Source organism: Rhizobacter sp. Root1238 (assembly GCF_001425825.1).
GTDB lineage: Bacteria > Pseudomonadota > Gammaproteobacteria > Burkholderiales > Burkholderiaceae_C > Rhizobacter.
In genome coordinates, this window is the sequence record NZ_LMDM01000016.1 from 1 (window position 1) to 56258 (window position 56258).

Annotated in this window: 52 protein-coding genes and 1 pseudogene (1 of these 53 running past the window's edge); 23 read left to right on the forward strand and 30 right to left on the reverse strand. The window is 70.7% G+C overall.

Annotation, left to right across the window (positions count from 1 at the left end; translation table 11 throughout):
• Positions 1 to 127 precede the first annotated feature (127 nt).
• On the reverse strand, positions 128 to 1216 hold the full coding sequence (locus ASC98_RS14140; RefSeq protein WP_056809391.1) for a substrate-binding domain-containing protein: 1089 nt from the start codon (positions 1214 to 1216) through the stop codon (positions 128 to 130).
• Positions 1217 to 1405: 189 nt separating this feature from the next.
• On the opposite strand from ASC98_RS14140, the gene ASC98_RS14145 reads away from it, so the two are divergent.
• The 5 genes from ASC98_RS14145 to ASC98_RS14165 all read left to right on the forward strand — a co-directional run bounded on the left by ASC98_RS14145 (position 1406) and on the right by ASC98_RS14165 (position 8213).
• On the forward strand, positions 1406 to 3079 hold the full coding sequence (locus ASC98_RS14145) for an OFA family MFS transporter (protein WP_056809394.1): 1674 nt from the start codon (positions 1406 to 1408) through the stop codon (positions 3077 to 3079).
• Between the two features lie 146 nt (positions 3080 to 3225).
• Entirely contained in the window at positions 3226 to 5586 is a 2361-nt protein-coding gene (locus ASC98_RS14150; protein WP_056809396.1) for an FdhF/YdeP family oxidoreductase, read from the forward strand.
• Positions 5579 to 5839, forward strand: coding sequence for a hypothetical protein (locus tag ASC98_RS14155; RefSeq protein ID WP_056820046.1), 261 nt, complete (start codon positions 5579 to 5581; stop codon positions 5837 to 5839). Before ASC98_RS14150 ends, ASC98_RS14155 begins: the two co-directional genes overlap by 8 nt.
• A complete protein-coding gene (fdhD, locus tag ASC98_RS14160) occupies positions 5836 to 6690 on the forward strand; it encodes a formate dehydrogenase accessory sulfurtransferase FdhD (protein WP_082541544.1) in 855 nt (284 codons plus the stop codon). The genes ASC98_RS14155 and fdhD overlap by 4 nt, the downstream gene beginning before the upstream one ends.
• Positions 6691 to 6794: 104 nt before the next feature.
• Complete coding sequence (locus ASC98_RS14165) at positions 6795 to 8213, forward strand: hypothetical protein (RefSeq protein ID WP_056809400.1); 1419 nt, start codon at positions 6795 to 6797, stop codon at positions 8211 to 8213.
• 557 nt (positions 8214 to 8770) lie between these two features.
• On the opposite strand, the gene senA is transcribed toward ASC98_RS14165, so the two are convergent.
• Positions 8771 to 10009: a selenoneine synthase SenA gene (gene senA, locus ASC98_RS14170; RefSeq protein ID WP_056809402.1), complete on the reverse strand. Its 1239-nt coding sequence runs from the start codon at positions 10007 to 10009 to the stop codon at positions 8771 to 8773.
• 95 nt (positions 10010 to 10104) lie between these two features.
• Between senA and dinB the strand changes: the two genes are divergently transcribed.
• The 6 genes from dinB (at position 10105) to ASC98_RS14200 (ending at position 15835) form a co-directional block, all read left to right on the forward strand.
• Positions 10105 to 11322, forward strand: a complete 1218-nt coding sequence (dinB, locus tag ASC98_RS14175) for a DNA polymerase IV (protein ID WP_082541543.1) — start codon at positions 10105 to 10107, stop codon at positions 11320 to 11322.
• 123 nt (positions 11323 to 11445) lie between these two features.
• Positions 11446 to 12384: a DUF3034 family protein gene (locus ASC98_RS14180; protein ID WP_056809403.1), complete on the forward strand. Its 939-nt coding sequence runs from the start codon at positions 11446 to 11448 to the stop codon at positions 12382 to 12384.
• Positions 12385 to 12406: 22 nt separating this feature from the next.
• On the forward strand, positions 12407 to 12868 hold the full coding sequence (locus tag ASC98_RS14185) for a group 1 truncated hemoglobin (protein WP_056809406.1): 462 nt from the start codon (positions 12407 to 12409) through the stop codon (positions 12866 to 12868).
• Positions 12869 to 12888: 20 nt separating this feature from the next.
• Positions 12889 to 13614: a hypothetical protein gene (locus ASC98_RS14190; protein ID WP_056809408.1), complete on the forward strand. Its 726-nt coding sequence runs from the start codon at positions 12889 to 12891 to the stop codon at positions 13612 to 13614.
• An 85-nt stretch (positions 13615 to 13699) separates the two neighbouring features.
• Complete coding sequence (locus tag ASC98_RS14195; protein ID WP_056809512.1) at positions 13700 to 14629, forward strand: LysR substrate-binding domain-containing protein; 930 nt, start codon at positions 13700 to 13702, stop codon at positions 14627 to 14629.
• Positions 14630 to 14701: 72 nt separating this feature from the next.
• Positions 14702 to 15835, forward strand: coding sequence for an alpha-hydroxy acid oxidase (locus tag ASC98_RS14200; RefSeq protein ID WP_056809410.1), 1134 nt, complete (start codon positions 14702 to 14704; stop codon positions 15833 to 15835).
• Positions 15836 to 15885: 50 nt separating this feature from the next.
• Here the strand turns inward: ASC98_RS14200 and ASC98_RS14205 are convergent, their stop codons facing one another.
• On the reverse strand, positions 15886 to 16788 hold the full coding sequence (locus tag ASC98_RS14205) for a LysR family transcriptional regulator (protein ID WP_056809411.1): 903 nt from the start codon (positions 16786 to 16788) through the stop codon (positions 15886 to 15888).
• Between the two features lie 108 nt (positions 16789 to 16896).
• Between ASC98_RS14205 and ASC98_RS14210 the strand changes: the two genes are divergently transcribed.
• The 3 genes from ASC98_RS14210 to ASC98_RS14220 all read left to right on the forward strand — a co-directional run bounded on the left by ASC98_RS14210 (position 16897) and on the right by ASC98_RS14220 (position 19226).
• Positions 16897 to 17538: an NAD(P)-dependent oxidoreductase gene (locus ASC98_RS14210; RefSeq protein ID WP_056809412.1), complete on the forward strand. Its 642-nt coding sequence runs from the start codon at positions 16897 to 16899 to the stop codon at positions 17536 to 17538.
• A 75-nt stretch (positions 17539 to 17613) separates the two neighbouring features.
• Entirely contained in the window at positions 17614 to 18861 is a 1248-nt protein-coding gene (locus tag ASC98_RS14215) for a glycoside hydrolase family 5 protein (protein WP_157597633.1), read from the forward strand.
• Between the two features lie 98 nt (positions 18862 to 18959).
• On the forward strand, positions 18960 to 19226 hold the full coding sequence (locus ASC98_RS14220) for a hypothetical protein (RefSeq protein WP_056809416.1): 267 nt from the start codon (positions 18960 to 18962) through the stop codon (positions 19224 to 19226).
• A gap of 21 nt (positions 19227 to 19247) precedes the next feature.
• On the opposite strand, the gene ASC98_RS14225 is transcribed toward ASC98_RS14220, so the two are convergent.
• From ASC98_RS14225 to ASC98_RS14270, 10 genes are all read right to left on the reverse strand, one after another.
• Positions 19248 to 20072: a class I SAM-dependent methyltransferase gene (locus ASC98_RS14225; RefSeq protein WP_056809514.1), complete on the reverse strand. Its 825-nt coding sequence runs from the start codon at positions 20070 to 20072 to the stop codon at positions 19248 to 19250.
• A gap of 23 nt (positions 20073 to 20095) precedes the next feature.
• On the reverse strand, positions 20096 to 21172 hold the full coding sequence (locus tag ASC98_RS14230; protein ID WP_056809516.1) for a rhodanese-like domain-containing protein: 1077 nt from the start codon (positions 21170 to 21172) through the stop codon (positions 20096 to 20098).
• A 14-nt stretch (positions 21173 to 21186) separates the two neighbouring features.
• Positions 21187 to 21600, reverse strand: a complete 414-nt coding sequence (locus tag ASC98_RS14235; protein ID WP_056809418.1) for a DUF6691 family protein — start codon at positions 21598 to 21600, stop codon at positions 21187 to 21189.
• A gap of 11 nt (positions 21601 to 21611) precedes the next feature.
• A complete protein-coding gene (locus ASC98_RS14240) occupies positions 21612 to 22055 on the reverse strand; it encodes a YeeE/YedE family protein (protein WP_056809420.1) in 444 nt (147 codons plus the stop codon).
• A 64-nt stretch (positions 22056 to 22119) separates the two neighbouring features.
• Positions 22120 to 22785 (reverse strand): Crp/Fnr family transcriptional regulator, encoded by a 666-nt coding sequence (locus tag ASC98_RS14245; protein WP_056809423.1) that lies wholly within the window; start codon positions 22783 to 22785, stop codon positions 22120 to 22122.
• Positions 22786 to 22810: 25 nt separating this feature from the next.
• Complete coding sequence (locus ASC98_RS14250) at positions 22811 to 24127, reverse strand: ABC transporter permease (RefSeq protein WP_056809425.1); 1317 nt, start codon at positions 24125 to 24127, stop codon at positions 22811 to 22813.
• 122 nt (positions 24128 to 24249) lie between these two features.
• Positions 24250 to 25416, reverse strand: a complete 1167-nt coding sequence (locus ASC98_RS14255) for an ABC transporter permease (protein WP_056820048.1) — start codon at positions 25414 to 25416, stop codon at positions 24250 to 24252.
• A gap of 19 nt (positions 25417 to 25435) precedes the next feature.
• Complete coding sequence (locus ASC98_RS14260) at positions 25436 to 26137, reverse strand: ABC transporter ATP-binding protein (RefSeq protein ID WP_056809429.1); 702 nt, start codon at positions 26135 to 26137, stop codon at positions 25436 to 25438.
• Between the two features lie 37 nt (positions 26138 to 26174).
• Positions 26175 to 27359, reverse strand: a complete 1185-nt coding sequence (locus tag ASC98_RS14265) for an efflux RND transporter periplasmic adaptor subunit (RefSeq protein ID WP_200952938.1) — start codon at positions 27357 to 27359, stop codon at positions 26175 to 26177.
• A gap of 224 nt (positions 27360 to 27583) precedes the next feature.
• Positions 27584 to 29218 carry an FAD-dependent oxidoreductase gene (locus ASC98_RS14270; protein WP_082541542.1) on the reverse strand — a complete coding sequence of 545 codons (1635 nt, stop codon included), beginning with the start codon at positions 29216 to 29218 and terminating at the stop codon, positions 27584 to 27586.
• Between the two features lie 241 nt (positions 29219 to 29459).
• Between ASC98_RS14270 and ASC98_RS14275 the strand changes: the two genes are divergently transcribed.
• Positions 29460 to 31085, forward strand: a complete 1626-nt coding sequence (locus ASC98_RS14275; RefSeq protein WP_082541541.1) for a GGDEF domain-containing protein — start codon at positions 29460 to 29462, stop codon at positions 31083 to 31085.
• 63 nt (positions 31086 to 31148) lie between these two features.
• Positions 31149 to 32081 carry a hypothetical protein gene (locus ASC98_RS14280; protein WP_056809435.1) on the forward strand — a complete coding sequence of 311 codons (933 nt, stop codon included), beginning with the start codon at positions 31149 to 31151 and terminating at the stop codon, positions 32079 to 32081.
• Here the strand turns inward: ASC98_RS14280 and ASC98_RS14285 are convergent, their stop codons facing one another.
• The gene (locus ASC98_RS14285; RefSeq protein WP_056809437.1) at positions 32082 to 32954 is read right to left on the reverse strand and encodes a CPBP family intramembrane glutamic endopeptidase; all 873 of its coding nucleotides are present in this window, start codon (positions 32952 to 32954) and stop codon (positions 32082 to 32084) included. It abuts the gene before it with no gap.
• Positions 32955 to 33065: 111 nt separating this feature from the next.
• Between ASC98_RS14285 and ASC98_RS14290 the strand changes: the two genes are divergently transcribed.
• The 4 genes from ASC98_RS14290 to ASC98_RS14305 all read left to right on the forward strand — a co-directional run bounded on the left by ASC98_RS14290 (position 33066) and on the right by ASC98_RS14305 (position 37194).
• Positions 33066 to 33701 carry a hypothetical protein gene (locus ASC98_RS14290; RefSeq protein ID WP_056809439.1) on the forward strand — a complete coding sequence of 212 codons (636 nt, stop codon included), beginning with the start codon at positions 33066 to 33068 and terminating at the stop codon, positions 33699 to 33701.
• Between the two features lie 25 nt (positions 33702 to 33726).
• Entirely contained in the window at positions 33727 to 34299 is a 573-nt protein-coding gene (locus ASC98_RS14295; RefSeq protein WP_056809441.1) for a TetR/AcrR family transcriptional regulator, read from the forward strand.
• Positions 34300 to 34465: 166 nt separating this feature from the next.
• Entirely contained in the window at positions 34466 to 34939 is a 474-nt protein-coding gene (locus ASC98_RS14300; RefSeq protein ID WP_056809443.1) for a (2Fe-2S)-binding protein, read from the forward strand.
• Between the two features lie 11 nt (positions 34940 to 34950).
• Positions 34951 to 37194: a xanthine dehydrogenase family protein molybdopterin-binding subunit gene (locus ASC98_RS14305; protein ID WP_056820052.1), complete on the forward strand. Its 2244-nt coding sequence runs from the start codon at positions 34951 to 34953 to the stop codon at positions 37192 to 37194.
• 61 nt (positions 37195 to 37255) lie between these two features.
• On the opposite strand, the gene ASC98_RS14310 is transcribed toward ASC98_RS14305, so the two are convergent.
• From ASC98_RS14310 to ASC98_RS14320, 3 genes are all read right to left on the reverse strand, one after another.
• The gene (locus ASC98_RS14310) at positions 37256 to 38617 is read right to left on the reverse strand and encodes a glycoside hydrolase family 19 protein (RefSeq protein ID WP_235581271.1); all 1362 of its coding nucleotides are present in this window, start codon (positions 38615 to 38617) and stop codon (positions 37256 to 37258) included.
• A 188-nt stretch (positions 38618 to 38805) separates the two neighbouring features.
• Complete coding sequence (locus ASC98_RS14315; RefSeq protein ID WP_056809446.1) at positions 38806 to 39432, reverse strand: LysE family translocator; 627 nt, start codon at positions 39430 to 39432, stop codon at positions 38806 to 38808.
• A 43-nt stretch (positions 39433 to 39475) separates the two neighbouring features.
• The gene (locus tag ASC98_RS14320; protein WP_235581272.1) at positions 39476 to 39964 is read right to left on the reverse strand and encodes an NUDIX hydrolase; all 489 of its coding nucleotides are present in this window, start codon (positions 39962 to 39964) and stop codon (positions 39476 to 39478) included.
• 79 nt (positions 39965 to 40043) lie between these two features.
• Here ASC98_RS14320 and ASC98_RS14325 point away from each other — a divergent pair, with 79 nt between their 5' ends.
• Complete coding sequence (locus ASC98_RS14325; RefSeq protein ID WP_056809449.1) at positions 40044 to 40889, forward strand: DUF2272 domain-containing protein; 846 nt, start codon at positions 40044 to 40046, stop codon at positions 40887 to 40889.
• Here ASC98_RS14325 and ASC98_RS14330 read toward each other — a convergent pair.
• The 3 genes from ASC98_RS14330 to ASC98_RS14340 are packed head-to-tail and all read right to left on the reverse strand — an operon-like array spanning position 40827 to position 43326.
• Positions 40827 to 41519 carry a hypothetical protein gene (locus tag ASC98_RS14330; protein ID WP_056809451.1) on the reverse strand — a complete coding sequence of 231 codons (693 nt, stop codon included), beginning with the start codon at positions 41517 to 41519 and terminating at the stop codon, positions 40827 to 40829. The genes ASC98_RS14325 and ASC98_RS14330 overlap by 63 nt on opposite strands.
• Positions 41516 to 42430, reverse strand: a complete 915-nt coding sequence (locus tag ASC98_RS14335; protein WP_056809453.1) for an aldo/keto reductase — start codon at positions 42428 to 42430, stop codon at positions 41516 to 41518. Before ASC98_RS14335 ends, ASC98_RS14330 begins: the two co-directional genes overlap by 4 nt.
• A 23-nt stretch (positions 42431 to 42453) precedes the next feature.
• Positions 42454 to 43326 (reverse strand): NAD(P)H-binding protein, encoded by an 873-nt coding sequence (locus tag ASC98_RS14340; RefSeq protein WP_056809455.1) that lies wholly within the window; start codon positions 43324 to 43326, stop codon positions 42454 to 42456.
• A 112-nt stretch (positions 43327 to 43438) separates the two neighbouring features.
• Here ASC98_RS14340 and ASC98_RS14345 point away from each other — a divergent pair, with 112 nt between their 5' ends.
• Positions 43439 to 44353, forward strand: coding sequence for a LysR family transcriptional regulator (locus tag ASC98_RS14345; RefSeq protein ID WP_056809457.1), 915 nt, complete (start codon positions 43439 to 43441; stop codon positions 44351 to 44353).
• A 9-nt stretch (positions 44354 to 44362) separates the two neighbouring features.
• On the opposite strand, the gene ASC98_RS14350 is transcribed toward ASC98_RS14345, so the two are convergent.
• Entirely contained in the window at positions 44363 to 44983 is a 621-nt protein-coding gene (locus ASC98_RS14350; protein ID WP_056820055.1) for a flavin reductase family protein, read from the reverse strand.
• Between the two features lie 48 nt (positions 44984 to 45031).
• Complete coding sequence (locus tag ASC98_RS14355; protein ID WP_056809525.1) at positions 45032 to 45304, reverse strand: DUF4242 domain-containing protein; 273 nt, start codon at positions 45302 to 45304, stop codon at positions 45032 to 45034.
• A 125-nt stretch (positions 45305 to 45429) separates the two neighbouring features.
• Here ASC98_RS14355 and ASC98_RS14360 point away from each other — a divergent pair, with 125 nt between their 5' ends.
• A complete protein-coding gene (locus ASC98_RS14360) occupies positions 45430 to 47961 on the forward strand; it encodes a winged helix-turn-helix domain-containing protein (RefSeq protein WP_162249202.1) in 2532 nt (843 codons plus the stop codon).
• Between the two features lie 111 nt (positions 47962 to 48072).
• Here ASC98_RS14360 and ASC98_RS14365 read toward each other — a convergent pair.
• The 8 genes and pseudogenes from ASC98_RS14365 to ASC98_RS14400 all read right to left on the reverse strand — a co-directional run.
• Positions 48073 to 48934: pseudogene (locus ASC98_RS14365) on the reverse strand (neutral zinc metallopeptidase).
• A 58-nt stretch (positions 48935 to 48992) separates the two neighbouring features.
• Complete coding sequence (locus tag ASC98_RS14370; RefSeq protein WP_056809462.1) at positions 48993 to 49286, reverse strand: hypothetical protein; 294 nt, start codon at positions 49284 to 49286, stop codon at positions 48993 to 48995.
• A 98-nt stretch (positions 49287 to 49384) separates the two neighbouring features.
• On the reverse strand, positions 49385 to 49978 hold the full coding sequence (locus tag ASC98_RS14375) for a dCMP deaminase family protein (RefSeq protein WP_082541540.1): 594 nt from the start codon (positions 49976 to 49978) through the stop codon (positions 49385 to 49387).
• 41 nt (positions 49979 to 50019) lie between these two features.
• Positions 50020 to 50778, reverse strand: a complete 759-nt coding sequence (gene eutC, locus ASC98_RS14380; protein WP_056809464.1) for an ethanolamine ammonia-lyase subunit EutC — start codon at positions 50776 to 50778, stop codon at positions 50020 to 50022.
• The gene (locus tag ASC98_RS14385) at positions 50775 to 52181 is read right to left on the reverse strand and encodes an ethanolamine ammonia-lyase subunit EutB (RefSeq protein WP_056809467.1); all 1407 of its coding nucleotides are present in this window, start codon (positions 52179 to 52181) and stop codon (positions 50775 to 50777) included. The genes eutC and ASC98_RS14385 overlap by 4 nt, the downstream gene beginning before the upstream one ends.
• Positions 52182 to 52187: 6 nt before the next feature.
• Positions 52188 to 53555 carry an ethanolamine permease gene (eat, locus tag ASC98_RS14390; protein ID WP_056809468.1) on the reverse strand — a complete coding sequence of 456 codons (1368 nt, stop codon included), beginning with the start codon at positions 53553 to 53555 and terminating at the stop codon, positions 52188 to 52190.
• A 696-nt stretch (positions 53556 to 54251) separates the two neighbouring features.
• Positions 54252 to 55019, reverse strand: a complete 768-nt coding sequence (locus ASC98_RS14395; RefSeq protein WP_056809470.1) for a DeoR/GlpR family DNA-binding transcription regulator — start codon at positions 55017 to 55019, stop codon at positions 54252 to 54254.
• Between the two features lie 4 nt (positions 55020 to 55023).
• On the reverse strand, positions 55024 to 56258 hold the 3' portion of the coding sequence (locus ASC98_RS14400) for an ABC transporter permease subunit (RefSeq protein WP_235581273.1). 394 nt of this gene lie beyond the right edge of the window; 1235 of the gene's 1629 nt are visible here — the last part of the coding sequence; its start codon lies beyond the right edge, outside the window; the stop codon is at positions 55024 to 55026.

A 56258-nucleotide genomic window follows, 5' to 3' on the forward strand; every position in this document is an offset into this window, starting at 1 on the left:
TGACCACAGCGAGCGAAGCGAGCGGAGGGAGTTTGCCGATGCATCCCCAAAGCCGATCTTCGCAGTGGAGTCGACGGGCCCCGGGGGGCCCGTCGACCGCCCCAGCATGAGCCCTCAGCCCATCCCCTCACCCGCCGCGACGCGCCCCCAGCCAGGCAAACGCATCTTCCAGCCGATGCACCTCCCCCGCATGCCGCGCGTCATACCCCGGCAACTGGTTCGCCGCCGCGCGAAACTCCTCGCTCCCCAAAACGGCCACCAGTTGCTGCATCGCCGGCGTATCGAAGAAAGCCTCGTCGCACAGCAAGAAATACTGCTCCGTCTGCAGCGGAATGAAATCCAGCTCGAAGCGCCGCGCCGCCGTCTCCACCCCGAAGCCCGCATCGGCCATGCCACTGGCCACGTAGGCCGCCACCGCCGCATGCGTGCGCTCGCACGGCGCATGGCCCACCGGCCCGGCCGGGTCCACCCCCGCCTGCTGCAGCAACAGGTCGAGCAGCAGCCGCGTGCCCGACCCCGGATCGCGGCTGACGAAGCGCACGTCCATGCGCGCCAGGTCCGCCATCCCGCGCACGCGCAGCGGATTGCCCGCCTGCAGCATCAGCCCCTGCCGCCGCGTGCTCACGTCGATCAGCATCTGCTCGCCCGGCCGCAGCCACGGCCGGTAGTGCTCGACCCCCGCCGCCTCGAACTCGCCGTGCGGCACATGCAGCCCGGCCACGTCGCACTGCCAGCTCGTCATCGCCGACACCGCCTCGACGCCGGTGCAGTACTTCCATTCCAGCTGCATCCCGTCGGCGGCCAGCTGCTGCTGCAGGATCTCGATCGAAAAACCATGGCTCGCGTGCAGGCGCAGCACCGCCGGCGGCTCCTCCATCGCCTGCGCGATCTCGGCCTCGAGTTCCGATGCGATCGATTCGAACAGCGGCGTCAGCCGCGCCGTGATGCGGCGATCGGCCCACACCAGCTTTTCGCCCAGTGGCGCCAGCGTCGAGTTGCGCCCCGGCGACATGCGCAGCAGCGGCGCACCGAACAGCGCATGCCCCTCGCGCACCATCTGCCAGGCATGGCGATACGACAAGCCGCTGGCTTCGCACGCGCGCGCCAGGCTGCCGTGCTGCTGCACGAGGCGCAGCAGTTCGATCAGCCGCGGCATCAGCGTGCCGCCGCCTTCGCGCGTCAACGACCACTGCGGCCTGATGGTGACTTTGTTCACGGAATACAGCCTTATCGTTTTCCTGCCCATGTAAGCGATTGCTTGTTCACGGGCCTATGTCCGCGGCATCATATTGCCGCCACGCCGGCCCCTGCCTACAGTCCGGGGCTTGCGTGTCACTGCAGCATCAAGACCCGTGCGAGCCCGGCGGGATCTTGAATACCGATACTCACAAACCCGGGAGCAAGAATGTCTTCAACCACAGCGGAATCGACACCCTCCGCGCCAGCCGGCGCCGCCGGACTGCTCGACAAGGAGCGGACGATCGCAGGCCCTGGCTTCAATCGCTGGCTCGTCCCGCCGGCAGCCCTGGCCATCCACCTGTGCATCGGCATGGCCTACGGCTTCTCGGTGTTCTGGTTGCCATTGTCGAAGGCGCTGGGCATCAAGGAAGCGATCAAGTGCGGCCCGGACGTCGGCTTCTTCGCCGAACTGTTCACCACCACCTGCGACTGGAAGGTCTCGACGCTCGGGTGGATGTACACCTTGTTCTTCGTGTTCCTCGGCTGCTCCGCGGCGCTGTGGGGCGGCTGGCTTGAACGGGCCGGCCCGCGCAAGGCCGGCGTGGTCAGCGCGCTGTGCTGGTGCGGCGGCATGCTGATCTCGGCGCTCGGCATCCACCTGCACCAGTTCTGGATGATGATCCTCGGCTCCGGCATCATCGGCGGCATCGGCCTCGGCCTCGGCTACATCTCGCCGGTGTCGACGCTGATCAAGTGGTTCCCCGACCGCCGCGGCATGGCCACCGGCATGGCCATCATGGGCTTCGGCGGCGGCGCGATGATCGGATCGCCACTCGCGGCCGAACTGATGAAGACCTTCGCATCGCCGACCGACGTCGGCGTGATGCAGACCTTCATCGTGATGGCGCTGGTGTACTTCGTCTTCATGCTGGGCGGCGCCTTCGGCTACCGCGTCCCGCCGAGCGGCTGGAAGCCCGCCGGCTGGACCCCGCCGGTCGCGCAGACCACCAACGCGATGATCACGCAGCGCCACGTGCACGTGAAGAAGGTGTGGGGCATTCCGCAGTTCTGGCTGGTCTGGCTGGTGCTGTGCATGAACGTCAGCGCCGGCATCGGCGTGATCGGCATGGCCAGCCCGATGCTGCAGGAAGTCTTCGGTGGCAGCCTGATCGGCGTGGCCAAGAAGATCGGAGAGCTCGACACCGCACAGAAGGCGGCGATCGCCGGCATCGCGGCGGGCTTCACCGCGCTGCTGAGCCTGTTCAACATCGGCGGCCGCTTCTTCTGGGCCAGCATCTCCGACAAGCTCGGCCGCAAGCTCACCTACACGATCTTCTTCGTGCTCGGCGGCGTGCTGTACGCGAGCCTGCCGAGCAGTGCCGGCGCGGGCAGCACCCTGCTGTTCGTCGGTGCGGTGTGCGTCATCCTGAGCATGTACGGCGGCGGCTTCGCGACGGTGCCGGCCTACCTGGCCGACCTGTTCGGCACGCAGATGGTGGGCGCGATCCACGGCCGCCTGCTGACGGCCTGGGCCACGGCCGGCATCCTCGGCCCGGTGATCGTGAACTACATGCGCGACTACCAGCTCAACCTCGGCATCCCGCGCGAGCAGGTCTACAACCAGACGATGTACATCCTGGTCGGCATGCTGGTGATCGGCCTGATCGCCAACCTGTCGATCCGTCCGGTGGCCGACAAGCACTTCATGAGCGACGAGGAACTGGCCGAAGAGAAGCGCCTGGCGCATGACCGCGCGGCCGCGGCCGACGTCGGCACGGGCTCCGGCGCCGGTGGCACCACGCCGACCTTCGTGGTCGCGCTGGCCTGGGCGGCGGTCGGCATTCCGCTCGCCTGGGGCGTCTACAAGACCTTGCTGACCGTGGGCAAGTTCTTCGCGTGAGATGACACCCACCCCCGAAGCGCCTGCGGCGCCTCCCCCTCGAAGGGGGCGCCGCCAGCGGCCCGGCAAAGCCGGTTCCGCGGCGTCCGCTGGATCGAGAGCGCTTGGGTAGTGGGTTCTGACAGTGAGTTGGGAGCGTTTAAAAAATGGCACACCAGAAGATCGAGTTCTACAAGGGTCCGGCCGGCGGCTGGGGCGCGCTGAAGAGCGTCGCGCACCAGTTGCTGCAGCACGGCATCGCGGCCAAGGGCGCGAAGACGATGCTGTCGGCCAACCAGCCGGACGGCTTCGACTGCCCCGGCTGCGCCTGGCCGGACCGCGACCACACCTCGACCTTCGAGTTCTGCGAGAACGGCGTGAAAGCCGTGGCCGCCGAGGCCACGTCCAAGCGCGCGACGCCCGAGGTGCTGGGCGCGCACACCGTCTCGTGGCTGGCCGAACAATCCGACTTCTTCCTCGAGGACATGGGCCGCATCACGCACCCGATGGTGTATGACGCGGCCTCCGACCGCTACCAACCCATCGACTGGGACCAGGCGTTCGCGATGATCGCGCGCGAGCTGCGCGCGCTGCCGGACCCGAACCAGGCGATCTTCTACACCTCCGGCCGCACCTCCAACGAGGCGGCCTTCCTCTACCAGCTGTTCGTGCGCGAGTACGGCACGAACAACTTCCCCGACTGCTCGAACATGTGCCACGAGCCGAGCGGCTCGGGCCTGCGGCCGACCATCGGCGTCGGCAAGGGCACGGTCACGCTCGACGACTTCGAGCTGGCCGACGCGATCTTCATCTTCGGCCAGAACCCCGGCACCAACCATCCGCGCATGCTCGGCGAGCTGCGCGACGCGTCGAAGCGCGGCGCGAAGATCGTCAGCTTCAACCCGCTGCGCGAGCGCGGCCTGGAGCGCTTCGCGAACCCGCAGAACGCGATCGAGATGGCCACGCTCGGCTCGACGCCGATCAGCTCGCACTACTTCCAGCTGCGCATCGGCGGCGACCTCGCGCTGGTCAAGGGCATGTGCAAGCACCTGTTCGAACTCGACGACCGCGCGCAGCGCGACGGCACCGCCCGCGTGCTCGATGTCGCGTTCATCGCCGAGCACACGCACGGCTTCGAGGCCTTCGAGGCCGACACGCGCGCCGAGGACTGGCGCACGATCGAGGCCGAATCGGGCCTGACCGAAGCGCAGATCCGCCAGGCCGGCGACCTGTACGCCGGCGCCAGCCGCGTGATCGCCTGCTGGGGCATGGGCATCACCCAGCACCAGCATTCGGTCGCGACGATCCAGATGATCACCAACCTGCTGCTGATGCGCGGCAACCTGGGCCGCCCCGGTGCCGGCGCCTGCCCGGTGCGCGGCCACAGCAACGTGCAGGGCGACCGCACGATGGGCATCTACGAGAAGCCGGCGCCGGCCTTCCTGGACCGCCTGGCCGACGTGTTCGGCTTCAAGCCGCCGCGCGCCGAGGGCTTCGACACGGTCGGTGCGATCGAGGCGATGGTCGACGGCCGCGGCAAGGTGTTCTTCGCGATGGGCGGCAACTTCGCCGCCGCCACGCCCGACACGCACGCCACCTGGAAGGGGCTGCGCCGCTGCGAGCTGACGGTGCACGTGGCCACCAAGTTCAACCGCAGCCACGTGATCCACGGCCGCCAGGCGCTGCTGCTGCCCTGCCTGGGCCGCACCGAGGTCGACCTGCAGGCCGGCGGCGCGCAGGGCGTGACGGTCGAAGACTCGATGAGCATGGTGCACCTGTCGTCCGGGCTGAACGCGCCGGCGTCGCCGATGCTGCTGTCCGAGCCGATGATCGTCGCGCGGCTGGCCGCGGCCACGCTGCCCGCCAGCAAGACGCCGTGGCTGTGGCTGGTCGAGGACTACAGCCGCATCCGCGACAAGATCGAAGCGGTGTTCGACGACTTCAGCGGCTTCAACGAGAAGATCCGCAAGCCGGGCGGCTTCCGGCTGCGCAACACCGCATCGGAACGCGTGTGGGTCACCGCATCGCGCAAGGCGCAGTTCAGCGCCCACCCGGTGCCGCGCGACACCGCGGTGCACCGCGCCCGCAAGCAGACCGATGCCGTCGTGCTGACGTTGGCCACCGTGCGCTCGCACGACCAGTACAACACCACGATCTACGGCATGGACGACCGCTACCGCGGCGTCTACGGCCACCGCCGCGTCGTCTTCATCCACCGTGACGACCTGAAGGACATCGGCATGAAGGCCGGCGACTGGGTCGACATCACCAGCGTCTACTTCGGCGACGACGGCAACGACGAACGCCGCACCGCCGAGAAGTTCCTGCTGGTCGAGTACGACATCCCGCGCGGCTGCATCGCGAGCTACTACCCCGAGACCAACGCGCTGGTGCCGCTGCAGAGCTTCGCGATCGGTGCCCGCACGCCGACCTCGAAGTCGATCCCGGTGGTGCTCACGTTGCGCCCGCAGGACAAGCCGGTGGCGAACGCACGCGACGTCGCGGACACCGCACCGGCCCATGCCTGAAGCCGGACCCGCGGCGCTCGAAGACCGGGCGCTGCAGGAACTGCTGGCGCTCGACGACGAAGGCCGCGGCGTCTCGCTGACGCGGCTGGCCAAGCGGCTGGGCGTGCGGGTCAGCGTGCTGATCCGCCTGTACACGCAGATGAGCGATGCCCGCATCGGCGACGCGGCCGGCCCCGGCTGGGTCCGCCTGCAGGTCGACGACGGCGGACAATGGCGTGCCTTCGCCACCGACGCTGCACGCCGCCTGACATGACCCTGCCCGCGCCCGACCCGCGCGTCGCCCTCGACGACTGCGACCTGCCCGACCACCTGCCGCCGACCGAGGCGGTGTCGGTGCGCCGCCACCTGGGCGCGGTCGCCAGCGAGCGGCGCGACATGGTGGCGGTCGAATCGCCGGTCGCGCTGGTCTTCAACGGCCTGTCGCATGCGGTGATGATGGCCACGCCGACCGACCTCGAGGCCTTCGGGCTCGGCTTCGCGCTGTCCGAAGGGCTGATCGACGGCCGCGACGAATGCCGCGACATCGAGGTCCGGGCGCATGCGCGCGGCTGCGAGGTGCACCTGACGGTGTCGTCGCGCGCGTTTGCCGCGCTGAAGGACCGCAAGCGCTCGCTCGAAGGCCGCACCGGCTGCGGGCTGTGCGGCATCGACAGCCTCGCGCAGCTCGACCTGCTGCCCACCGAACGCCTGGCCGACCACGCGCCGGTCCCGGCCGACGTGGTGCTGCGCGCGTTCGCCGCGCTGCCGGCCCGGCAGGCGCTGAACGCCGACACCGGCGCCTGCCATGCCGCCGGCTGGGCCACGCCGGCCGGCGAGCTGCTCGACGTGACCGAGGACGTCGGCCGCCACAACGCGCTCGACAAGCTGCTCGGCCGGCGCGCGCTGGCCGGCCGCCTCGGCGAGCCCGGCTTCGTCGTGATGTCGAGCCGCGCGAGCTACGAGCTGGTGCGCAAGTGCGCGCGGCTGCAGGTCGGCACGCTGGCCGCGATCTCGGCGCCGACCTCGCTCGCGGTCGACATCGCGCGGCAGTCGGGCCTGCAGCTGTACGGCTTCTGCCGCGGCGAGCAGGCGGTCGACTACACCGCGCTCGCGCCGCCCGCCTGACGGGCCCGCACCGACAAGCTGGGGGGCTGGTCGTCCGCGAACTTGGGGATGCCGCCGGCGCGGGGTGAAGGCACGCTCTCGGGGCCGCCTCACCAGGACCCCGCATGGCTCCCCCGGTCGTCGACCTGAGCAAGACCCTCTCGCTGGCGGCGACCACCGCCGCCGAGCGCGCGCTGCTGGCGCAGCTGCAGGGCAACCTGCTGAAGGGCCACGGCCGGCCGCATGCCGCGCACCTGCTGCTGCGCTTCGGGCAGGCGCAGGCTGGGCGCACCTTGCTGCGCGGGCTGCTGCCGCTGATCGGCCGCGCCGATGTGCAGCTGGCCGACGCACGGCGCGTGCGTGCCGCGCGCGCGGCCGGCATGCCGCTGCAGACGCCGCCGTTCGTCGCCTGCCTGCTGTCGGCGAGCGGCTACCGCGCGCTGCAGGTGCCGCGCGAGCGCTGGCCGTCGGACCCGGCGTTCGCCGAAGGCCTGAAGGATCGGCAGCCGATGCTGCGCGACCCCGATCCCGCCGGCTGGGAGCCGCCGTGGCGCGGCGAGGTGCATGCGCTGCTGCAACTGGCCGGCGATGCGCGGCAGGTGGAGGCGCAGCTCGCGGCGTGGGCCGGCGCGCTGCCGCCGGGCATCGCGCTGCTTGGCGTCGAACGCACCCGCGCCTGGCGCAACGCCGGCGGCGAAGGCATCGAGCACTTCGGCTTCGTCACCGGCCGCAGCCAGCCGCTGATGATCGACGAGGACCTGGCCCGCGACGCGCTGCGCCGCGGGCCCAGCCAGCGATGGTCGCCGCGCGCTCCGCTGGGCCAGGTGCTGGTGCGCGACCCGACGGTCGACGATGCCACCGCGCACGGCTCGTACGTGGTGTGCCGCAAGCTCGAGCAGAACGTGCACGCCTTCCGGCAGGCCGAGGCCGCGCTGGCGCGCGGGCTACGCAAGCTCGGCGCGGCCGCCGATGCGGCGCTGGCCGGCGCGATGCTGGTGGGCCGCTTCGCCGACGGCACGCCGCTCGCGCTGCAGGGCCGCGGCGGGCTGGCGCCGCCGCAGGCGGACGATTTCGACTATGCCGACGATCCGCAGGGGTTGCGCTGCCCGTTGCATGCACACATCCGCAAGACCAATCCGCGCGGCGACACGGTGCGCGAATTCGGCATCGCACCGGAAGCCGAGCGCGCGCGACTGATGGCACGGCGCAGCATGCCGTACGGCGAGCGGCGGCAGGATGCGCAGATGCGCTTCAGCGACGCGCCGTCGCATGGCGTCGGGCTGCTGTTCATGGCCTGCCAGGCGAGCATCGTCGAGCAGTTCGAGTTCTCGCAGGCGAACCGGGCCAACGACGAGGGCTTCGTGCTCGGCCACACCGGTGTCGACCCGCTGGCAGGCCAGGGCGGCGCGGTGAAGCACCGTCATCACGCCGGCTGGGGCGATGCGCAGGCACCGACGCTGGCGCAGCGCATGGCGGGCTTCGTCACGCTGAAGGGCGGGGAGTATTTCTTCGCGCCGTCGCTGGGCTTCTTTGCGGGGCTGTAGCCGGTCCGTCCGGATCATCATCCCGTTCGGGCTGAGCTTGTCGATGCCCTGGTGGCATGCGGGCAGACCCTTCGACAGGCTCAGGGCGAACGGGATGAGGTCCCGTTCAGGCTGAGCTTGTCGAAGTGCTGGTGGCATGGGGGCAGACCCCTCGACAGGCTCAGGGCGAACGGGGTGGGGTCCCGTTCGGGCTGAGCTTGTCGAAGCCCTGGTGGCATGCGGGCAGACCCTTCGACAGGCTCAGGGCGAACGGGTGGGGTCCCGTTCGGGCTGAGCTTGTCGAAGCCCTGGTGGCATGCGGGCAGACCCTTCGACAGGCTCAGGGCGAACGGGTGAGGTCCCGTTCGGGCTGAGCTTGTCGAAGCCCTGGTGGCATGCGGGCGGACCCTTCGACAGGCTCAGGGCGAACGGGGTGGGGTCCCGTTCGGGCTGAGCTTGTCGAAGCCCTGGTGGCGTGCGAGCTGACCCTTCGACAGGCTCAGGGCGAACGGGTGGAGTCCCGTTCGGGCTGAGCTTGTCGAAGCCCTGGTGGCGTGCGAGCCGACCCTTCGACAGGCTCAGGGCGAACGGGTCGGCAGCGCGCAGCTCCTGAACCCGGTGAACTCCGTATCGCAGCTCGGCAATTCGAAGTTGCGGTAGCACGGATGCCGCAGCCGTTCGCGCGTCGCGAACGACGCGCCGCGCAGCACGCGATGCCGGTCGTCGAAACCCGGCATCGTGTGCCCACGATCCGGCCCCGGCTCGAAATGCGCGTACGGCCGGAAGCGACCCGCCGTCCATTCCCACACCTGGCCCCAGCGGAAGCCGCGCGATTCGCCGGTGCGCGCCGCATGCTCCCACTCGACCTCGGTCGGCAAGCGCCGGCCGGCCCAGCGGCACCATGCATCGGCCTCGTACCAGCTCAGGTGCAGCGCGGGCTGCGCCAGCGGCACGCGCGTCAGCCGGCCGAAACGCTGCTGCAGCACGCCCTGGCGCATCTGGTCGACGTAGCGCGGGCAGCGCCGCCCGCCGGCCTGCACCCAGGCCCAGCCTTGCGGCGTCCACCAGCGCGCTTCGTCGTACCCGCCGTCCTCGACGAACTCGCCGTACTGCGCCCAGCTGACCGCCTGCGCATCGATCTCGAACTCCGGCAGCGGCTCGTCGTGCGCCGGCTGCTCGTTGTCGTACGCGAAGCCCTCGCCCGCTTCGCTTCCGATGCGCGCCCGCGCGGCCGGGAACAGCAGCGGCGGCCGCGACGGAAGGCTGCCCGGCGCCGGCCACAGCCCGGCATCGAAGCCGAGCTGCTGGGACAGCACCGCGAGGCCCTCGGCATGCGCGTCTTCATGGAACAGCGCGAGCCGGAAGAAATACAACGCGTCGTCGCCGTCGTTCGCATGCTCCAGCAGCTCGAGCGTGGTCTCCAGCGTCTCGGCCAGGTAGTGGCGCACCGCCTGCGCATCGGGCAGCGTCAGCACGCGGCGCGTGGCCACCGGCGCGAGCGAGGCATCGAACCAGCCATCGGCGCCGGGCTCGATGGACGCCAGCCGCGGCGCGCGTTCGTCGCATTGCGTGCCGCGGTGGCGCTGCACGTTGCGGCCGATCCAGTACTCCTGGTACCAGCCCAGGTGGCCGAGCGTCCACAGCGGCGGATCGACCTCGGGCCGCAGCGCCTCCGGCACCTCGACGCGCGCGGTCTCCAAGGCCTGCAGCCAGCGCAGCGAATGGTTGCGCGCGTCCATCAGCGCGAGCGACAGCAGGTCGCGCCCGGCGCGGCGCATGCGGGCTGCATCGATCGGCGGGGCTTGGAAATCCAGCATGGGTGGGGACGAGCATGAGGGCGAAGCGAATCTGCCCGGCGAATTTGCCGAGGATAGCGCGGCGCGCGATACTGTGGATCCGTACAGCCCGCACCATGACCCGACGCCTGATCGCCCACCTCGACATGGACGCCTTCTATGCGTCCGTCGAACTGCTGCGCTACCCCGAGTTGCGCGGCCAGGCCGTCGTGATCGGCGGCGGGCGCGACAGCAAGCCCCGGCAGCTGGCCGACGGCTCGTGGCGCTACGCGAAGCTGCGCAACTACACCGGCCGCGGCGTCATCACCACCTCCACCTATGCGGCGCGCGCGCTCGGCGTGTTCTCGGCAATGGGCATGATGAAGGCCGCGGCGCTCGCGCCCGACGCGATCCTGCTGCCGGTCGACTTCGACGAATACCGCCGGTACTCGCGCCTGTTCAAGGCGGCGGTGCGGCAGATTGCGCCGGTGGTCGAAGACCGCGGCATCGACGAGATCTACATCGACCTGACCGACGTGCCGGGCTCGCAGCACGACGCCGGCGCGAGCCTCGGCCGCGCGCTGAAAGACGCGGTGTTCGACGCCACCGGCCTGACCTGCTCGGTCGGCATCACGCCGAACAAGCTGCTGTCCAAGCTGTGCTCCGAACTCGACAAGCCGAACGGCCTGACGCTGCTGTCGTTCGACGAGATCCCGTCGCGCATCTGGCCGCTGGCCGCGAAGAAGGTCAACGGCATCGGCCCGAAGGCGAGCGAGAAGCTCGCCGGCTTCGGCCTGCACACGATCGGCGACATCGCCGCGGCCGACCCGGCGTGGCTGGTCGAGCACTTCGGCAGGAGCTACGGTGCGTGGCTGCACGAGGCCTCGCATGGCCGCGACGAGCGGCCGGTGGTCACCTACAGCGAGCCGAAGTCGATCAGCCGCGAGACCACCTTCGACCGCGACCTGCATGCGGTGCGCGACCGGCCCACGCTGTCGGCCATCTTCACCGAACTGTGCGTCGAGCTGGCCGGCGACCTGGCGCGCAAGGGCTACGCCGGCAAGACCATCGGCATCAAGCTGCGCTTCGACGATTTCAAGATCGTCACCCGCGACCTGACCTTGCCGGCCCACACGATGGACGCCCGCACGATCCGCCGCGCAGCCGGCGAATGCCTGAAGCGCGTCGACCTGTCGCGCCGGCTGCGGCTGCTCGGCGTGCGGGCCGGCAACCTGGCAACGCTGAGCGAGCTGGTGGCACCGGCGGCGGCCGCACCCGAGGTGCACGAACCCGAACCCGTCTACGGCCCGATGCCGCTGTTCGACCAACTCGACATCGCGCCCCCGCACGACTGATCGCGCCGGCAGCAGATTGCCAAATATGCACGTTCGATGGACGATGCTCTCCTGCGTGATCGGCAGACTGCATCCGTGGCCGACCTCAATGCGTAGATCCGCGAACGAACTTGAGGAGACTCCATGCCCTTGCATCGCCTGGCGCTTGCGTGCGCCGTCCTTCCGCTTGCGCTGGCCACCGCGCCGGCGCTGGCCCAGAGCAGCACGCACAGCGGCAAGCTGCTGCTGACCGGCGGCGTCAGCAGCATCGACGGTGCGGCCGGCGGCGGCCTGACCCCGTGGGCGGTGACCGGCGGCTACGGCACCGCCGGCGAGTTCGGCGGATCGGCCTTCGCGACCCGCGTGAAGACGCAGGACTACGGCCTGACCGGCTACGGCGTCGCCATCGCCTGGGACGACCGCTTCGAGCTCTCGCTCGCCCACCAGGATTTCGACACCGGCCCGGTCGGCGGCGCGCTCGCCGGCGTGCTCGGCGATCCGTCGTTCAACGACCTGCGGCTGAAGCAGGACATCGTCGGCCTGAAGGTCCGCGTGGCCGGCGACGCGGTGCTCGACAGCGACCGCTGGATGCCGCAGGTCGCCGTCGGCCTGCAGGCCAGGAAGGCCCACGCCGGACCGCTGGCCGACGTGCTGACCGCGTTCGGCGCGAAGGACAGCGGCACCGACCTCTACGTCAGCGCGACCAAGCTGTTCCTCGGCCAGGGCCTCCTCGCCAACCTGACGCTGCGCGCCACCAAGGCGAACCAGAACGGCCTGCTCGGCTTCGGCGCCACCGACCACGACCGCTACCGGGTGCTGCCGGAGGTGTCGCTGGCCTACCTGTTCAACAAGCGCATCGCGGCCGGCATCGAATACCGCGCCAAGCCGGACAACTTGCGCGACAACAGCGCGCTCGGTGCCGGCGCATTGAAGGAAGATGACTGGGCCGACCTCTTCGTCGCGTGGGCGCCCTGCAAGAACTTCTCGCTGACCGCCGCCTATGTCGACCTCGGCAAGATCGTGCCGGGGGTCGTGACACGCCGGCAGAGCGGCGCCTACGTGTCGGCGCAGATCGCGTTCTGACCCCCTGCCACGGAGATCCACGATGACCCGCACCCTCTCCCTCTTCGTGCACGCGCTGCTGCTCGGCGCCGCGCTTGCGGCTGGCAGCGCCCGGGCGCAATCCAGCACCGCCAGCACCCCGACCGACGATGCGCTGTACCAGCAGCTCGGCGCGCAGCCCGGCCTGGTGAAGCTGGTCGACGACTTCATGGTCCGGCTGCTGGCCGACCCGCGGATGAACCCGTTCTTCAAGGACGTCGACCAGGCGCACGTGAAGGCCGAGCTGGTCACGCAGTTCTGCCAGGTGTCGGGCGGCCCGTGCAGGCGCCGAGGCCCCGACATGAAGCAGGCGCATGCCGGCATGGACATCAACAAGAACAATTTCAACGCGCTGGTCGAGGTGCTGCAGCAGGCGATGGACGCGCAAGGCATTGCGTTCACCGCGCAGAACAAGCTGCTCGCGCAACTCGCGCCGATGCACCGCGACATCATCAACACCCCCTGACCCCACGGATTGCACAGCCCATGAGCCACCTCGAACGGATCCCGCGCGCCCTCGCGCTTGCCCTCACCACCCTCGTTGCGCTCGGCGCACAGGCCGCCAGCGTGCAGGTCCTGGTGACCGATGCCGACGGCAAGCCGGCCATCGACACCGTCGTGCTGATCGAGCCGGCGATCAAGCCGCTGCTGAAGCCGGGCGCGGCCCCGGTGCTGATCGCGCAGGAGAACCTGCGCTTCGTGCCCTTCCTGACCGTGGTGCCGGCCGGCACGACGCTGCGCTTCCTGAACCGCGACAGCTACGACCATCATGTGCGCTCGGTGCCGAGCGGGCCGCTGGGCAGCATGCCGGCGGTGAAGAGCTTCGAGATGCGGCTGGATGCCGCCGAGGTGGCACCGGCCGGCGGTGGTCGCGTGTCCGAGTACGACGACCCCAGACCCACCGCACCGCGCAAGAAGAGCGGCAGCTCGCAGGCCGACATCAAGGTCGACGCCGCCGGCCCGATCGGGCTCGGCTGCCACCTGCATGCGTCGATGCGCGGGCAGGTGTACGTGACCGACACGCCGTGGTTCGCGAAGACCGACGAGAACGGCATCGCCCGCATCGACAACGTGCCCGAAGGCGCGGCGCAGCTGGTGCTGTGGCACCCCGACCAGTTGCAGGACCAGCCGCCGCAGCAGGTGCAGGTGAGTGCCGAGGCGCTGAAGGCGGCCGGCAAGCTGAACTTCGTGCCGCGCAAGCGCCGCGGATGATGGCAGCCCCTCGCTCGATGGGCACATCGATCGATCCCCCAGGGGGATACGGGCCGGCTTGGGGCGGCCCGGCGCTCGGCCCGTGGTGAGCGTGGCTTCCGACCTCCGCTACCCGTCGATCGACGGGCTGCGCGCGTTCGAATGCGCGGCCCGCCTCGGCAGCTTCGAGCGCGCGGCCGACGAGCTGCATGTGAGTGCCAGCGCGATCGGCAAGCGCATCGCGACGCTCGAGGAACTGCTCGGCACCGTGCTGCTGGCGCGCTCTGCACGCGCGCTCGCGCTGACGCCGGCCGGCAAGGAGTACCTGCCGCAGGTGGCGGCCGCGCTCGCGCTGCTGGCCGCGGTGCCGCTGCACCAGCGCTCGGCACAGCGCACGCAGCGGCTGCGCATCACCGCGCCGCCGACCTTCGCGCGGCAGATCCTGGTGCCGGCGCTGCAGCGCTTCACGCGCGCGCATCCGCAGGTCGAGCTGGAGATCGCGCTGTCGATCCCGTTCCTCGACATGGCGGCTGGCGAGTCCGACATCGAGGTGCGCCACCTCGACGGCGAAGCGGCCGAAGGCCAGCTGCTGATGCGCGACGTGGCGATGGCGATGGCCGCGCCGTCGCTGATCGAGCGCCTGCCGCCGCTGCACACGCCGGCCGACCTGGCCGATGCGCCGTTGCTGCGCACGCCGATCGAGCCGTGGACGCCATGGTTCCGTGCCGCGGGGCTCGATTGGGGCGAGCCGGCGCAGGGCACCAAGCTGGTCGACCTGGGGCTGACGCTGGAGGCTGCGGCCGGCGGCCAGGGCGTGGCGCTGGCGCGGCCCAGCCTGGCGCGGCCGTGGCTGTCGAGCGGCGCGTTGCGGCCGCTGTTTGCGCTGGCGATCACGCCGTCGCGGCAGTACCGGCTGCTGCCGCACCGCGACGAGGGGGCCGCCCCGGCGTTCGCGCAATGGCTGCGCGAGACCTGCGCCGAGACCGCGAGCGCGGCGCTCGCCGAAGCAAGCGCGTTGATTTCGGGTCAACCCTGAAATTCTTTCCGGTCGGCCGGCGCGCGGCGCCACTAGCATGGGACACCCGCTTCTTCCGGAGTTCAGGACCCCATGCCCGTGATCACCTGCATCGAAGACCTTCGCGTGCTCGCCGAACGGCGCGTGCCGCGCATGTTCTACGACTACGCCGACTCCGGCTCGTACACCGAGGGCACCTACCGCGCGAACGAGAGCGAGTTCCAGAAGATCAAGCTGCGCCAGCGCGTGGCGGTGAACCTGGCGAACCGCTCGCTGCGCACGCAGATGATCGGCGTCGACGTCGCGATGCCGGTGGCGCTGGCGCCGATCGGCATGTGCGGCATGCAGCATCCCGATGGCGAGATCCATGCGGCGCGCGCGGCCGAGAAATTCGGCGTGCCGTTCACGTTGTCGACGATGAGCATCGCGTCGATCGAGGACGTGGCGGCCCACACGAAGGCGCCGTTCTGGTTCCAGCTCTACGTGATGAAGGACCGCGATTTCGTCGAGCGGCTGATCGACCGTGCGAAGGCCGCGAAGTGCGGTGCGCTGGTGCTGACGCTGGACCTGCAGATCCTCGGCCAGCGGCACAAGGATCTGAAGAACGGCCTGTCGGCCCCGCCGAAGCCCACCATCGCGAACCTGATCAACCTGGCGACCAAGCCGCGCTGGTGCATGGCGATGCTGGGCACGCCGCGGCGCACGTTCGGCAACATCGTCGGGCATGTGAAGGGCGTGGCCGACATGTCGTCGCTGGGCTCCTGGACGGCCGACCAGTTCGACCCGGCGCTGAGCTGGGCCGACGTGGAGTGGATCAAGAAGCGCTGGGGCGGCAAGCTGATCCTGAAGGGCATCCTCGATGCAGAAGACGCCCGGCTCGCGGCCGACACCGGCGCCGATGCGCTGATCGTGTCGAACCACGGCGGGCGCCAGCTGGACGGTGCGCTGTCGTCGATCGAGGCCCTGCCGGGCATCGTCGACGCGGTGGGGTCGCGCATCGAGGTCTGGCTGGACGGCGGGATCCGTTCCGGCCAGGACGTGCTGAAAGCCACCGCGCTCGGCGCCAGGGGCACGATGATCGGCCGCTCCTTCATCTACGGCCTCGGCGCGATGGGCGAGGCCGGGGTGACGAAGGCGCTGCAGATCATCGCGAAGGAGCTGGATACGACGATGGCGTTTTGCGGAAGGACGCGGATCGGGGATGTGGATCGCGACGTTCTGGTTTGACGGCGCGGCGGAATCGAGGCGTGAACCGTCAACGGCCTCGGCGCGATGCGTCAAGGTACCGCCCCCGGCACCCCCATCAAATACCCCTGCAACGCCGCCACCGCATGTCGCACCTTCGCCGGCTGGTTGTCCCGCTGCGGCGTCACCGCCCACACCGGGATCCCGGGCGCCTGCCAGTCGGGCATCAACTGAACCAGCCGCCCCGAGCGCAGGTCCTCATCCGCATCCGCCCGCGTCAGCAGCGCGATCCCCAGCCCCGCCAGGCACATCTGCTGCAGGCTCAGCTGGTTGTTGCTGGTGATGCGCGCCTCCAGCCGCAGCGACTCCTGCTCGCCCTCGCCGCGCCGCATCTCCAATGCCAGCGCGGTGCCGTCGCGCGACAGCACGATCCACTGGTGCGCCAGCAGCTCCTTCGGTGTCTGCGGCGTGCCGTGGCGGTGCAGGTACGTCGGCGCCGCGCACAGGATCCACGCGAAGCTGCACAGCCGCCGCGCGACGTGGGTCGAATCGGGCATGCGCCCGGCGCGCAACGCGAGGTCGATGCGCGCGTCGATCAGGTCGATCATCGCGTCGTCCACCAGCAGCCGCAGCGTCAGCCCCGGGTGATCGGCCAGCAGCGGCGCCAGCGCCGGTGCGATGTAGCGCGCAAAACCCACCGGAGCCGAAAGCCGCAGTTCGCCCACCGGCGCGTCATGCGCCAGCGTCAGCTGCCGCCTCGCCTGCTCGGCGGCCTCCACCATCGCGCGACAGTGCTCGGCAAAGCGGGCCCCCGCATCGGTCAACGTCAGCTTGCGCGTCGAACGGTGCAGCAGCGTCACGCCGCTGCCCTGCTCCAGCGCGCGCATCTGCTGGCTCACTGCCGACGTGCTGAGCCCCAGCGCCCGCGCGGCACCGCTCATCGAGCCGAGGCGCACCACCTCGGCAAACAAGGCCATGCGGCGCAAATCATCCATGATCGTGAAGCCCAGCTAAAGAATGTTGTTCGAAATGAGCGACTGGCGCACCCATTGTGAAGCCTGGATCATCTCGCCATCGACAACCACTTCCCCAAGGAACACCCCATGAAGATCGCCCTGATCGGTGCCACCGGCTTCGTCGGCTCCGAAGTGCTGAAAGAACTGCTGTCGCGCGGCCACCAGGTGACTGCGCTGGCCCGCCATCCGGACAAACTCGCCGGCCAGCTCGGCCTGAAGGTCGTCAAGGCCGATGCGCTCGATGCCGCCCAGGTGGCCGCCGCGGTCGAAGGCCATGACGCGGTGGTCGACTCGTACAACCCCGGCTGGAGCGAGCCGCGCATCCACGACCTGTTCCTGCAGGGCACGCGTGCCATCCTCGACGGCGTCAAGCGCTCGGGCGTCAAGCGGGTGCTGGTGGTCGGCGGGGCCGGCAGCCTGTTCGTCGCGCCCGGCGTGCAGCTGGTCGACACGCCGCACTTCCCGGCCGAGTACAAGCAAGGCGCCCTCGCCGCCCGCGAAGCGCTGAACCAGATCCGCGGCGAGACTGCACTGGACTGGACCTTCCTGTCGCCCGCCGCGCTGCTCGCGCCCGGGCCGCGCACCGGCAAGTTCCGCATCGGCGCCGAAGAACTGCTGATGGACGGCGACAAGCCGGCCGGCCTGTCGGTGGCCGACCTCGCGGTCGCGATCGTCGACGAGATCGAGACGCCGAAGCACATCCGCAAGCGCTTCACAGCCGCTTACTGAGTCCACCGGATCCGGGGGGCCGCCGCAGCGGCGCCTCCCGCGGACAATCCCGCCACAACCACTGGAGGGATTCTCGTGTCCGATGCCTTGCGCGCCGATCTGGCGAGCCGCCGCCTTGTCTTGAAGGGTCTGAGTTCCGCCGTGCTGCTGGCCCTGGCGGCCTGCGGCGGCGGTGGGGGCGGCGACAGCAGCCCGGCCCCAGCCCCGGTCGGCGGCACGCCGCCCGCGCCGGTCCCGCCGGCACCGGTTCCGCCGGCGCCTCCGGCACCCGGCCTGCCGCCGCTGTCGGCAGCGCTGCCCCGCCTGCGTGGCACCAGCATCTTTCCGGACCACGGCTGGACCGACACCACCGGCAGCCATTGGCAGAACGTCCCCGAGCTGCCGGCGGCCGGTGCCAACGTCGCGCGGCTGTTCATCCAGCCGTTCGACTTCCAGACCGGTGCCGCGCTGCTGCCCGGCCAGCCGCTCGCTGCGCGCCTGCAGGCATCGATCGCGCAATGGGGCACGCTGATCGACTGGTGCCTGTCGAAGCGCATGCATGTGGTGCTGGCGGCCACGCTCGATGTCAGCTGGCCGAGCAGCGGCGTCTGGCCCGACGACGGCCGCGCGCTGTGGTCCGACCCGTCGGCGCAGGCCGAGTTCGTCGAGGCCTGGGGCGAGCTGGCGCAGAAGTACCTCGGCGTGCAGGGCATCGTGTTCGACCTGCTGAACGAGCCGCAAGGCCGCACCGCCGGCGAGATCGCCAACAACCATGCGGTGGCGAAGGACGCCTGGAACCTGCTGCACCAACTGGCGCTCGCGCAGATCCGCCATGTCGACCCCGGCCGCTGGGTGGTCCTGCAGCCGGTGTGGGGCGACCAGAAGAACTTCGCCGATCTGCAGCCCAACGGCGACGCGAAGACCGTCTACAGCTTCCACCACTACGGCCCGCACTACTTCACGCACCAGGGCGTCGGAAGCTTCCCGGCGCCAGGGACGGTGGGCTACCCGGGCGTGACCCGCGACACCGACTTCACCGCGCCGCAGCAGTGGAACAAGGCGGCGCTCGCCATCGACATGCAGCCGGCGCTCGACTACGCCACGACGCATTCGGTGCGCATGATGCTGGGCGAGTTCGGCTGCACGCGCGCTGCGCCGTCCGCCGACCGTGGCCGCTGGGTGGCCGATGCGATGTCGCTGGCCGAGGCGGCCGGGCTGGACATCGTCTACTACCAGTACGACGGCTGGGGCGTGCCGAGCGACTTCGCGGCCGGCTGGGCGTTCGAGAACTCGACGGTCACCGACACGGTGCTGGCCTCGTTCGCGCTGAACAAGACGGCCTGAGCACGGCCTGGTGGCGCGAGCCACCGGGCCGCCATGGTCCGGTTCTCGCATTCAGCCGCTGAACTGACTACAGTCGTCACTCCAGCGGCACAGCCACCATGACACTCGACCAATTGCAAGCCGTGAAGCAGTGGCATGTCGGCCACCGCGAGCTGCAGCCGGTCGAGTACCACGCCTGGGACGCGGTGCTGACGCTCTGGGTGATGGGCTGGATGGGGCTGCCGGCCTCGCTGCTGCTGCGCCAGCCGGTCGTGGTCGGCGCCTGCGTGCTGCTGTTCTTCGTGCCCGGGCGCTACGTGGCGCTGCGGCGCTGGCTGCACCGGGCCCGGCGGCTGCGCTGCGACTGGCTGACCTCGCTGCGCTGACGCGCGCTCACGCGACCCCGGCTACGTGTCCTTGCGCACCGCGACGACGTGTGCCTGGATCTGCCCGTCCACCGCACCCGGCCCGAAGCGCGCCGCCAGCGCCTCGGCGCAGGCGGCCGTGGCACCGGCCAGGTCGCCGGTGGATCGCGCCTCGATCTCGCCGCGCAACGGCGTGCCCTCGCAGTAGGCGCGTGCCACCACCAGCGCCGACCCGGCCCGGCTGCGCGCAGCCAGCGTCTCGACGTGCACCGTCTCGCGCCAGCCGCCCGCCCGCAGATCGGCCTCGATCGCCGAGCGCTCGAAGTAGCCGTGCGGCGTGCGCGCCATGAAGCGCGGCGGATCCTGCGGACAGCGCACGGCCAGCGCCTGCGTCACCGTGTCGGCAAACTCGTTCGCCTCGATGCGGTCCCACACGTTGAACAACAGCGTGCCACCGCGCCTGAGCACGCGCCGCGCCTCGGCGAAGGCGCGTGGCTTGTCCGGAAAGAACATCGCGCCGAACTGGCAGACGACGAGCTCGAAGCGCCCGTCGTCGAACGGCAGCTGCAGCGCATCGGCCTGCTGCCAGTGCACCGGCCGCGAGGTGCCCACCGCGGCGGCGCGTGCCAGCATCGGCGGATTCAGGTCGGTGGCGAGCAGCGACACCGCCTCGGGCAGGGCCGTCGCCAGCGCGCGCGTGACGACGCCCGTGCCTGCCGCCGTCTCGAGCACGCTGGCGGGGCCGATCTGCACCGCACGGTGCGCCAGGTCGGCCGCATACGGCGCAAAGATCAAGGGCACCAGCTGGGTGTCGTAGAGATCGGGAATCGAGCCGGCGAACACCGTGTCGGAACCAGGTCGGTCCATGGCCATCTCCTTGCGCGGTCAACTCAGGGCGCCGCGCCTTCCACCGGCAAGGCGTCGGCGCGCCAGCGCAGCATGCCACCAGCCAGGTTGGCCAGCTCGCTGAAACCCGCTTTCTGCAGCAGCACCTGCGCCTGCGCCGAGCGCGCGCCCGAGCGGCACACCGTCACCACCGGGCGATCGCGCGCGATCTCGCCGCTGCGCGCGGCCAGCTCGGCCAGGGGCACGAGCCGCGCCCCGCGGATGTGGCCGAAGGCGTCGTTGAACTCCGCCGGCTCGCGCACGTCGATCACCTGCACGTCACCGGCCGCCAGGCGCTCGGCCAGCGCCGTCGGCTGGATCTCCCACACGCCGCCGAAGCTGAAGGTGAGCGGTGCCCAGCCCGGCTCCTGCGGCGGCGCGGTGTCGCCCTCGGGCCGTCCGCAGCGCAGGTTGGCCGGCACCGCGATCTGCATCAGCTTCGGGTGCGGCAGGCCCAGGTTCGTCATGTAGCCCTCGAAGTCCGCCAGGCTCGCATCGCCGCCCAGGCGCGGGTTGTAGCGGCGCTCCTCGGCGACGCTGGTCACGGTGAGCCCGCGGTAGTCATGCGCCGGGTACAGCAGGCACTCCGGCGGCAGCGACAGGATCTGCTGCTGCACCGAGCGGTACAGCTGCCCCGCGCTGCCCTGCTGGAAATCGGTGCGGCCGCAGCCGCGGATCAGCAGCGCATCGCCGGTGAAGGCCATGCGTTCGTCGTCCATCACATAGGTGAGGCAGCCGTCGGTGTGGCCGGGCGTCGCGCGCACCTGCAGGTGGCGCGTGCCGAAGGCCACGCGATCGCCCTGCGCGAGCAGGCGATCGGCCTCGTGCACGCCCGCGGCCCGTGACAGCAGGATGCGGCTGCCCAGCCGCTGCTTCAGCAGCCAGGCGCCGGTGACGTGGTCGGCATGCACATGGGTGTCGAGCGTCGCCACCAGGCGCAGGCCCAGCTCGCGCAGCAGCGCGGCGTCGCGTCGCACATGCTCGTAGACCGGGTCGATGAGCACCGCCTCGCCCGCCACGTCATCGCCGAGCAGGTAGGTGTAGGTGGACGATGGCGTGTCGAAGAGTTGGCGGAAGACCAGCATCGCGGCTCCTGTCAGCGGGCGGCGAGCCAGCGGTCGTGGATCGCCATGCCGGCCAGCATCGCCACGACGAACAGCGCCGCCGGCCACCAGCCGCGGGCCAGCGCCACCAGCGCCGGTCCCGGGCAGAAGCCGCCGATGCCCCAGCCGATGCCGAACAGCACGCCGCCGCCGATCAGCCGTGCATCGACCCGCGTGCTGGCCGGGATGTCCATCGCCGCACCGGACCAGGCGGTGCGGCGGCGCCGCGCGATCGCGAAGGCCGGCAGCCCGACGGCGATCGCGCCGGCCATCACCAGCGCGAGGCCCGGGTTCCACGCACCGGCCAGGTCGAGAAAGCCCTTGACCTGCGCCGGGTCGGTCATGCCGCTGGCGATCAGCCCGAGGCCGAAGACCAGGCCGCTCAGCAACGCGATGAAGGATCGCATCTTCGTCTCCTTCAGAAGAGGTGCCGCAGCACGAACACGGTGGCGAAGCCGGCGCCCATGAAGGCCAGCACATTGGCCAGCGAGCGCCGCGACAGCCGGCTCAACCCGCACACGCCATGCCCGCTGGTGCAGCCGTTGCCCAGGCGCACGCCGATGCCCACCAGCAGGCCGGCGGCGATCAACGCGCCGGGCCCGACATCGACCGATGCGGCCGGCCACGGCGCCCACAGGCGCCAGGCCCACGGTGCGAGAAGCAGTCCGCCGATGAAGGCCAGCGAGCCGCGATGCGCCTGCAGCGGCGCCCGCGCGAGCACCGCCCGCCATGGCGCCGCGACGATGCCGGCAATGCCGGCAACGCGGCCGTTGCCGAGCAGGTAGAGGGCCGTCGCCAGCCCGATGCCCAGGCCGCCGGCCAGCGAGGCCCACGGCGTGAAGCTGTTCCAGTCGATGTTCATCCGGCCAGTGTGGCGCAGGTGGGCGGCGGCCTCTGTGACCCAGGTCACACAGCCGGCGACACCCTCACAGCGCAACGAAGCGCGCCAGCGCTGCCGCGTCCAGCACCTCGATCTGCTCGCGCCCGAGCCGCAGCCAGCCCTGGTCCGCAAAGTTCTTCAGCAGCCGGCTGACGATCTCGCGCACGCTGCCGAGTTCGTCGGCCAGCGCCTGGTGCGTGGTGCGCAGCGGCGATTCGCGCGCCACCAGCAGTGCCGCCAGGCGCTGGTCGAGCTTCTGGAACGCAACCGCCGACACCAGCGCCATCAGGTCGGTGAGTCGCTGCGAGAAATGGCTGAACACATGCTCGCGAAACGACTCCAGCTGCGCCATCAGGCGCTTGAACGCCGCCGGCGGCAGCACGACGAGCTCGAGGTCGCGCTCGGCCATGCCGCGCGCGTGGTACGGCGCGTGGCCGAGCAGGCAGCTGCTGGTCAGGATGCAGCTGTCGCCCGGCCGCACCTGGTACAGGTGCAGCTCGCGCCCGCTGGGCGCCGCCTTGACGATGCGCACGCTGCCCGACAGCAGCAGGGGAAAGCCCCGGCACGGCTGGTTCTCGTCGAACATCAGGCTGCCGGCCGGCATGCGCAGCAGCGCCGCGTCGGCCAGCAGCTGCGCCAGCTGCACGTCGGGCAGCTCGCGCAGCATCGGGTAGCGCTGCAGCACCAGGGCCTGGGTCGCGGCATCGATCATCGCCCGGCCCTCGACGGCACGCCGCTCAGAGTTCGCGCAGCGCCGTCGTCACCGGCAGCCGCGCCGCGCGCACCGCCGGGAACAGCCCGCCGATGAAGCCGATCGCGAGCGCCCATTTGAGCCCGGTCCACAGCAGGTCGGGCGACACCCGCAGCGCAAAACTGAGCTTGCCGACCGAGCCGGCCGCCATCGTCGACGCGCCGTAGCCGTCGAACACCGCCCACGCCAGCAGCCCGCCGAGCACGCCGCCGATGAGCGCGAGCAGCATGGTCTCGAGCATCACCGCCACCACCACCGGCACGCCCGGGAAACCGATCGCGCGCAGCGTCGCGATCTCGCGCGCCCGCGCCGCCACCGCGGCGAACATCGTGTTCAGCGCACCGAACATCGCGCCGATCGCCATGATGCTGCCGACCGTGATGCCGATGATGCGCAGCACCTTGGTGACGCCTTCGGACTGCTTGCTGAAGTAGTCGAGCGTGGTCGTCGCGTCGACCTGCAGCTGCGGGTTGGCTTCGAGCGCCGCCTTCAGCGTCTTGAAGGCCTGCGGATCGGCCAGCTTCGCGGTCACCGAGGTGCGGCTGCCGCCGCGGCGGTAGGTGTCGGCCACCACGTTGCCGTCGGCCCAGATCTCCGATTCGAGTGCATCGCCGGTCGCGAAAACGCCGGCCACCGTCCAGGTCTGCGCGCCCAGGCGCACCGTGCCGCCCGGCACCAGCCCGGCGAACTGCCGTGCCGCGCCCTGCCCGACCACCAGCTCGCGCAGGCCCGGCCCGAAGGCCTTGCCGGCGATGATCTTCGCCTGCGGCCGCACCGCCCACGCCCGTTCTCCGACGCCGCGCAGCTGCACGCTGCCTTCCTCGCCGGGCGCCCCGCCCTTCACCGGCAGGTTGGCGGCCACCACCAGCTCTTCCGAGGCCAGCGGCTCGCCCTTGTCGTTGCGCGCGATGCCGTCGGCCTGCTGGATCAGCGCGATGTTCTCGCGCGTCAGCACCGACGACACCTCCGACGCGGAGCCGCCGCGCATCACGATCACGCTGTCGGTGCCGCCGGTGCGGCGCAGCGTCTCGGCATAGCCCTCGGCCATCGACAGCAGCGAGACCAGCACGCCGACCACGCCGGCGATGCCGACCACGATCACGCCCGACGACCCCAGCCGCTGCGTCAGCGTGCTGATGCCGACGTTGGCCACCGACAGCGTCTGCCGGCCGCGCCGCGTCAGCAGCAGCCAGCCGGCCAGCAGCACCGCCAGCGCCAGCGCGCCCGGCCACGGCAGCATGACCCACGCCGCCAGCACCAGCGCCAGCAGCACGACGAGACCCACATTGATCAACCAGTTCATGACAGCCCCTCGTCGGTCGAGTACGCCCGCCGATCCCCCGAGGGGATGCCGGCCGGCTTGGGAGCGGCCCGGCGCTCGGCCGGCTCTGCGTTCAATCGCATTGGCATGTGTTCGTCTCCCGTTCAGCGGCCCGCGAGGGCGTCGACGATGTTCAGCCGCATCGCGTTCCAGGCCGGCAACGCGCCCACGACGATGCCGATGCCGGCCATCAGCACGATGCCGAGCGTCCAGCTGCCGGAGCCGACCGACGGCAGGTTCAGCATGCCGCCGCTGCCGGCGCTGACGGCCGGGATGATCAGCGTCGCGAGGCCCAGCCCGATCAGCCCGCCCAGCATCAGCAGCAGCACCGATTCGGCCAGCACCATCGCGAGCACGCTGCGGCCGGAGAAGCCGATCGTCTTCAGCACCGCGATCTCGCTGGTGCGCTCGCGCACCGCCTGCATCATCGTGTTGCCCGACAGCAGCAGCAGCGTGAAGAACACCGCACCCATGATCGAGCCGACGATCAGCCCGATGTCGGCCAGCTGCTTCATCCACGACGCGGTGGCCGCCTGCTCGGTCTGCGTGCGCGTCTCGTGGTCGGAGTTGGCCGACAGCGCGTCGATCGCCTTCGCGACGCGGTCGGCCTGGTTCACGTCGGTGACGCGCGTCACGTACCAGCCGGCCGCGCCCTGGTTGTACGGCGTGGTCTCGTCGAAGTACTTCCAGTTCAGCAGGAACATCTGGTCGAAGAAGCCGCCGGTCTTCTTGTCGGTGGCATGCAGGATGCCGACGATGTCGAACTGCCAGTTCTTGCTGCCCGAGCGGTCGGGGAAGATGTTCGACTGCAGCGGCACCCGGTCGCCGACCTTCCAGCCGAAGCGCTGCGCGAGCTTCTCGCCGACCAGCGCGCCGGTGCGGGTTCCGGTGAAGGCCTTGCGTTCCGCCTCGCTCACCGCGACCTCGGGGAACAGGTCGAGGTAGTTGGGTGCCACCGCGAAGCTGAACACCTGGTTGTGCGGGTCCTGGTAAGCGCCGCCGAACCAGTTGGCATAGGCCACCGCCTTCACGCCGTCGACCCGCTCGATCTGCTGCGTGAGCGACAGCGGCAGCGTCTGGATGAACGACAGCTTCGAGCCGGTCTGCAGCCGCGCCGCGCCGTTCGCGCTCTGGCCGGCCTGCGAGAACGAGGTGCGCACGGCATCGAGCAGCCCGAACAGCAGGAAGGCCGCGATGATCGAGACCAGCGTCAGCACGGTGCGCGTCTTGCGCCGGAACAGCGAGGCCCAGACGAGGTGGAGGTATTTCATCGCAGGCTCCTTCGCGGACTCATGCCGCCACCGCCGATGTCTCGGCCTGGCCGACCAGGCTGCCCTTGTCGAGGTGGTGCGTGCGGTGCGCGTACTCGGCGGCCTTCGGATCGTGGGTCACCATCACGATGGTCTTGCCGTGGTCGCGGTTCAGCACGCGCAGCAGGGCCAGCACGTCTTCGGCCGACTGGCGGTCGAGGTCGCCGGTGGGTTCGTCGCAGACCAGCAGCATCGGGTCGGAGACGATCGCGCGGGCGATCGACACCCGCTGCTGCTGGCCGCCCGACAGCTCGGTCGGCTTGTGCGACGCACGGTCGGCCAGGCCCACCAGCTGCAGCGCGATGGCCGCGCGCTTCTTGCGCTCGGCGGCCGACAGCTTGGTCAGCAGCAGCGGCAGCTCGACGTTGCGCTGCGCCGACAGCATCGGCATCAGGTTGTAGAACTGGAACACGAAGCCGACGCGCGATGCGCGCCACTTGGCGAGGGCGGCCGACTTCAGCTGGTCGATGCGCTGGCCGCCGACGCTGATGCTGCCGCCGGTGGGCACGTCGAGCCCGCCGATCAGGTTCAGCAGCGTGGTCTTGCCGGAGCCCGACGGGCCCATCAGCGCGACGAAGTCGCCCTGGGCGACATCGAGGTCGATGTGGTGCAGCACCTCGACCTTCTGGCGGCCGCGCTCGTACACCTTGGAGAGGTCGCGGATCTCGATCAGCTGGGGCATGGGATCTCCTGGGATTGTCTTGTCGTTGGAGGGCACATCACTCGGCGTCGTCGGCGCGCACCGACGCACCGTTCTTCAGCGATTCCGGCGGCGACACGACGACGCGCTCGCCGGCCTTCACCGCATCGGGCAGCAGCTTCTGGCCGCCGATGTCGCCGGCCGCCGGCTTGACGCTGCGCCGCTGCACCCGGCCGTCGGCGACGACGAAGACCACCGTGCCGCCATCGCGCTGGACCAGTGCCTGCGGCGGCACCAGCACGCCCTTCGGCACCGGCGGTGGCACACCATCGGCTGCAGAGGCCGGCTTCGCACTGAGGAAGGACACGCGCACGCCCATGTCGGGCACCATGCGCGCGTCTTTCTGCTCGAAGCCGACGCGCACCTTGACCGTCGCCTTGCCGCGGTCGGCCGACGGCACGATCGCGATCACGTGCGCCGGCACGCGCCAGTCGGGGTAGGCGTCGAGCACCGCTTCGACCGGCATGCCCGGCTTGACCTGGCCGATGTAGGCCTCGCTGACGTCGACATCGACCTCGAGCGAGCCCATGTCGACGATGGTGCCGACGCCGGTGCGGGTGAAGCCGCCCCCGGCCGACAGCGGCGAGACGATCTCGCCGACCTGCGCCGCCTTCACGGTGACGACGCCGGCGAACGGCGCGCGCACGGTGGTGTAGTCGAAGTTGACCTGGGCCTGCGCGACCTGCGCGCGCGCCGCATCGGATTCGCGCTGGCGGGCCTCGAGCATCGCGGTGGCGCTGGCCAGCGCGGTGCGGGCCTGTTCGGCGCCCTGCTTCGTCGTCATGCCGCTGGCCGAGAGCTCGTCCTGGCGCCGCGCATCGGCGGTGGCCTGGGCCAGTTGCGCCCGGGCCTGCGCGACCTGCGCCTGCGTCGACAGCAGGTTGGCCCGCGCGACGTTCAGCGTCGCGCGCACCGCGCCGTCTTCGAGGCGGGCCAGCACCTGGCCCTTCTCGACGCGGTCGCCTTCCTCGATCAGCACCTCGGTCAGCGTGCCGGTCAGCTGGGTGGAGACGGTGGCCTGGCGGCGCGCGGTGATGTAGCCGGTGGCCTGCAGGATGGCCCCCGCGCCGCCGCCGGCACGCGGGGCCGTCGCGGCCGCGGTCTTGACGGCCAGCGGCCGGCCGCCGAGGAACCACCAGGCGGCGCCGCCCAGCAGCGCGAGGACGATGACGGTGCCGAGAAGGCCCCAGACCCAGCGGGGCACGCCCCTTCCTTCGTCTTCACGTTCGCGGTGGTCGATCCGCAGTTCGTTCAACAGATTCGCGTCGATGTCGCATCCCCTGGTCTGCAAGCAGCCGGCGATTATTGTCGAGACGGCGCACGCAAGCCATACCCAAACATTGGGAGATCCACCACTCCGTTCGGGCTGAGCCTGTCGAAGCCCTGTGCGATGCGGGCAGGCCCTTCGACGGGCTCAGGTCCGGAGGGTCACTGGTACGGCTGCAGCTGCGACGCCGTCCACCGCGCGTCGACCACGATCGGTTGCTGCAGCCACTGCTGCAGCCACGCCGGCAGCTCGATCACCGGCCCGATGCCGCCGCCCGGCGGCATCAGCGGGCCGACCTCCTGCGCGAAGCGGAAGGCGTGCGTCGGGTCGTACTTCAGCTTCACCGCGTACAGCCCGGCCTGCGCATCGGCCCAGTAGGCGGCGCCGTAGCCGGGCTGGTCCGGCCGCGGGTAGTTCTGGTAGATCTCGCCGTTCCACATCGGCGCCATCAGGTTCATCCAGCCGAGCAGGAAGTCCTGCGACGCCTGCTTGTGCGCGTCGTCGAACCAGAACACGTCGAGCACCGCGTTGAAGGCCGAGCTGCGGTGCACGAAGGCATTGGCCTGCGGCTGCACCGCGTTGATCGCGCCGCCGTAGAACTCCATGTAGAAGTAGGTCAGCTCGTTCGGCGCGGTGACGAAATACTGCAGCAGCCCGAGCCACTCGGCCGCCGCCAGCGGACGCGTCACGTAGCGCGAGGCCTTGTCCTCGCAAGGCATCGGGCTGTCGGGCGGCAGGCACGGCATGCCGTACGGCTGGTCCAGCAAGGCCTTGTTGAGGTTGTAGTAGCTGTCCATCGCGGTCCACTGCACGATGGCGCCCGGCAGCGCGCACAGCGGCTGGATCGCCGCCTGCCCGTCGGCCTGCGATCCGACATACAGCCCGCGCACCATCAGGTACGGCTGCTGAGGCTCCAGCGGCAGCCCGGGCTGCGTGCCGGGCTGGTAGCACAGCGACACCTGGATGTTCAGCGCCTGCGGCAGGTTCGCCAGCATGTAGCCCGACTGCAGCGCCATCAGCGCACCGGTCGCGTTGGCGAAATCGCCGGCGCTCTGCAGCGGCCAGATCAGCGCCCAGCCGAACACGTCGCCGAGCGGGCGCAGCTGGTAGCGCACCGACAGCAGCACGCCGAAGTTGCCGCCGGTGCCGCCGCGCATCGCCCACCACAGGTCGGTGTTCGCCGCGGGGCTCGCGGTGACGACCCGGCCGTCGGCCAGCATCACCCGCATGTCGATCACGTTGTCGCAGTTCATGCCGAAGGTGACCGACGTGAAGCCATAGCCGCCGCCCTGCAGGTAGCCGCCGATGCAGACGTCCTGGCATTCGCCGCCGGGCACGTGCAGCCCGGCCTGGTCGAGCGCCAGATCGAGCTTGCTGAACGGGCAGCCGGTGCCGACGGTGGCGACCTGCGCCACGGTGTCGATCGTGGCCTCGTTCAGCGCGCTGACGTCGATCAGCACGCCGTAGCCGGCCGAGAAGCCGGCGGTGCAGTGGCCGCCGGAGCGCACGGTGAACGGCAGGACCACGTCCTGCGCGAGCTTCAGCGCGATCGCCACGTCGCTCTCGACGGCGCAGTAGACGATCGCCACCGGGTAGGCGTTGAACACCGGGTTGAAGAGCTGCCGGTCGGCGTTGTAGTCGGGGTCGCCGGGCAGCACGATGTGCCCCTGCAGCGCGGCCTGCGCCGCCTTCAGCTGCGGCAGCGGGATCGGGTCGAAGGCGCTGGCGGCGAGCCCCTCCCAGTGCCGGAACAGCGCGGTGTCGCGCACGAGTTTGTGGTTGCGTTGAAGCGACATGCAGAAGTTCCCTGGTTGCGCCCCCGGGGCCGGGCTGCGCCCGACCCGCCCCCCACGGGGGTCAAGAGGCTTGGGGCGGCCCGGCGCCTCTTGAAGGACGCGGCAGGGTAGGCGATGACCTGCCCCTGCGCAAGGCGCGGTTTCGCGGAAGTTCGCACATTGAATCCGGCGCCGTTTCCGCTAGCATCGCCGCTGGACTTCCTGGGGCACGACCCCTTCGAACCCGCCACCGACCCAGCGCATGGCAGCCGACGCGTCCACCCGACCCTTGCCTTTGTCATCGCCCGACGAAGCCCTGGCTGCGGCCTATGCCGCGCTGGACGACGGCCACGTGCAGGCGGCCCGCAACATCGTGCAGGCGGTGCTGAAGAGCGCGCAGGGCGTCGACCTGCACGTCGAGGCCCGCGCACTGTCGTGCCTGGCCCATTGCGACCGCGTCACCTCCCGCCTGCGGCGCGCCGCCGAAACCAGCCGCCGTGCCGTGCAGATCTTCGAGCAGCTCCGCGACACGCAGGGCGAAGCCAACGCGCTGACCACCCTCGCCCACGTCTGCATGCTGCTCGGCCGCAATGCCGAGGCCGTCGAGGCGGCGCTGCTGTGCGTGCGGCTGTGCGACAAGCTGCCGCTGCAGGCGCAGACGGTGCTCGCGCACAACTGCCTCGGCCTCGCCTGCTCGTGGAGCGGCGACCACGACCGCGGCGATGCCTCGCTCGAACTCGCGATCCAGGCCGCGCGCCGCTGCGTGCCGCCGGTCAGCATCTACCAGCCGCGCCTGAACCAGGTGTGGATCGAGGCGTCGCGCCTGCTCGACGAGCGCTACCAGAGCGGCCGCATCGCCAGCCTCGCGCGCCTCGAGAGCCTGATGCGCGAATGCCGCGAGCTCGAACTCGCCGGCAACGGCCTCGCGGTGCTGCCGGGACTGCAGGCGATGGCGAAGACGATCTCGCTCGCCTCGTCGGGCGTCCTGGCGACCTGGCAGGGCGACCTGGCCGCCGCCCGGCTCGCGATCGACGCGGCCGCCCGCTCGCTGACCGGCACGATGACCTGGCTCGACTCGTTCGTGCGCTGGTGCACCGCCGAGCTGGCGATGGCGCAGCGCGACTGGGAGACGGCCGAGCGCGAGCTGATCGAGATGCGCGAGATGGCGCTGGCCGTCGAGCACGAACAGCTCGCCTGCCGGGCGCACCTGGTGCTCGCGCAGGTCTTCGAGCTGCAGGGCAAGCACATGCTGGCGCAGCGCGAGCACCGCGCGCTGCGGCGCCGCGAGCAGCGCGTGGTCACCGAAGGCATGAGCAGCCGCGAATCGATGGTGGCCTGGCAGCTCGGCGCGCGCCAGAGCGAACGCCACCTGCAGCAGGCGCTGGTGGTGTCGAAGCAGTTCGAACGCTGGTCGCTCGAAGACGCGCTGACCGGCCTCGCGAACCGCCGCCATGTCGAGCAGCAGCTGGCCGGGCGGCTGCAGACCCTGCAGGCCGAGCAGCGCCCGTTGACGGTCGCGATGGTCGACGTCGACAAGTTCAAGTCGGTCAACGACCGCTTCACGCACAGCATCGGCGACCGCGTGCTGAAGACCATCGCCGCGCTGATGGCCTCGCAGGTGCGCGACGGCGACCTGCCGGCGCGCTGGGCCGGCGACGAATTCGTGATCCTGTTCCCCGACACCACCGAGGACGAGGCGCGGCCGGTGTGCGAACGCATCCGCGCGGCGGTCTCGGGCTTCGACTGGGAGTCGATCGCGCCGGGCCTGCGGCTGTCGGTGAGCATCGGGCTCGGCGAAGCGCGCGAAGGCGATACGATCGAGTCGGCGCTGCACCGCAGCGATGCGTCGATGTACCGCGTCAAATCGACGGAATCGACGCACGCCTGAGCGGCCGGCGCCATCGAGCCGCCCCTTCCCTTTCCCTTTCCCCCCTCCTCTCATTCCATCCCCATGACACGACGCCCCTTTCTCGCCAGCGCGCTGGCCGTGCTGCTGATCAGCCTGTCCGCCTGCGGCGGCGACGGCGACGAAGCCGGCCATTCGCCCGGCAACAACGGCCCGAAGCTGCTGTTCGTGCCCGACAAGGCGCACAACGTCGTGGGCGCACTGACGACCTTGTCGCCGGTCACCGGCACCACGATCGACACCTTCGGGTTCAACGCGTTCGCGGGCGACAACCTGCAGTACGACCCGGTGCGCGACGAGCTGTACGGCGCGACCGCCGCCGGCTCGCCGCTGCAGGTCAGCGTGTCGGTCTACGGGTCGGCCAGCAAGGGCTCGGCGGGCGCCGCGCTCGGCCGCTCGTTCAAGCTGCCGGCCGACGTGGTCCGCGCGAACTGGCTGACGCTCGACCGCGCGAGCGGCACGCTGTACATCGCCGCGACCCGCCAGGGCGACAGCTCGCTGCTGGCCTACAAGAATGCCGCGACGCTGAGCGGCACGCCGACGCCGGACCGCAACCAGGCGTTCAGTGGCGGGCTGCTGCAACCGGCCTTCGACTTCACGCGCGGCATCATCTACGCCGGCACGGCGCGGCTCGACCTCGCCACCGGTGCGCAGATCGTCACGCTGCCGGGGCTGCCGGCCGGCGGCACCTCGGCGGCGATCGATGCACAGCGCGACATGCTGTACCTCGCCAACTCGATCGACAACACGCTGCGCGTCATCGCGCAGGCCAGCACCGCCAATGCCGCGATCGTCGCGACGCTGCCGCTGAACAACATCCAGTACGTGACGGTCGACCCGGCGAACGACCGCCTGTACGCGAGCGTCCTGGCGACCGCCTACGTGTTCGAGAACGCCAGCGCGATCCGCGGCAACAGCGCGGTGGCCAGCACCGTCACGTCGGCGGGCGCCACGCTCGGCGGGGTGGCGTTCCGCTGATCAGCGGGGCAGCAGGTAGGGGTAGCTGAACCCGACGAAGTGCACCGCGTTGACCGCGAAGTGCACCGCGATGGCCGCCTCGATGCGCTGCGTGGCCTGCCACGCAGCGCCATAGCCGAGGCCGGCGATCGTCGCCAGCCCCACCAGCGCCGCCCCGCCGCCGGCATGGGCCGCGCCGAACAGCAGGCTCGCGACGATCAGCGACAGCCACTTCAGCGCCGGCCGCTCGCGCACCGGCGACCAGTTCGCCAGGCTGTGCTGGATCACGCCGCGGAAGAACATCTCCTCGAGCACGCAGGTCGCGAGCAGGATCTTCAGCAGGTGGCCGGCAGTGAACCACGGCCACTTCGGATCGAGCGCGACGTGCCCCATCGCGAGGCCCAGGCCCATGACCACCGCGGTGGTGGCGGCCATGATGAGCAGCACGGGCGGTGCGATCCGCTTCACCTCGGCCCAGGTGGCGATGCGCCGGCCGTAGAACGCCAGCAGCACCAGGCCCGCGATGCCGGCATCGAAGCGCAACGCCAGGCGCATTGGCGGCGCGCCGGCACTCACCACGGTGTCGCCGACGAACACGAAGGGCACGAAGCCCGGCAGTTTCGAGATCCCGAGCGCGAAGCACAGCAGCACGACGCCGAGCTTCGCGGCGCCACGCAGGCCGCCCTGCCCGGCCCGCACCGAGACGACCGCCAGCGCCAGCAGCACGGCCACCGCCACGAGGGCACGGCCGTCGACCTGGTGCTGGACGGCGGCCGACAGCAGCGCGCCGGCCAGCAGCAGCGGCCAGGCCGCGACGCGGCCCCACGGTGTGCGCATCGCGGGGATCCAGACCGCTAGCACCGCCAGCCCGAGCAGCAAGGTGCTGAGCAACATCTTCTTTCTCCCTGTGCTGTCCGGCCGGCAGTCTCGCACGTGCCCGCGGGTCGATCGGCCGGCAGACGAGAAGGCAGAATCGCCGCTTCCGATGATTCGAGGAGGAAGCGCATGGGAGCGAAGACGTGGATGCTGGCCATCCTGGAGGCCGATGCGCGGGAGGTGCTGGCCGCCCGGCCGATGCTCGACCGCGACGCCGCCGCACGACTGGCTGCCGAGCTGTTTCCGCACGAGGCGCAACAGGCGCTGGGCGACGCCGACCTGTCGTCCACCAACCCGCCTGACGAGTACCTGCACATCGGGTGCTTTCCCGGGGTCTCGATCGTGGCGGCGATCGATTTCGCGCTCGACCGACCGAGCGAGTTGCCGCCGCATTTCCTGCAGGTGGCGGGGTCGCGAACCGTGGTGCTGCATGCGATGCACAGCGTCGTCGACTGGTTTGCGTTCGCCGTCTGGCGGGACGGAAAGCTCGAGCGTTCGCTGAGCCTGGCGCCGGACAACGGCATCGTCGAGAACATCGGGCCGCCGATGGCGTTCGAGCTGCCGTTCTGGAACGGCGAACACCCTGCCGTGGACCCCGAAGACGACGACGAGGACGAGCCGCCATATCCCTTCCCGTTCCACCCGCTCGAACTGGGCGAAGCGGCGCTGTCCGAATTCTTCGGCTACCAGCTCGAAGGCATCTTCGACGCCACGCTGCTGGATCCGGAGACGGTGCCACTGGCGCGCTACGAGCGAATTAAATGAATATTTGCTCGGCTATGATGCCCCAGTGAAGCTCAAAGACGACGACAAGCTGCAGGCCATCGCGCAGGCGACATTCACGCTGGTCGAGCAGACCGGCCTGAGCGGCCTGACGATGGCGGCGATCGCGCGCGAGGCCGGCATTGCCACCGGCACGCTCTACGTCTACTTCGCGTCGAAGGAAGAGTTGATGGTCGCGCTCTACGAGCAGGCCAAGACCGACACCACCGCCAGCCTGATGCTCGGCGACGATGCGGCCGCACCGTTTCGCAGCCGCTTCGAGCACCTGTGGCGCAACTGGCTCGATCACCGGCTGACGCATTACGCGCAGATGGTCTTCATCGAGCAGTACTACAACTCGCCCTGGTTCAGCGAGGCGAGCCGCAGCCTGTCGGCCCGGTTGAGCCAGGGCTGGATGACGGTCTTCGAGGCCGCGAAATCGCAACAGATCGTGAAGGACGTGCCGACGCCGATGTTGATCGCCAGCTTCGGCGGCTCGGTGCGCGAGACCGCCAACATGCTGCGCGCCGGCACGCTGCCGAACGACGACGCCACGCGCACGATGGCCTTCGGGCTGTGCTGGGACGGCATCAAGCGCTGAGCATCGAAACGCCGACGATCCGGGTCGGATAACCCTTCATTCCCGCTCGGCTATCGGATTCGCCACACACTCCGCCCGCTTGACGAATACCGACCCCGGGTCTATCGTTTAGCCGAATTTCCGTTCACCCAAGAAGTCCAACCCCACCCCAGGGAGCCCGCCAGCCATGAGCACGCTCAACATCAACGGCCAAAGCCGCCAGGTCGATGCCGACCCGTCCACCCCCATCCTCTGGGCCCTGCGCGACACGCTCGGCATGACCGGCACCAAGTTCGGCTGCGGCCAGGCGCTGTGCGGCGCCTGCACCGTGCACCTGAACGGCCAGGCGATCCGTTCGTGCGTGACGCCGATCTCCGCCGCCGCCGGCCAGAAGATCACCACCATCGAGGCGGTGACCGCCGGCACCGACAAGGTCGGCAAGGCCGTCCACGAGGCCTGGGTCAAGCACGACGTCGCGCAGTGCGGCTACTGCCAGAGCGGCCAGATCATGTCGGCCACCGCCTTCCTGAAGACCGTGCCGCGCGGCACGGTGCCGACCGAAGCCGAGATCGATTCGGCCATGGCCGGCAACATCTGCCGCTGTGGCACCTATGCGCGCATCCGCGCCGCCGTCGCCGACGCCGCCAAGTCGCTGGCCTGAAGGAGCCCACCATGCATTTCGAACCCACCACCCTCGAGTTGCCGAAGCACCTGCGCGCGATGCTCGAAGCGCAGCAGGGCCCGGCCGCCGCTGAAGGCCTGCCGCGCCGCAGCTTCCTGAAACTGACCGCCGTCAGCGGCTTCGCGCTCGGCGCGTTCCCGCTCGGCGCGATGGCGCAGGACGCCGCCAAGCCGGCCGCCGGCCTGAAGCCGACGCAGCAGCCGTCGGCCTTCGTCCACATCGACAAGGACGGCACGACCACCATCACGATCAACCGGCTCGACTTCGGCCAGGGCGTGCAGACCGCACTGCCGATGATCCTGGCCGAGGAGCTCGACGCCGACTGGTCCAAGGTCAGGAGCGTGCACGGCAGCAGCGACCCGGCTTACATCGACCCGGTGTTCGGCATCCACATCACCGGCGGCTCCGGCTCGATCGCGCACTCGTACACCCAGTACCGCGAGCTGGGCGCGCGCACCCGCGCGATGCTGGTGAGCGCCGCCGCGGCGCGCTGGAAGGTCGATGCAGCCAGCCTGCGCACGCAGAACGGCGTGGTGATCGGCCCCGGCGGCAAGAAGCTCGGCTACGGCGAACTCGCCGACGACGCGATGAAGCTGCCGGTGCCGGAGACCGTCGTGCTGAAGGACCCGAAGAACTTCAAGCTGATCGGCAAGGCCACCGGCCGCCTCGACGCCAAGGCCAAGTCCAGCGGCAAGCAGGGCTACGGCATCGACGTGCGCCTGCCCGGCATGCTGACGGCCGTGGTCGCGCACCCGCCGGTGTTCGCGGCGAAGCTGAAGTCGGTGGACGACAGCGCGGCGAAGGCCGTCAAGGGCGTGAAGGCCGTGCTGCGGATCCCGGTGGACCGCGGCGGCGAAGGCGTGGCGGTGGTGGCCGATGGCTACTGGGCCGCCAAGCAGGGCCGCGATGCGCTGAAGCTCGAATGGGATGCGAGCGGCGTCGAGAAGGTCGACACCGCGGCGCAGCTGGTGCAGTACCGCGAGCTGGCCGGCAAGCCGGGCGCGCGCAAGTACGACGCCGATGTCTCGAAGTTCGACGGCGCGCCGCACAAGATCAGCGCCGAGTACGTGTTCCCCTACCTGGCGCACGCGCCGATGGAGCCGCTGAACTGCACCGTGCGCGCGGCCGACGGCAAGGTCGAACTGTGGATGGGCTCGCAGATGCCGGGCTTCGACGGCCTCGCGGCCTCGAAGGTGCTCGGCGTGCCGCCGCAGAACGTGCAGGTGCACGTGCAGATGGCCGGCGGCGGCTTCGGTCGCCGCGCGATCCCGAGCAGCGACTACGTGGTCGAGGCCTGCAACGTGGTGAAGGCGGCGCAGGCGGCCGGTATCGCCGCGCCGATCCGCACGCTGTGGAGCCGCGAGGACGACGTGAAGGGCGGCTACTACCGGCCGATGCACCTGCACACCGCGAAGATCGGCTTCGATGCGCAGGGCAACGTGCTCGCGTGGGACCACGTGATCGTCGGCCAGTCGATCATGGCCGGCACGCCGTTCGAGCCGATGATGATGAAGGACGGCATCGACGGCACCGCGGTCGAGGGCATGAAGGAGCCGTATGCGGTGCCGATGCGACTGACGGTGCACCACCCGAAGCAGAACGTGCCGATCCTGTGGTGGCGCAGCGTGGGCTCGACCCACACCGCGTTCGCGATGGAGACGCTGGTCGACGAGATCGCGCGCACCACGAAGCAGGATCCGGTGGCCTACCGCATGAAGCTGATGGGCGACGAGCATCCGCGCCACAAGGCGGCGCTGCAGCTGGCGGTCGACCGCTCGGGCTATGGCAAGAAGACGCTCGCGCCGGGCCATGCCTGGGGCGTGGCGGTGCACGAGTCGTTCAATTCGGTGGTGGCCTACGTGGTCGAGGCATCGGTGAAGGACGGCACGCCGACGCTGCACCGCGCGACGGCCGGCGTGCACTGCAACCTCGTGATCAACCCGAAGACGCTGGAGGCCCAGGTGCAGGGCGGCGCGCTGATGGGCCTGTCGATGTGCCTGCCGGGGGCGGCGATCACGCTGAAGGACGGCGTGGTCGAGCAGAGCAACTTCGGCGATTTCGTGGTGCCGCGCATCACCGACATGCCGCAGATCGAGGTGCACACCGTGCCGAGCGGCGATGCGCCGACCGGCATGGGCGAACCCGGCCTGCCGCCGCTGGCGCCGGCGTTCGCGAACGCGGTGGCCTCGCTGACGGGCAAGCCGATCCGCGAGCTGCCGTTCAAGCTGGCGTGATGTGAAAACGGCCGGCGCTCACGCGCCGGCCGCATCTACTTGCTGCGAGGATTGCTCGAAATCAGCAGCTCAGGTTGCCACCCGGGTCGACGCCGATGATGCCGGTGAAGCTGCGGTAGAAGTTGATCCGCGTCTGCACCGCATCGGGACGGCGGCCACCGCATTCCAGCGAGCCGTTGATCGCGTTGATCGTGACGCCGAAGCCCCACGAATTGACCATCGCGTTGTGCGGCGTCACGCCGGCGGCGCCGGTGCCGGTCATCCAGTACCAGATCGCGGTCTTCCAGGCGATCGTCGAATCGGTCGCCACCAGGTCCGGGTTGCTCCACAGGTCCACGCCGATGGCCTGGCCGGCCGCGCGGTAGTTGTAGTTCCAGCTCAGCTGGATCGGGCCGCGGCCGTAGTACTGCTGGCCGGGGGCGCAACCGCTGTTCCAGTCGCAGTACAGCGGCCAGTTCGCCTGGTTGTACTCGCGCGTCGCGCGCAGGCTGTCCGACTCGTGCGCGACGTTGGCCAGGAAGGCCGCGGCCTCCTGGCGCTTGATCGTGTCGCTGCCGGTCTTCGCGAACGCAGGCCAGCCGCTCATCGCGTTGACCAGGCCGGCGTAGGTGTACAGCCCGTTGCGGCTCGGGAACATCTGGTTGAACTGGCCCTCGCTGACGATGAACGAGCCGCCGGTGTTGCCACCACCACCGCCGCCACCGCCCGTGCCGCCGCAGGTGGTCGGTTGCCAGTACCAGGTGCTGATCGTCGGGTCGGTGCCGTCGCTGCCGTTGCCGCCGACGTTGACCAGCTTGTAGTAGCTGCCGTTGCCCGGGTAGCGCACGACGTCGCCCTGCCGGTAGTACACGCCCGCCTGCCAGTCGACCGCGGTGCAGCCGGTGTTGCCACCGCCACCACCGCCGCCTCCGCCCCCTCCGCCACCGCCCGTGCTGCCGCAGGCGGTCGGTTGCCAGTACCAGGTGCTGATCGTCGGATCGGTGCCGTCGCTGCCGTTGCCACCGACGTTGACCAGCTTGTAGCAGCTGCCGTTGCCGGGGTACTTGACCACGTCGCCCAGGCGATAGAACACGCCGGCTTGCCACGTCACGGTGGCTCCACCGTCACCGCCACCGCCACCACCACCGCCGCTGTCGCAGGTGGTCTGCTGCCAGTACCAGGTGCTGATCGTCGGGTCGGTGGCATCGCTGCCGTTGCCGCCGACGTTGACCAGCTTGTAGTAGTTGCCGTTGTTCGGGTAGCGGACCACGTCGCCGAGGCGGTAGTACACGCCGTACTGCCAGGTCTGCGAGCTGCAGGCGGCCGCCGAGACGGCGGCTGCGCTCATCACGGTGGCAGCGGGAGCCGGCGCGGCGCAGTAGCCGGCCAGCGGTATCAACAGGCTTGCGATGCAAGCCACCCAACGTCTTGTCTTGTGGAACATGGTTGTCTTTCCGGTGTTGAAGAGGAGATGCGAACGACTCCTGGGCTCCACGGACTGCGCGATCGTGAAAGCGCTCGCATTTGACCGGTCGGACGAACGGATGCGGGTAACAGCGTGCAAGAAACGGCTTGCAACGTGAGCGTGTCGCGCCGCGGGCGCGGCACGACACCGGTTCGCGCGGGAAGCCTCTACACCGGCCGCCTGGCGAGCAGCGCCCACACCCCCGCCGCCGACAGCAGCGACCCGCCGGCGAGGTTGAAGCGCCGCTGCGCCCGCGGCGATGCGAGCGCCTGGCGGGCCGACGCGGCGAACACCGCGTAGAGCGTCGAGTTCAGCGTGGCCATCGCGACGAAGGTGACGGCGAGGATCCACAGCTGCTGCGTGGCGTCGACGCCCGGGCGGATGAACTGCGGCAGGAAGGCGACGAAGAACACGATGCCCTTCGGGTTCAGCGCCGTCACGAGGTAGGTGTTGGCGAACAGCTTCCAGTACGAACCGGGCACCGGCGCCGCGGTGGCCGGTGCCGGCGAGATGCCGGCGCGCAGCAGCTTGATGCCGAGGACCAGCAGGTACAGCCCGCCGGCGAACTTGACCACCGTGAACCAGAAGGCCGAGGCCGACAGCAGCGCGCCGAGCCCGAGCAGCGAGACGATCAGCGCGGTCGAATCGCCCAGCGCGACGGCCGCGATCAGCGGCACGTTGGCCCGCCGGCCATGCGCCATCGAGTAGCTGATGACGGTCAGGATGGTCGGGCCGGGGATGATCAGCAGCACCGCGGACGCGGCGACGAAGGCAAGCCAGTTCTCGATGTGCATGGGCAATCTCCTGTGGAGCGGCAACTGTAGCGGGGCACAGCCATCAGCCCGCATGCCTGTCGCGCTGCACGACGTGCCTGAAAGACAGGTCTTGTCCCGCGAGTGCGCCGACCAGGAACTCCGGCCGCAGGTCCACCTGATTCAGTGCTGAACGCGGGAACCACGCGAAGATGAGTTCTCGCGAGCCTTCGACGCCTCGGTAGGGACCGGGGCCGGCGAGCACCGGGCTTCCGCCCTGTGCCTCGGCGGTGAAGTACAGGCCGACTTCATGCTGCCGTTCGCCACCGTGGACGAAGAAGTTCTCGACCAGCAGGACCAGCGGCCCGGGCTGGATGACGAGTCCGAGTTCCTCGTGCAGTTCACGCGCGACGGCGGTGACCGCCTCTTCACCCGACTCCACCCGCCCGCCGGGCAAGGCCCAGAAATCGTCGCCTTCTGCCCGGTGCAGCAGCACGTCGTCGCCACGGACGACGATCGCCGCAGCCCTCAGGTGGAAGCGATGCGAACCGGCATCGAAGGAAATCATGCCCATGGCGGTATCCGGACCTTGTTGAACGAGGGTGCGCGACTGTAGCCGCGACGGCAGGTCGCCTGCGCCGACAATCCTTCCGATGCGCCCCCTTCGCGACACGCACCTGTTCCGCGCCACGCGCTTGCTGCTGGCCGCGCTGCTCGTCGCCGGCTGCGTCACGCGCGGCCCGGTCGTGCCCACGACCGTCGGGCCGGAACGCATTGCGCGGATGCTGCAGATCGCCGAGGCCGAGTGGCAGCGCTGGGGCTCGCCGCGGGTCGGCACGACGGCCGATGGCGCCCAGTGCGCGGTGCTGGCCTCCGGCGACTGCGCCGAGGTCGACGACGGCTGCGGCCGCGAGATGACGGCGGCGCTGTGCCCGGTCGTCAACGGCTACTGGGCCTCGCTCGGGCCCGGCGGCGCCGGCGGCATCCAGCGCCACACCTGCCCGCTGGCCGACCAGTGCGAGGCCCGCTGGTCCCCCGAATGGGGCCCGCCGCACTGGACGCCGGCCTGGTCTGCGGCGTTCATCAGCGCGGTGCTGCGGCGCGCCGGCTTCAGCGAATCGGAGTTCCGCTTCGGCAAGTCGCATGCGGACTACATCGTCGCGGCGCGCGACCGCCTGACGTCGGCGCATGACGTCGTCCCGACGCCCGCGATCGCGCTGCCCGGCGACCTGATCTGCGCGCTGCGCGAAGGTGCCCGCATCGCGCCGGCCGAGATCGACCGCATCACCGCCGGCGAGACGCCGACGCCGATGCACTGCGACCTCGTCGTGCGCGTCGACTTCAGTGCGCGCCGGCTCGAAGCGATCGGCGGCAACGTGCAGCAAGCGGTGTCGCGCAGCACCGTCGAGCTCGACGAGCAGGGCCGCGTCGCCGCGTCACCCGGGGCCGGCCGGGCCTGGAACCTGGTGATGCGCCTGCACACCGAGCCGCTCGACTGACACCGCGGCATGGCGCGACGCCGCCATCGTCGCGTGCAGCGCGACGCTGACCGCGCACCACGCGAGCGGCACGACCCACAGCAGGCGCAGCCCGCGGCGCGCTGCCACGGTCGACGGCTCGGCGAGCAGCAACAGCGCCAGCGTCCCCAGCACCGTCGGGTCGGGTGCGAGGCCGAAGAACTCGGCCTGCTGCCACGGGTGCCCGAGCATCGACGCGATCCACGGATGACCGAGCACCGCCCACGCCGCCAGCGCCGTGCCGGAGCCCACCCGCCAGCGCCGGGTCGACAGGCCGAGGCCACCGTGCAGCGCCACCATCAGCAACCCGGCGGCCTGCAGCCCGAACGCCGCCACGGCGTAGGTGGCCGGCCAGAAGATCGGCGCGAAGCGTTCGAGCAGGAAGGCCCAGGCGGTGAACGCCCAGCACAGCGCGACGAAGGCGAGCGCCCCGCGCAGCACCCGTTCGTCGCGCCCACCGCGCGCGCGCCAGAGCAGCCAGGCCGAGGCCACCGCCATCGCGGCCCAGGGCATCGGCCACCACGCGTCGTTCAGCGATTCGAACAGCCGCCCGTACAGGCGCGGCGAGAACATCAGGAAGCTCGACGGCCGGTAGGTCCACCACTCGCTCACGGCGCGCCGACCTCGCGCGCCATCCGTTCGCGCAGCGCCGCATCGGGCAGGCGCCCGCGCGCCGCCGCCATGTTCTCGCGCAGGTGCGCCAGCTGGCTGGTGGCCGGGATCGCGCAGGTCACCCCCGGCTGCGAGACGACGAACTTCAGCGCGACCTGCGCCCAGCTCGTGCAGTCGATCTCGGCCGCCCAGCCCGGCAGGCGCCGGCGCGCCAGCGCATCCATCAGCGCGCCGCCGCGCAGCGGCCGGTTCACCAGCACCGCGATGCCGCGCTGCTGCGCCAGCGGCAGCAGGCGCTGCTCCGCCTCGCGGTCGACCAGGTTGTACGTGAGCTGCACGAAGTCGATCGGCTGCGTGCGCATCACCTGCTCCAGCTCGGCATGGCGCCGGCCTTCGGAGGTCGTGATGCCGACATAGCGCAGCCGCCCTGCCTTTTTCATGTCGAACAGCCGCGGCAGGTGCTCCTGCCACGACAGCAGGTTGTGCACCTGCATCAGGTCGAAGCGCGGCACGCCCCAGAAAGCGCGCGAGGCCTCGATCTGCGCCGCACCGCGCTGCGCATCGCCGATCCACACCTTCTCGGCCGAGAACAGCGCCGTCGGCCGCCCGAGCTGCGCCAGCGCGTGGCCGATGGTCGGTTGCGACGAGCCGTACATCGGCGACGAATCGATCAGCCGGCCGCCCTCGGCGAAGAACGCGCGGACCACCTCGGTGCAGGCATCGCGCGCGGCGCGGTCGTGGCCGACGTTGAACGTGATCCAGCTGCCCAGGCCGATCACCGGCAGCGTCTCGCCGCTGGACGGGATGCGGCGTTCGAGCACCCCAGCCGCGCGGGCCGGCGCCGCGCCGAGCAGCGCGCTGGCGGCCAGGCCGCCGATCCAGTCGCGCCGGGTGCAGGGATCGATGCGCATGCACCGATTCTGCGTCGCGGCGGTCAACGCGGGGGCATCAGCCCCACGAGCTGCTCGACAACATCGGCCAGCGTGGTCGTGCCGCGGACCCGCGTCGCCGCGCCGCCCTCGAACCGGATCCAGCCTTCGTTGAAGCCGTCCAGCATCCGGATGCGCGGCTCGGGGTTGCGCATGCCCTGGCTGCGGAACAGCGCATCCCAGCCCGCGCGCGGCACCGCTTCGGCACGCACCGGCCGGCCGAGCGCCTGCGACAAGGCCGCCGCGATGTCATCCGGGCTGACCGGCACCGGGCCGTCGAGTTCGACGATGCGCCGACCCTGCCCCGCTTCCGTCAGCAACTGCGCCGCGACGCGCCCGATGTCGGCCGTCGCGACCATCGGCACCGGCCGGTTCGTCGGCTGCAGGACGGCCTGGATGACGCCCTGGTTGCGCGCCGCATCGACATCCCAGCGCAGGTTCTCGAGGAACCACGACGGCCGCAGGATCGTCAGGTCCAGCGGCAGCGCCGACCACACCTCTTCCATCAGCGTGTGCTGGCTCAACAGGTTGGCCTGCGCCGACTGGGCGCCGATCGTCGACAGGCAGACCACGCGCGTTGGCCGCGCGGTGCGCAGCGCGTGGTCGAGCGCCGCCGCCGCCGCCCGTGCCTCGGGAAAGCCCGGCGCCGGGTCGAACACCGGCGGCGGCAGCACGAACACGCTCGTCGCGCCATCGAACGCACGCGCCAGCGCGGCGGCATCGTCCATCGACGCCAGCGCCAGCTCGCAGCCGAGCACCGCCCAGGCGCGCGCCTTGTCGGCGTCGCGCACGACGGCGCGCACCCGCTCGCCGCGCGCCAGCAGTTCGCGCGCAACCGCGCCCCCGACCTGGCCGGTGATTCCGGTGATGGCATGCATGAAGATGTCCTTTCGTCGTTTCGAAGGGATGAATCGTAGGAACCGGATCGCTTTGAGTAAATGTCTTCAGCGGCATATCATTGCTGACACTCAATCACGAAACGAAACGACGATGCCCCTCGATGGCCGGCTGCTCTCCAACGTCGGCGTGCTCGCCGCGGTGATCGAAGGCGGCAGCTTCGTTCGCGCGGCCGAGGCGTTGGGCATCACGCCGTCCGGCGTCAGCCGGGCCATTGCGCGGCTCGAGGCGCGCATCGGCGTGCGCCTGCTCGACCGCACGACGCGCTCGCTGAACCTGACCGACGAAGGCCGCCGGCTCTACGCCGACATCAACCCGCTGGTGCTCGGCATCGAAGACGCGGTGACGCACGCCACCAGTTCGTCCGGCACCGTGCAGGGGCGCCTGCGCGTCAACACCGATGCGTTCACGTCGCGCCTGCTGCTCGCGCCGCACCTGCCGCGCTTCCTCGCGCTGCATCCCGACCTGACGCTCGAGTTGATCGCCCGCGAGCAGCTCGGCGACCTGGTCGGCGAGGGCTTCGACCTTGCGGTGCGCTTCGGCGAGCCGCCGAGTTCGTCGCTGGTGGCGAGCAAGCTGCTGGAGAGCCGCATCGTCACCGTCGCGTCGCCGGCTTACCTGAAGCAGCACGGCCGCCCGGCCGCGCCGGCCGAGCTGGCCCGGCACGCCTGCCTGCAGGTGCGTGACATGGCGACCGGCCAGCCGTTCGCCTGGGAGTTCCTGCGCGGCCGCAAGCACCTGAAGGTGCCGACCAGCGGCCGCCTGATGCTGACCGACCCCGGCACGCTGCTCGAAAGCTGCCTGGCCGGCACCGGCATCGCGCAGATCAAGGCGATCGGCATCCAGGACCGGCTCGACAGCGGGCAGCTGGTCGACCTGTTCCCCGACTGGCCCGACGAGCGCTTCCCGCTGTACGCGCTCTACCCGTCGCGCCAATGGCCGGCGGCCAAGGTGCGGGCGTTCATCGAGTTCGTCGTCGAGGTGCTGAAGGCGACGCCGCCCGCGTGACTCGAAACCTCACAGCTCGTCGATCGCGTTCGAGCGCTGCGCATCGATCGCGAAGCGATCGTTCGTCGTCACGTAGAAGCTCGCGCCGAAGCGGCCGACCGGGTGGTAGTCCTGCAGGCGCACGCGCCAGCGCTCGGCGTCGACCAGCCCGTCGCGCACCGCGAGCCACAGGATGCGGCCGAGGAAGACGTAGCGGCTGTCGGTCTCCAGCGTCTCGTGCAGCACGCATTCGAACGCCACCGGCGCCTGCGCGATGCGCGGCGGCGCGACGCAGCGCGACGGCAGCGCGGTGAGCCCGGCATGGTCGAGTTCGCTCCGGTGCGGCGGCAGCGCACTGCCGCAGGCGTGCATCTGCGCGCTCATCGCCTCGTCGGTCAGGTGCACGACGAACTCGCCGCTGCGCAGGATGTTGGCCGCGGTGTCCTTCAGCCGGCCGTCGTGCAGGCGGTTGACGCTGATGAACACCAGCGGCGGGTCTTCCCCGAGCATGTTGAACATGCTGAACGGCGCGGCGTTGACGACGCCGTCGGCGCCGAGCGTCGTGACCAGCGCGATCGGCCGCGGCACGATCAGGCTGGCCATCAGCTTGTAGCGCTCGTAGGCGCCGAGCTCGCGGAAGTCGATGTCCATCGGCGCGGCCACGCAAGATCGGTGCCGCGCCGGCGGCTCACACGGGACTCACTCCGCCGTCGCGGGCTCGATCACCGAGCGCACCTGCGAGACCCGGTTGGCCGGAAACCCGCCCAGCTCCGCATGCCGGCGCACCGTCGCCGCGTCGGGCGCCTGGTAGATGCAGTAGAGGCGGTCGTCGGTCACGTAGCTGTGCACCCACTGGATCGCCGGGCCCATGCTGTTGAGCACGCCGCACGACTTTCGGGATATGGCCTTCAGGTCCTGCGGTGTAAGCTGGCCGGCGCCGGGGATGTCTCTCTCGATCACGAACTTGGGCATGTCGCACTCCTGTGGGGGTTGAGGTGCCCGATGCTCCTGCACGGGGCCCGGCCCGGTCATCAAGCGCGTCTGAATTCCGCATGAATTCGACAGCCGGCGCGCTGCCACCCGAGGAGCGAACCGCCATGCCTGCGATGTACCGTTTCGGCGACTTCGAACTGCAGCCCGACCAGCGCCTGCTGCTGCGCGATGGCCAAGCGCTGACGCTCACCGCCCGCGCGTTCGGCGTGCTGGTCGCGCTGGTCGAGCGCGCCGGGCAGCTGGTGTCGAAGGACGAGCTGATGCAGCAGGTCTGGGCCGGCCTGGTGGTCGAGGAGAACAACATCGCGGTGCACGTCGCGCAGCTGCGCAAGCTGCTGGGCGCGCCGGCAATCTCGACCATCGCCGGCTGCGGCTACCGCTTCGCGCTGGAGGTGTCGCGCGGCGATGCGCAGCCCGCCGAGCCGGCAGGCGACAACGCGTCCGACGACCTCCCCGGCAACCTGCCGGCCCGCACGCCGTCGCTGATCGGCCGCGCGCACGAACTGGCCGAGCTGGGCGCGCTGCTCGACGCCCATCCGCTGGTGACGGTGTGCGGCGGCCCGGGCGTCGGCAAGACGCAGCTCGCGATGGCCGCCGCCGCACAGCGGCGGGCGTGCTACCGCGACGGCACCTGGTGGATCGACCTGGCACCGCTGACGGACGGCGCGCAGATCGCACCGACCATCGCCGGCACGATGGGCCTGAAGCCGGTGGCCGGCGAAGACACGCGGGCCGCGCTGGCGCGGCGCCTGAAGCCGCGCGCGCTGCTGCTGGTGCTCGACAACGCCGACCACCTGGCGCCGGAGGTGGCGCGGCTGGCCGCGGCGCTGGTGCAAGCGACGCCGCAGGTGTCGGTGCTGGTGACCAGCCAGGTGCCGCTGCGCGATCCGGCGCAGCGGCTGCTGCGCCTCGGCCCGCTCGGGCTGCCGGCGGCGGGCGCCTCGGTGGACGAGGCCGCGCGCTGCGGCGCGGTGCAACTGCTGGCCGAACGCGCGGCCGGCGCCGGCAGTCCGCTGCCGCGCGATGCCCGCAGCATCGATGCGGCCATCGACATCTGCCGCCGCCTCGACGGCAACGCGCTCGCGATCGAGCTGGCGGCGGCGCGGCTGCCGGCGCTCGGGCTGGCCGCGCTCGCCGAGCGGCTGCAGCAGCGACTGGGGCTGCTGGCGCCGTTGCCGCAGGTGCCGGCGTCGCGGCAGAACGCGCTCGCCGCGGCGCTCGACTGGAGCCACGGGCTGCTGTCGCCGACCGAGCAGCAGGTGTTCCGCCGGCTCGGCGTGTTCCCCGGCGCGTTCGAGCTCGACCGCGCCGCGCTGTGCCTGGCCGACGACGGTCTGCCGGCGCCGCGCGTCATCGAGACCCTGCTCGACCTCGCCGACCGCTCGCTGCTGAGCGTCGACCGCGCCAGCGCGCCGCGCTACCGCCTGCCGGAGAGCATCCGGCTGTATGCGCTCGACAGGCTGCAGGCCTCGGGCGAAGCGGCGGTCGTGCGCGCCGGCTTCGCGCGCGGCATGCGCGCGGTGTTCGACGAGGCCTACGAGGACCACTGGCGCTCGAACCCGCACGGCACACCCGGGGCCTGGCGCGAGCGCTGGGCGCCCGAACTCGACGACCTGCGCGCCGCGCTCGACGAGGCCACCGCGAACGACCCGGACACCGCGGTCGCGCTGTACGGGTCGTCGTCACCGCTGTGGGGCGCGCAGCTGCTGCAGGCCGAGGCCCGCGAGCGCGGCGAGGCGCTGGTCGGACGGCTGTCCGACGGCTTGCCGAAGCGCGTGCTCGCGCGCTTCTGGGAGGCCGTGGCCCGCGCGCACAGCACCGAGTACCCGCTGCGCTGCCGCGCCGCCGCCGAGCTGGCCGCGCAACGCTATGCCGAGCTGGAAGACACGCGCGGCGAGTACCTGGCCTGGGCCGAGTTCGCGCTGAACTGGCGCATCGACCACCCTGAGGCACGGCGGGCGCTGGCGCGCGCGAAGGCAATCGAGGACCCGCGCTGGCCGGCGCCGGTGCTGACGCACGGTCGCACCACCGAGGCGGTGCTCGACTTCACCGGCGGCGATGCCGAGCGGGCGCGCGAGACGCTGCTGTCGCTGGTGGGATTGTGTGAGCGCGACGGCTACCTCGAAGGCACGCTGCGCACCGGCGCGAACCTGGTCGACATCGACCGCCACACCGGCCGCACCGCCGACGCGATCCGGCGCGGCGAGGCGCTGCTGCCGCGCCTGCCTCCGGGACGGGCGTCGGCCAACGAATTCACGTTGTTCGCGAACCTCGTCGGCGCGCTGCTCGACCACGGCGACGTGGCGCGCGCGCGGGCGGTGGTCGCCGACTGTGCGCGGCGGCTGCGGCGGCTGCCGGAAGACACCTGCATGTGGTCGATGCTCGACCTGTTCGGCCGGCTGCATGCGCTGTCGGGCCGGCCCGATGCGGCGGCGCGGCTGGCCGGCGCGTCGGTGCGCAACTACCGCGAACGCGGCCGGCTGGTGCGGCAACCGAACGAAGAGAACGACCGCTTGCGGCTGGCCGAGCTGCTGGCCCGGCACCCCGACGCCGCCGAGCTGGCGGCGTGGCAGGCCGAGGGCGAGCTGCTGGCGATCGGCGAGGCGTGCGAACTGGCGTTCGAGGCCGGCGGCTGACGCAGGCCGGGCGCCCGGCCGCCCCAAGCCTGTCCTGAGCCTGTCGAAGGGCCGGCCTGCATCCCCTCGGGGATCGGTCGATGTACCCACCGACCGAGGAGCCGTCATCCATCAGAGCTGCCGCGCCTCGAAGGTGTTGCACTGCTCGACGCTGCCGGTCTGGAAGCCGCGCTTGAACCAGCTGACGCGCTGCGCGCTGGTGCCGTGCGTGAAGGTTTCCGGCACGACCGTGCCTTGCGACTTGCGCTGCAGCGTGTCGTCGCCGATCTGGGTGGCGGCGTTCAGCGCCTCTTCGACGTCGCCCTGCTCCAGGATCTGGCGCGCGCTCTGCGCGTCGTGGGCCCAGATGCCGGCGAAGCAGTCGGCCTGCAGCTCCAGCCGCACGCTCAGCGCGTTCTGCTGCGCCTCGCTGACGCGCCCGCGCATGCCGTCGACCTTGCCGCTGATGCCCATCAGGTTCTGCACATGGTGGCCGACCTCGTGTGCGATGACATAGGCCTGCGCGAAATCGCCGGGCGCGCCGAGCCGGGTGCGCATCGTCTCGTAGAAGCTCAGGTCGATGTAGACCTTCTGGTCGCCCGGGCACGGCCTGCCCGCGCCCGCAGGCGGTCGGCTCGCTGCCGCGGAACAGGCGCAGCTTCGGCTCGCGGTAGGTGCTGCCCATCTGCTGGAACTTGGCGCGCCAGACGTCTTCGGTGTCGGCCAGCACGACCGAGACGAAGCGTGCCATCTTGTCGTCGGCCGGCGGCTTGCCGGCAGGCGCCTGCTGCTGCGTGGGCGCCGCGCCGCCCCCGCCGCCGCTCAGCAGGCTCAGCACCGTCAGCGGGTTGACGCCGAAGACCCAGCCGGCGACCAGCGCGATCGCCACCGAGCCGATGCCGATGCTGCGGCCGCCGAAACCGCCGCCGCCGCCACCACCGCCGCTGCGGGCGTCTTCGACGTTGTCGCTCTCACGGTTGCCTTCCCACTTCATGCTGTTCCCCCGGCTGGTGGCTGGAGGGGCCATGGTAACGAGAAGGCCCGCGCCGGGCTCAGTGGATGTCGGGGTCGCTCGCGAGGTAGAGGCCGAACAGCTGCAGCGCCGCGCGTTGCAGCGCCGCATCGGCGCTGCCATGGGCCACCGCGATGCGCTCGTAGGCGTAGGGCCGGTCGAACATCATGCGGGCGATGTTGACCGGGGTTCCCTCGCGGGCCATCAGCGTGCGAAAGCCCGACAGCGCAAGCAGGTCGGCGATCAGCGGCCGTTGGCGCAGCGCGTCGGGCGCCGGCGGCTGTTGCGACGGGGAGAACTGCGACGGAGAGAACGATTCTGTCAGGGCCGGCATGAGACCTCCATGCATCACGGCGCGAGACCTGCGCCGTGCTGCACACGATAGCCAGCGTGCACGGCCGGCGATCCGGCGATATGGAGGGTGCGGCGGTGCTACTTCGGCGTGGGAGCTGCCGGCGGCGGCGCTGGCGGTGGCGGTTCGCCGGCCACCACCGCACCATGCACCACCGGCCCGGTGTCGCGGATGAAATCGTCGAGCTTGTCGCACCACTCGGCGGCGGGCGCCTCCAGCGCCTCGAGCGACAGCACGTCGATGCCGGCGTCGGCCAGCATCTTGTCGGACGCCTGGTTCAGCGCGACCTGGTGGGATTTCTTCTCGAGGAACACCACCCGCTTGATGCCGACCTGGATGATCGACTGCACGCAGCGCGGGCACGGGAACTGGGTGGTGTAGATCGTGCTGGCGGTGAGCGGCAGCACGACGCAATTCAGGATCGCGTTCACCTCGGCATGCACGATGTAGCTGTGGCGCGACTGCACCGGGTCGTCGTCGATGTCGCTCCAGTACGACGGATCGTCGTCGTCGCAGCCGCGCGGCAGGCCGTTGTAGCCGACGCCCAGGATCTTGTTGTCGGCGCTCGCGATGCAGGCGCCGTTGCGCTTGCGGCCGTCCTTGGAGCGGGCCGCCGCGAGCAGCGCGACGCCCATGAACATCGAATGCCAGTGGATCAGCGGGGTGTTTTGCATGACCGCGATGTTAGGGCCGGCCGGGGGTCCGGCTTCGTTCGTCACGCCGGCGGCAGCTCGGCCACGTCGCTGCGGTCCTTCAGGGCCACGCCGCTCAGCTGCAGCCGCAGCGATTCGCCGGCCAGCCACACCAGCTTGCGCGCGGCCTGCGCATACGGCAGGCCCTCGGGCCGCACGTTCGAGATGCAGTTGCGCTCGGCGTCGCTGCGCCCGCGCCGCGGCGCCCAGGTCAGGTAGGCGCCGAGGCTGTCCGGCGAACTGAGCCCCGGGCGCTCGCCGATCAGCATCACGACCAGTCGCGCCTTCAGCAGCTCGCCGACCGGGTCGCCGAGCGCGACCCGGGCCTGCCGCGCGACGACGACCGGGCCGAAGGACCAGGCGGGCGGCGCCTGCGCGCGGACCTCGGCGATCAGCGGCGCCGCATGGCGGCTCACCGCCAGCGACGACAGGCCGTCGCCGACCACCAGTTGCACGTCGAAGCCGCCCGGCTGGTCGGCCAGCCGGGCCATCGAGGCTTCATCGAGCCGCCGGCCGAGGTCGGGCCGCAGCAGGTAGGTCGCGCGGTCGGGTGCCGCGCTGTGCACCTGCAGCGACGGCCAGCCGGCCTGCTGCAGCGTCGCGCACAGCGCATCGGCATCGAGCGGCAGGTGCACCGCATCGCGCGCCTGCGCATGGGCCACGCCGAAGCGCAGCAGCTCGCCGGTCGGCAGGCTGACCCCGGCGCGGCCGAGCGCCACCCGCGCCGCGGTGTGCTGGCGCAGCCCGTCCCACGGATCGCGGGTGACCGGGTCTTTCGTCATGCCGCGAGCCTCGGCAGGTCCATGCGCTCGATCAGGCTGTGCCCGGCCGCGATCGGCAGCACGCGGCCGGCCTCGTCGGTGATGCGCATCTTGTGCAGCCAGGCCTCGAACTCGGGCGCGCGCTGCAGGCCGAGCAACTCGCGCAGGTACAGCGCGTCGTGGAACGAGGTGCTCTGGTAGTTGAGCATGATGTCGTCGGCGCCCGGCACGCCCATGATGAAGCTCAGCCCGGCCGTGCCGAGCAGCGTCATCAGCGTGTCCATGTCGTCCGGATCGGCCTCGGCATGGTTGGTGTAGCAGACGTCGCAGCCGAGCGGCAGGCCCATCAGCTTGCCGCAGAAGTGGTCCTCCAGCCCGGCGCGGATGATCTGCTTGCCGTCGTACAGGTACTCCGGCCCGATGAAGCCGACCACCGTGTTGGTCAACAGCGGCGAGAACGCGCGCGCCACCGCGTAGGCCCGCGCCTCGCAGGTCTGCTGGTCGACGCCGTGGTGCGCATCGGCCGACAGCGCCGAGCCCTGGCCGGTCTCGAAATACATCACGTTGGCGGTGGCCGGGTCGCCCACCGTCGCTCGCTTCAGCGACAGCGCGGCCGCTTGCGCCTCGCGCAGCAGTGCGAGGTCGATGCCGAAGCTGGCGTTCGCCCGTTGCGTGCCGGCGACCGACTGGAACACCAGGTCGACCGGCGCGCCGGCCTCGATCGCCTGCACGGTGTTGGTGACGTGGGTCAGGATGCACGACTGGGTCGGGATCTCGAAGCGGCGGATCAGTTCGTCGAGCAGGTGCAGCAGGTCGACCAGCGCCGGCATGCTGTCGCTGACCGGGTTGATGCCGATCACCGCATCGCCGGCGCCGTAGAGCAGGCCGTCGAGCATCGACACCGCGATGCCGCGCGGGCTGTCGGTCGGGTGGTTGGGCTGCAGGCGCACCGAGAGCCGGCCGGGCAGCCCGATGGTGTTGCGAAAGCGGGTGACGACGCGGCACTTGCGGGAGACGAGGATCAGGTCCTGGTGGCGCATCAGCTTGCTGACAGCCGCCGCAATCTCGGGCGTGATGCCGGGGCGCACGCGCGCCAGCGTGGCCTCGTCGGCCGCATCGGAGAGCAGCCAGTCGCGCAAGCCGCCGACCGTCAGGTGCGCGATGGGTGCGAAGGCCGCGCGGTCGTGCGTGTCGACGATCAGCCGGGTGACCTCGTCGTCTTCATACGGCACCAGCGCCTCGTCGAGGAAGCGCTGCAGCGGCAGGTCGGCCAGGCACATGCGCGCGGCCATGCGCTCGGCGGCGCTGCCGGCCGCGATGCCGGCGAGCTGGTCGCCGGAGCGCGCCGGCGTGGCGCGCGCCATCACCGCCTTCAGGTCGGCGAACTGCCAGGTCTGCGTGCCGATGGTGTGGCGGTAGCGCATGGGGCCTCAGGGCTGTGCGGCAAGCGCTGCGGCGCGCCGTTCACGGCCGCTGACCAGGAAGAGCACGGTGGCCGCGGCCATCAGCCCGGCGAAGATCAGCGACAGCAACAGGTTGTACCAGACCATCGCCACCAGGCACAGCAGCGCGAGCGCGAGCGCGATGGCCGGGAACAGCGGGTAGCCGATGGCGGGGAACGGCCGCGCGAGGCCGGGCTCCTTCTTGCGCAGCGCGAACAGGCTGAGCATCGACATGATGTACATCACGATCGCGCCGAACACCGACATCGTGACGATGTTGGCGGTGAGGGTCTGGCCGCCGAACGAGAACAGCTCGTCGCTGAAGATCGCCGCGATGCCGATCGCGCCGCCGGCCAGCACCGCGCGGTGCGGCGTGCCGAAGCGCGGGTGGATGGCGGCGAGCCAGGCGGGCAGGAAGCCGGCGCGGGCCAGCGCGAACATCTGACGCGAGTAGCCGAGGATGATGCCGTGGAACGAGGCGACGAGCCCGAACAGCCCGATCCACACCAGCATGTGCAGCCAGCCGCTGTTCTCGCCGACGACGGACTTCATGGCCTGGGGCAGCGGGTCGTTGATGTTGGAGAGCTTGCGCCAGTCGCCGACGCCGCCGGCGAAGACCATCACGCCGATCGCCAGCAGCACCAGCGTGACGATGCCGGCGATGTAGGCGACCGGGATGGTGCGTTTCGGGTCTTTCGCTTCCTCGGCGGCCATCGCGACGCCTTCGATCGCGAGGAAGAACCAGATCGCAAACGGAATGGCGGCGAACATGCCCGACAGCGCGAGCGGGCTGAAGCTGTCCTGCCCGGCCCAGCCGTGGGCGACGAAGTTGGCCACCGAGAAGCCCGGTGCGACGACGCCCATGAAGACGAGCAGCTCGAAGATCGCGAGCACGGTGACGATCAGCTCGAAGGTGGCGGCCGTGCGCACGCCGACGATGTTGAGCGCCATGAACACGACGTAGGCCCCGCAGGCCATCAGCTTCGGGCTGGCGGCCGGGAACTGCACCTGCAGGTAGGCGCCGATGGCCATGGCGATGGCGGGCGGCGCGAACACGAACTCGATCAGCGTGGCGAAGCCGGCGATCAGGCCGCCGACCGGGCCGAAGGCGCGGCTCGCGTAGGCGAACGGGCCGCCGGCGTTCGGGATCGCGGTGGTGAGTTCGGTGAAGCTGAAGATGAAGGTGGTGTACATCGCCGCGACGACGGTGGCGGTGACCAGGAACCCGAGGGTGCCGGCGCTGGCCCAGCCGTAGCTCCAGCCGAAATACTCGCCGGAGATGACCAGCCCGACGGCCAGTCCCCACAGGTGCCAGGCGTTCAGCGTGGCTTTGAGATGACCCGTTTGCGTTTGCATGGACGCTCCGATCGCTCTGTCAGGTTGGAGGGGACTGCTTCGTGTTTCTTGCAAGATCTGTTCCGCGCGGCGCGGCGCGGGGCGGCGGGTGGCGGGAGGCTGTGGGGGCTCAGCTGGAGCGGTCGGCCCTGGCGGGCCGACTGCACGAAGAAGCTCGGCTTCGGGGGTGCATCGCCAAACTCCCTCCACTCACTTCGTTCGTTGTGGTCAAACAGTGGCGATGAGCATGTCTACGAAGCGCGCTGGCGCGCGCCACCCCCGAAACCGATCTTCTCCGTCGCCCCAGAAGTCGCCCCCACAGCCTCCCGCCACCCGCCGCCCCGCGCAGGACCAGCACCTTGTGTTTGGGGGAAAAGACTGAAGTGACCGACGAACGCGCAGACGCTCTCGTGCTCAACGGTCACTTCAGTCTTTTCCCCCAAAAACAGCGTGGCGGTGCTGGCGAAGGCGCGGGTAGGGAGGCTGGGGAGCGCCAATCAGGGTGGGGCGCCGGAGCTGGCTGGTTTCGTGGCCCGCGTGCGCAGCACGCTTCGTGAACTGACTGTCGCCGACTGTTTGACCACAACGAACGAAGTGAGTGGAGGGAGTTTCGGCGACGGGCCGCGAAACCAGTCAGCGCAGGGCAGTCATCGCCCCGCCAGGGGCGGTGACCGCACCGACCGGCGAGCCCCAGCCTCCCTACCCGCGCCTTCGCCATCAAGCGATCAGAATTTCACATCCCCCCTCCCGAAGCGCCTCAAGAGCCGGCATCCGGCGCGCCCGCCCGTCGGTGACGATCTGGTCGATGTCGTTCACCGCGCACCATCCGACCCGGCTCGTCTGCCCGAGCTTGCCGTGGTCGGCCAGCATCACCCGCCGCTGCGAACAGGCCACCATCGCCCGTGCCACCTCCGCCTCGCGGTGCTCGTAGCTCGTCGCGCCGTGCACCGCATGCAGCGATACCGGCGACAACAGCGCCACGTCGGCATGGTGGCGATGGATCTCGGCCACGGTCTGCTCGCCGTAGGTGGCGCCGATGTCGGCCACCGGGCGCCCGCCCAGCAGGATCACCTCGTGGCGCCGCGCGTCGGTCGCCACCAGCTTCATCGCCACATCGAACGAGTTGGTGATCACCGTCAGGCCGCTCAACGACGCCAGCTCCTGCGCCAGCGCCGACACCGTGCTGCCGGCATCGAGGAACAAGGTCTGGCCCGGCCGCAGCAGCCGGGCCGCAGCACGCGCGATCGACCGCTTCTCCGCCAGCCGCACCTTGATGCGCTCTCCGATCGGCGCTTCCGGCTCCGGAGCGGTCGCGACCACGCCCCCGTGCACGCGCCGCAACTCACCCGTGGCCTCCAGCGCCATCACGTCGCGGCGCACCGTCTCGCGCGAGACGCCGAGGTCGCTCGCGATGCGCTCGGTGCTCAAGCGCTGGAAGTTCGCGAGCAGGTCGCGCAGTCGCTGGTATCGGTCTTCCTGCAACATCGGTTCAAGGACTCCTCGATCGCGTCACGACCTGCAGCAGCCAAGCCGACACACCGACGATCGACATGATGCAGGTCGAGAAAGCCGCCGCCTGCGATGTGAACCCGGCCTCGTCGAGCCGCATCACGCTCACCGCGCCCAGCATCGTCGACGGCGTGATCAGGAAGATCACCGCCGACAACGTGACCATCGAGCGCATGAACAGGAACAGCGCCACCGTCCACAACGTCGGCCGCAGCGCCGGCACGTAGACGTCGCGCCAATGCCGCCACACACCGCCGCCGAGCGCGCTGCAGGCCTCCTCCAACGCGCCGGGGACCGCGCGCACGCCGCTGGACATCGTCACGTAGGCCTGCGTGTGATAGTGGTAGAAGTTGCACAGCGCCAGCAGGAGCACCGAGCCGTACAACGCCGCAAACGGCCATTGCGGGCGGTTGAACGCAAACACATACGACAGGCCCAGCACCAGGCCGGGCACTGCCACCGGCAAGGCAGACAGCAGCGCCACCGCGCGCGCAGGCGCAGGCGGCAATCGCCGCGCCGCCAACGCGAGACCGAGCAGCAGCAGCGTGCCCAGCACCGCGGTGAGCACCGACACCGCCAGCGACGTCCACAGCGGTGCATAGCCGCCCGCCAGCGTGATGTCGTAGTGCTTCAGCGTGAACTCCAGCTTGTAGGGCCACAGCCGCATCAGGCTGCCGATCACCACCGTGCCGACCACGCAGGCCAGCGCGCCGGCGATCAGCAGGTTGCCGACGAAGAACGGCACGTCGCGCCGGGCCCATGGCAACGGCCTCGGCGGTCGTGCCGATTCGGCGCCGAGCCCCGCCTGCCGGCGCGCCGCGACATGCTCGATCCACACCGACAGCCCCGCCGGCAACAGCAGCAGCAGGCCGACCACCGCGCCGAGCCCGAACTTCATCTGCCCGCTCACCTGGTTGTAGATCTCGGTCGCGAGCACCGGATAGTCGCCACCGATCACCACCGCATTGCCGAAATCGGTGATCGTCACCGTGAAGACGACGAAGGCCGCGCTCAGCAGTGCGTAGCGCATGCCCGGCAACGTGATGTCGACGAAGCGCCGCCACGGCGTCGCGCCCAGCAGCTCGGCCGCCTCGTAGTGGCGCGCATCGCCGTGCCGGAGCGCGGCGCGCAGGATCATCGCGGCCTGCGGCAGCGCGTACATCACGTCGGCGATCAACAACCCGCTGAACCCGTACACCTCGGGGCGCACGCCCA

Coding starts and splice junctions, on each gene's coding strand:
- ASC98_RS14155 (WP_056820046.1), top strand. CDS start 5,579: ATGCCTGAAGCCGGACCCGCGGCGCTCGAAGACCGGGCGCTGCAGGAA.
- fdhD (WP_082541544.1), top strand. CDS start 5,836: ATGACCCTGCCCGCGCCCGACCCGCGCGTCGCCCTCGACGACTGCGAC.
- ASC98_RS14225 (WP_056809514.1), bottom strand. CDS start 20,072: ATGGACCGACCTGGTTCCGACACGGTGTTCGCCGGCTCGATTCCCGAT.
- ASC98_RS14275 (WP_082541541.1), top strand. CDS start 29,460: ATGGCAGCCGACGCGTCCACCCGACCCTTGCCTTTGTCATCGCCCGAC.
- ASC98_RS14255 (WP_056820048.1), bottom strand. CDS start 25,416: ATGAAATACCTCCACCTCGTCTGGGCCTCGCTGTTCCGGCGCAAGACG.
- ASC98_RS14290 (WP_056809439.1), top strand. CDS start 33,066: ATGGGAGCGAAGACGTGGATGCTGGCCATCCTGGAGGCCGATGCGCGG.
- ASC98_RS14180 (WP_056809403.1), top strand. CDS start 11,446: ATGCCCTTGCATCGCCTGGCGCTTGCGTGCGCCGTCCTTCCGCTTGCG.
- ASC98_RS14305 (WP_056820052.1), top strand. CDS start 34,951: ATGCATTTCGAACCCACCACCCTCGAGTTGCCGAAGCACCTGCGCGCG.
- ASC98_RS14245 (WP_056809423.1), bottom strand. CDS start 22,785: ATGATCGATGCCGCGACCCAGGCCCTGGTGCTGCAGCGCTACCCGATG.
- ASC98_RS14385 (WP_056809467.1), bottom strand. CDS start 52,181: ATGCGCTACCGCCACACCATCGGCACGCAGACCTGGCAGTTCGCCGAC.
- ASC98_RS14360 (WP_162249202.1), top strand. CDS start 45,430: ATGCCTGCGATGTACCGTTTCGGCGACTTCGAACTGCAGCCCGACCAG.
- dinB (WP_082541543.1), top strand. CDS start 10,105: ATGACCCGACGCCTGATCGCCCACCTCGACATGGACGCCTTCTATGCG.
- ASC98_RS14250 (WP_056809425.1), bottom strand. CDS start 24,127: ATGAACTGGTTGATCAATGTGGGTCTCGTCGTGCTGCTGGCGCTGGTG.
- eat (WP_056809468.1), bottom strand. CDS start 53,555: ATGCAAACGCAAACGGGTCATCTCAAAGCCACGCTGAACGCCTGGCAC.
- ASC98_RS14350 (WP_056820055.1), bottom strand. CDS start 44,983: ATGGACATCGACTTCCGCGAGCTCGGCGCCTACGAGCGCTACAAGCTG.
- ASC98_RS14200 (WP_056809410.1), top strand. CDS start 14,702: ATGCCCGTGATCACCTGCATCGAAGACCTTCGCGTGCTCGCCGAACGG.
- eutC (WP_056809464.1), bottom strand. CDS start 50,778: ATGACGAAAGACCCGGTCACCCGCGATCCGTGGGACGGGCTGCGCCAG.
- ASC98_RS14345 (WP_056809457.1), top strand. CDS start 43,439: ATGCCCCTCGATGGCCGGCTGCTCTCCAACGTCGGCGTGCTCGCCGCG.
- ASC98_RS14165 (WP_056809400.1), top strand. CDS start 6,795: ATGGCTCCCCCGGTCGTCGACCTGAGCAAGACCCTCTCGCTGGCGGCG.
- ASC98_RS14240 (WP_056809420.1), bottom strand. CDS start 22,055: ATGAACATCGACTGGAACAGCTTCACGCCGTGGGCCTCGCTGGCCGGC.
- ASC98_RS14260 (WP_056809429.1), bottom strand. CDS start 26,137: ATGCCCCAGCTGATCGAGATCCGCGACCTCTCCAAGGTGTACGAGCGC.
- ASC98_RS14320 (WP_235581272.1), bottom strand. CDS start 39,964: ATGGGCATGATTTCCTTCGATGCCGGTTCGCATCGCTTCCACCTGAGG.
- ASC98_RS14270 (WP_082541542.1), bottom strand. CDS start 29,218: ATGTCGCTTCAACGCAACCACAAACTCGTGCGCGACACCGCGCTGTTC.
- ASC98_RS14370 (WP_056809462.1), bottom strand. CDS start 49,286: ATGCCGGCCCTGACAGAATCGTTCTCTCCGTCGCAGTTCTCCCCGTCG.
- ASC98_RS14145 (WP_056809394.1), top strand. CDS start 1,406: ATGTCTTCAACCACAGCGGAATCGACACCCTCCGCGCCAGCCGGCGCC.
- ASC98_RS14280 (WP_056809435.1), top strand. CDS start 31,149: ATGACACGACGCCCCTTTCTCGCCAGCGCGCTGGCCGTGCTGCTGATC.
- ASC98_RS14325 (WP_056809449.1), top strand. CDS start 40,044: ATGCGCCCCCTTCGCGACACGCACCTGTTCCGCGCCACGCGCTTGCTG.
- ASC98_RS14190 (WP_056809408.1), top strand. CDS start 12,889: ATGAGCCACCTCGAACGGATCCCGCGCGCCCTCGCGCTTGCCCTCACC.
- ASC98_RS14340 (WP_056809455.1), bottom strand. CDS start 43,326: ATGCATGCCATCACCGGAATCACCGGCCAGGTCGGGGGCGCGGTTGCG.
- ASC98_RS14310 (WP_235581271.1), bottom strand. CDS start 38,617: ATGTTCCACAAGACAAGACGTTGGGTGGCTTGCATCGCAAGCCTGTTG.
- ASC98_RS14235 (WP_056809418.1), bottom strand. CDS start 21,600: ATGCGATCCTTCATCGCGTTGCTGAGCGGCCTGGTCTTCGGCCTCGGG.
- ASC98_RS14285 (WP_056809437.1), bottom strand. CDS start 32,954: ATGTTGCTCAGCACCTTGCTGCTCGGGCTGGCGGTGCTAGCGGTCTGG.
- ASC98_RS14210 (WP_056809412.1), top strand. CDS start 16,897: ATGAAGATCGCCCTGATCGGTGCCACCGGCTTCGTCGGCTCCGAAGTG.
- ASC98_RS14355 (WP_056809525.1), bottom strand. CDS start 45,304: ATGCCCAAGTTCGTGATCGAGAGAGACATCCCCGGCGCCGGCCAGCTT.
- ASC98_RS14205 (WP_056809411.1), bottom strand. CDS start 16,788: ATGGATGATTTGCGCCGCATGGCCTTGTTTGCCGAGGTGGTGCGCCTC.
- ASC98_RS14185 (WP_056809406.1), top strand. CDS start 12,407: ATGACCCGCACCCTCTCCCTCTTCGTGCACGCGCTGCTGCTCGGCGCC.
- ASC98_RS14335 (WP_056809453.1), bottom strand. CDS start 42,430: ATGCGCATCGATCCCTGCACCCGGCGCGACTGGATCGGCGGCCTGGCC.
- ASC98_RS14300 (WP_056809443.1), top strand. CDS start 34,466: ATGAGCACGCTCAACATCAACGGCCAAAGCCGCCAGGTCGATGCCGAC.
- ASC98_RS14315 (WP_056809446.1), bottom strand. CDS start 39,432: ATGCACATCGAGAACTGGCTTGCCTTCGTCGCCGCGTCCGCGGTGCTG.
- ASC98_RS14220 (WP_056809416.1), top strand. CDS start 18,960: ATGACACTCGACCAATTGCAAGCCGTGAAGCAGTGGCATGTCGGCCAC.
- ASC98_RS14375 (WP_082541540.1), bottom strand. CDS start 49,978: ATGCAAAACACCCCGCTGATCCACTGGCATTCGATGTTCATGGGCGTC.
- ASC98_RS14395 (WP_056809470.1), bottom strand. CDS start 55,019: ATGTTGCAGGAAGACCGATACCAGCGACTGCGCGACCTGCTCGCGAAC.
- senA (WP_056809402.1), bottom strand. CDS start 10,009: ATGCTGGATTTCCAAGCCCCGCCGATCGATGCAGCCCGCATGCGCCGC.
- ASC98_RS14150 (WP_056809396.1), top strand. CDS start 3,226: ATGGCACACCAGAAGATCGAGTTCTACAAGGGTCCGGCCGGCGGCTGG.